The sequence below is a fragment of the Clostridium sp. genome (assembly GCF_036642255.1).
Lineage (GTDB): Bacteria > Bacillota > Clostridia > Clostridiales > Clostridiaceae > Clostridium_J.
The window spans coordinates 57,672-115,342 of the sequence record NZ_JAVWDJ010000007.1; the positions used below are offsets into that span (position 1 = coordinate 57,672).

At 30.7% G+C, this 57,671-nt stretch carries 51 protein-coding genes and 1 other annotated feature (2 of these 52 cut by a window edge); of the genes, 8 read left to right on the top strand and 43 right to left on the bottom strand.

Features of this window, described 5'->3' with window-relative positions; all coding sequences use genetic code 11:
• From RR409_RS05455 to RR409_RS05570, 24 genes are all read right to left on the bottom strand, one after another.
• Positions 1 to 487, bottom strand: partial view of a hypothetical protein gene (locus tag RR409_RS05455; RefSeq protein WP_332556717.1) — the start only. It extends 827 nt beyond the left edge of the window; 487 of the gene's 1,314 nt are visible here — the first part of the coding sequence; its start codon is at positions 485 to 487; its stop codon lies beyond the left edge, outside the window.
• Between the two features lie 263 nt (positions 488 to 750).
• Positions 751 to 1,989, bottom strand: coding sequence for a S41 family peptidase (locus RR409_RS05460; protein ID WP_332556718.1), 1,239 nt, complete (start codon positions 1,987 to 1,989; stop codon positions 751 to 753).
• A 372-nt stretch (positions 1,990 to 2,361) separates the two neighbouring features.
• Complete coding sequence (gene ftsX / locus RR409_RS05465; protein ID WP_332556719.1) at positions 2,362 to 3,255, bottom strand: permease-like cell division protein FtsX; 894 nt, start codon at positions 3,253 to 3,255, stop codon at positions 2,362 to 2,364.
• Positions 3,245 to 3,931, bottom strand: a complete 687-nt coding sequence (ftsE, locus tag RR409_RS05470; protein ID WP_332556720.1) for a cell division ATP-binding protein FtsE — start codon at positions 3,929 to 3,931, stop codon at positions 3,245 to 3,247. Before ftsE ends, ftsX begins: the two co-directional genes overlap by 11 nt.
• A 748-nt stretch (positions 3,932 to 4,679) precedes the next feature.
• The gene (locus RR409_RS05475) at positions 4,680 to 5,063 is read right to left on the bottom strand and encodes a hypothetical protein (protein ID WP_332556721.1); all 384 of its coding nucleotides are present in this window, start codon (positions 5,061 to 5,063) and stop codon (positions 4,680 to 4,682) included.
• A 529-nt stretch (positions 5,064 to 5,592) separates the two neighbouring features.
• Positions 5,593 to 5,790 carry a DUF4250 domain-containing protein gene (locus tag RR409_RS05480; protein ID WP_332556722.1) on the bottom strand — a complete coding sequence of 66 codons (198 nt, stop codon included), beginning with the start codon at positions 5,788 to 5,790 and terminating at the stop codon, positions 5,593 to 5,595.
• Between the two features lie 63 nt (positions 5,791 to 5,853).
• Positions 5,854 to 6,795 (bottom strand): transketolase family protein, encoded by a 942-nt coding sequence (locus tag RR409_RS05485; protein WP_332556814.1) that lies wholly within the window; start codon positions 6,793 to 6,795, stop codon positions 5,854 to 5,856.
• Positions 6,792 to 7,619, bottom strand: a complete 828-nt coding sequence (locus tag RR409_RS05490; protein WP_332556723.1) for a transketolase — start codon at positions 7,617 to 7,619, stop codon at positions 6,792 to 6,794. Before RR409_RS05490 ends, RR409_RS05485 begins: the two co-directional genes overlap by 4 nt.
• Positions 7,620 to 8,041: 422 nt before the next feature.
• Complete coding sequence (locus RR409_RS05495; RefSeq protein WP_332556724.1) at positions 8,042 to 8,407, bottom strand: type II toxin-antitoxin system PemK/MazF family toxin; 366 nt, start codon at positions 8,405 to 8,407, stop codon at positions 8,042 to 8,044.
• A gap of 15 nt (positions 8,408 to 8,422) precedes the next feature.
• A complete protein-coding gene (locus RR409_RS05500; protein WP_332556725.1) occupies positions 8,423 to 8,686 on the bottom strand; it encodes a CopG family transcriptional regulator in 264 nt (87 codons plus the stop codon).
• 147 nt (positions 8,687 to 8,833) lie between these two features.
• Complete coding sequence (gene alr / locus RR409_RS05505; protein ID WP_332556726.1) at positions 8,834 to 9,997, bottom strand: alanine racemase; 1,164 nt, start codon at positions 9,995 to 9,997, stop codon at positions 8,834 to 8,836.
• Positions 9,998 to 10,069: 72 nt separating this feature from the next.
• Positions 10,070 to 10,687 carry a germination lipoprotein GerS-related protein gene (locus tag RR409_RS05510; RefSeq protein ID WP_332556727.1) on the bottom strand — a complete coding sequence of 206 codons (618 nt, stop codon included), beginning with the start codon at positions 10,685 to 10,687 and terminating at the stop codon, positions 10,070 to 10,072.
• A gap of 301 nt (positions 10,688 to 10,988) precedes the next feature.
• On the bottom strand, positions 10,989 to 11,891 hold the full coding sequence (locus tag RR409_RS05515) for an NAD(P)H-hydrate dehydratase (protein WP_332556728.1): 903 nt from the start codon (positions 11,889 to 11,891) through the stop codon (positions 10,989 to 10,991).
• The gene (gene acpS, locus RR409_RS05520; protein WP_332556729.1) at positions 11,860 to 12,267 is read right to left on the bottom strand and encodes a holo-ACP synthase; all 408 of its coding nucleotides are present in this window, start codon (positions 12,265 to 12,267) and stop codon (positions 11,860 to 11,862) included. The genes RR409_RS05515 and acpS overlap by 32 nt, the downstream gene beginning before the upstream one ends.
• 175 nt (positions 12,268 to 12,442) lie before the next feature.
• On the bottom strand, positions 12,443 to 12,793 hold the full coding sequence (locus RR409_RS05525; RefSeq protein ID WP_332556730.1) for a DUF6514 family protein: 351 nt from the start codon (positions 12,791 to 12,793) through the stop codon (positions 12,443 to 12,445).
• A 335-nt stretch (positions 12,794 to 13,128) separates the two neighbouring features.
• Entirely contained in the window at positions 13,129 to 14,391 is a 1,263-nt protein-coding gene (locus RR409_RS05530; protein ID WP_332556731.1) for a hypothetical protein, read from the bottom strand.
• Positions 14,391 to 15,518, bottom strand: a complete 1,128-nt coding sequence (locus tag RR409_RS05535; RefSeq protein WP_332556732.1) for a DUF58 domain-containing protein — start codon at positions 15,516 to 15,518, stop codon at positions 14,391 to 14,393. The genes RR409_RS05530 and RR409_RS05535 overlap by 1 nt, the downstream gene beginning before the upstream one ends.
• A 10-nt stretch (positions 15,519 to 15,528) precedes the next feature.
• On the bottom strand, positions 15,529 to 16,479 hold the full coding sequence (locus RR409_RS05540) for a MoxR family ATPase (RefSeq protein WP_332556733.1): 951 nt from the start codon (positions 16,477 to 16,479) through the stop codon (positions 15,529 to 15,531).
• A 318-nt stretch (positions 16,480 to 16,797) separates the two neighbouring features.
• Positions 16,798 to 17,139 (bottom strand): single-stranded DNA-binding protein, encoded by a 342-nt coding sequence (ssb, locus tag RR409_RS05545; RefSeq protein ID WP_332556734.1) that lies wholly within the window; start codon positions 17,137 to 17,139, stop codon positions 16,798 to 16,800.
• A 443-nt stretch (positions 17,140 to 17,582) separates the two neighbouring features.
• A complete protein-coding gene (locus tag RR409_RS05550; protein WP_332556735.1) occupies positions 17,583 to 19,631 on the bottom strand; it encodes a PAS domain-containing sensor histidine kinase in 2,049 nt (682 codons plus the stop codon).
• A 486-nt stretch (positions 19,632 to 20,117) separates the two neighbouring features.
• Positions 20,118 to 20,297 (bottom strand): hypothetical protein, encoded by a 180-nt coding sequence (locus RR409_RS05555; protein ID WP_332556736.1) that lies wholly within the window; start codon positions 20,295 to 20,297, stop codon positions 20,118 to 20,120.
• A gap of 249 nt (positions 20,298 to 20,546) precedes the next feature.
• A complete protein-coding gene (gene galU, locus RR409_RS05560; protein ID WP_332556737.1) occupies positions 20,547 to 21,410 on the bottom strand; it encodes a UTP--glucose-1-phosphate uridylyltransferase GalU in 864 nt (287 codons plus the stop codon).
• 399 nt (positions 21,411 to 21,809) lie between these two features.
• A complete protein-coding gene (locus tag RR409_RS05565) occupies positions 21,810 to 22,748 on the bottom strand; it encodes a type I phosphomannose isomerase catalytic subunit (protein ID WP_332556738.1) in 939 nt (312 codons plus the stop codon).
• Positions 22,749 to 22,850: 102 nt separating this feature from the next.
• A complete protein-coding gene (locus RR409_RS05570) occupies positions 22,851 to 23,693 on the bottom strand; it encodes a YihY/virulence factor BrkB family protein (RefSeq protein WP_332556739.1) in 843 nt (280 codons plus the stop codon).
• A 384-nt stretch (positions 23,694 to 24,077) separates the two neighbouring features.
• Here RR409_RS05570 and RR409_RS05575 point away from each other — a divergent pair, with 384 nt between their 5' ends.
• On the top strand, positions 24,078 to 24,992 hold the full coding sequence (locus RR409_RS05575) for a nitrilase-related carbon-nitrogen hydrolase (protein ID WP_332556740.1): 915 nt from the start codon (positions 24,078 to 24,080) through the stop codon (positions 24,990 to 24,992).
• 212 nt (positions 24,993 to 25,204) lie between these two features.
• Here the strand turns inward: RR409_RS05575 and RR409_RS05580 are convergent, their stop codons facing one another.
• From RR409_RS05580 to RR409_RS05625, 10 genes are all read right to left on the bottom strand, one after another.
• A complete protein-coding gene (locus RR409_RS05580; RefSeq protein ID WP_332556741.1) occupies positions 25,205 to 25,423 on the bottom strand; it encodes a hypothetical protein in 219 nt (72 codons plus the stop codon).
• A gap of 212 nt (positions 25,424 to 25,635) precedes the next feature.
• Positions 25,636 to 26,358 (bottom strand): NAD-dependent protein deacylase, encoded by a 723-nt coding sequence (locus RR409_RS05585; protein WP_332556742.1) that lies wholly within the window; start codon positions 26,356 to 26,358, stop codon positions 25,636 to 25,638.
• A 121-nt stretch (positions 26,359 to 26,479) separates the two neighbouring features.
• Complete coding sequence (locus RR409_RS05590) at positions 26,480 to 27,673, bottom strand: CapA family protein (RefSeq protein ID WP_332556743.1); 1,194 nt, start codon at positions 27,671 to 27,673, stop codon at positions 26,480 to 26,482.
• Positions 27,674 to 27,692: 19 nt separating this feature from the next.
• Positions 27,693 to 28,682 (bottom strand): M42 family peptidase, encoded by a 990-nt coding sequence (locus RR409_RS05595; RefSeq protein WP_332556744.1) that lies wholly within the window; start codon positions 28,680 to 28,682, stop codon positions 27,693 to 27,695.
• A gap of 17 nt (positions 28,683 to 28,699) precedes the next feature.
• Positions 28,700 to 29,728: a M42 family metallopeptidase gene (locus RR409_RS05600; protein WP_332556745.1), complete on the bottom strand. Its 1,029-nt coding sequence runs from the start codon at positions 29,726 to 29,728 to the stop codon at positions 28,700 to 28,702.
• Positions 29,719 to 30,759 (bottom strand): M42 family metallopeptidase, encoded by a 1,041-nt coding sequence (locus RR409_RS05605; RefSeq protein ID WP_332556746.1) that lies wholly within the window; start codon positions 30,757 to 30,759, stop codon positions 29,719 to 29,721. The genes RR409_RS05600 and RR409_RS05605 overlap by 10 nt, the downstream gene beginning before the upstream one ends.
• Positions 30,760 to 31,298: 539 nt before the next feature.
• Positions 31,299 to 32,933 carry a hypothetical protein gene (locus RR409_RS05610; RefSeq protein WP_332556747.1) on the bottom strand — a complete coding sequence of 545 codons (1,635 nt, stop codon included), beginning with the start codon at positions 32,931 to 32,933 and terminating at the stop codon, positions 31,299 to 31,301.
• Between the two features lie 222 nt (positions 32,934 to 33,155).
• Positions 33,156 to 37,448 carry a UvrD-helicase domain-containing protein gene (locus RR409_RS05615; RefSeq protein ID WP_332556748.1) on the bottom strand — a complete coding sequence of 1,431 codons (4,293 nt, stop codon included), beginning with the start codon at positions 37,446 to 37,448 and terminating at the stop codon, positions 33,156 to 33,158.
• The gene (addB, locus tag RR409_RS05620) at positions 37,429 to 40,881 is read right to left on the bottom strand and encodes a helicase-exonuclease AddAB subunit AddB (RefSeq protein ID WP_332556749.1); all 3,453 of its coding nucleotides are present in this window, start codon (positions 40,879 to 40,881) and stop codon (positions 37,429 to 37,431) included. Before addB ends, RR409_RS05615 begins: the two co-directional genes overlap by 20 nt.
• Before the next feature lie 108 nt (positions 40,882 to 40,989).
• Entirely contained in the window at positions 40,990 to 41,217 is a 228-nt protein-coding gene (locus tag RR409_RS05625; RefSeq protein ID WP_332556750.1) for a hypothetical protein, read from the bottom strand.
• Positions 41,218 to 41,301: 84 nt separating this feature from the next.
• Between RR409_RS05625 and atoD the strand changes: the two genes are divergently transcribed.
• From atoD to RR409_RS05650, 5 genes are all read left to right on the top strand, one after another.
• Positions 41,302 to 41,955: an acetate CoA-transferase subunit alpha gene (atoD, locus tag RR409_RS05630; protein ID WP_332556751.1), complete on the top strand. Its 654-nt coding sequence runs from the start codon at positions 41,302 to 41,304 to the stop codon at positions 41,953 to 41,955.
• A 1-nt stretch (position 41,956) separates the two neighbouring features.
• Positions 41,957 to 42,610, top strand: coding sequence for a 3-oxoacid CoA-transferase subunit B (locus tag RR409_RS05635; protein ID WP_332556752.1), 654 nt, complete (start codon positions 41,957 to 41,959; stop codon positions 42,608 to 42,610).
• Between the two features lie 723 nt (positions 42,611 to 43,333).
• On the top strand, positions 43,334 to 43,495 hold the full coding sequence (locus RR409_RS05640) for a DUF1540 domain-containing protein (RefSeq protein WP_332556753.1): 162 nt from the start codon (positions 43,334 to 43,336) through the stop codon (positions 43,493 to 43,495).
• 329 nt (positions 43,496 to 43,824) lie between these two features.
• Positions 43,825 to 44,097 carry a hypothetical protein gene (locus RR409_RS05645; RefSeq protein WP_332556754.1) on the top strand — a complete coding sequence of 91 codons (273 nt, stop codon included), beginning with the start codon at positions 43,825 to 43,827 and terminating at the stop codon, positions 44,095 to 44,097.
• A 29-nt stretch (positions 44,098 to 44,126) separates the two neighbouring features.
• A complete protein-coding gene (locus tag RR409_RS05650) occupies positions 44,127 to 45,017 on the top strand; it encodes a polysaccharide deacetylase family protein (protein ID WP_332556755.1) in 891 nt (296 codons plus the stop codon).
• Positions 45,018 to 45,119: 102 nt separating this feature from the next.
• Here the strand turns inward: RR409_RS05650 and RR409_RS05655 are convergent, their stop codons facing one another.
• From RR409_RS05655 to RR409_RS05670, 4 genes are all read right to left on the bottom strand, one after another.
• Positions 45,120 to 45,686, bottom strand: coding sequence for a phosphatase PAP2 family protein (locus tag RR409_RS05655; protein WP_332556756.1), 567 nt, complete (start codon positions 45,684 to 45,686; stop codon positions 45,120 to 45,122).
• A 25-nt stretch (positions 45,687 to 45,711) separates the two neighbouring features.
• A complete protein-coding gene (locus RR409_RS05660) occupies positions 45,712 to 47,031 on the bottom strand; it encodes an NlpC/P60 family protein (RefSeq protein WP_332556757.1) in 1,320 nt (439 codons plus the stop codon).
• A gap of 87 nt (positions 47,032 to 47,118) precedes the next feature.
• Positions 47,119 to 48,270: a UDP-N-acetylglucosamine 2-epimerase (non-hydrolyzing) gene (wecB, locus tag RR409_RS05665; RefSeq protein ID WP_332556758.1), complete on the bottom strand. Its 1,152-nt coding sequence runs from the start codon at positions 48,268 to 48,270 to the stop codon at positions 47,119 to 47,121.
• 38 nt (positions 48,271 to 48,308) lie between these two features.
• Positions 48,309 to 48,554, bottom strand: coding sequence for a hypothetical protein (locus tag RR409_RS05670; RefSeq protein WP_332556759.1), 246 nt, complete (start codon positions 48,552 to 48,554; stop codon positions 48,309 to 48,311).
• A gap of 450 nt (positions 48,555 to 49,004) precedes the next feature.
• Positions 49,005 to 49,212, top strand: a binding site (T-box leader).
• A gap of 90 nt (positions 49,213 to 49,302) precedes the next feature.
• Between RR409_RS05670 and thrS the strand changes: the two genes are divergently transcribed.
• Positions 49,303 to 51,240 (top strand): threonine--tRNA ligase, encoded by a 1,938-nt coding sequence (gene thrS, locus RR409_RS05675; protein WP_332556760.1) that lies wholly within the window; start codon positions 49,303 to 49,305, stop codon positions 51,238 to 51,240.
• 38 nt (positions 51,241 to 51,278) lie between these two features.
• On the opposite strand, the gene RR409_RS05680 is transcribed toward thrS, so the two are convergent.
• Positions 51,279 to 52,148 carry a radical SAM protein gene (locus tag RR409_RS05680; RefSeq protein ID WP_332556761.1) on the bottom strand — a complete coding sequence of 290 codons (870 nt, stop codon included), beginning with the start codon at positions 52,146 to 52,148 and terminating at the stop codon, positions 51,279 to 51,281.
• A gap of 440 nt (positions 52,149 to 52,588) precedes the next feature.
• Here RR409_RS05680 and RR409_RS05685 point away from each other — a divergent pair, with 440 nt between their 5' ends.
• Positions 52,589 to 53,026 (top strand): DUF3888 domain-containing protein, encoded by a 438-nt coding sequence (locus RR409_RS05685; RefSeq protein ID WP_332556762.1) that lies wholly within the window; start codon positions 52,589 to 52,591, stop codon positions 53,024 to 53,026.
• 58 nt (positions 53,027 to 53,084) lie between these two features.
• On the opposite strand, the gene RR409_RS05690 is transcribed toward RR409_RS05685, so the two are convergent.
• From RR409_RS05690 to RR409_RS05705, 4 genes are all read right to left on the bottom strand, one after another.
• Positions 53,085 to 54,074 carry a DUF4349 domain-containing protein gene (locus RR409_RS05690; protein WP_332556763.1) on the bottom strand — a complete coding sequence of 330 codons (990 nt, stop codon included), beginning with the start codon at positions 54,072 to 54,074 and terminating at the stop codon, positions 53,085 to 53,087.
• A gap of 516 nt (positions 54,075 to 54,590) precedes the next feature.
• Positions 54,591 to 55,541 (bottom strand): C39 family peptidase, encoded by a 951-nt coding sequence (locus tag RR409_RS05695; RefSeq protein ID WP_332556764.1) that lies wholly within the window; start codon positions 55,539 to 55,541, stop codon positions 54,591 to 54,593.
• Between the two features lie 716 nt (positions 55,542 to 56,257).
• Positions 56,258 to 57,163 carry a DMT family transporter gene (locus RR409_RS05700; RefSeq protein WP_332556765.1) on the bottom strand — a complete coding sequence of 302 codons (906 nt, stop codon included), beginning with the start codon at positions 57,161 to 57,163 and terminating at the stop codon, positions 56,258 to 56,260.
• Positions 57,164 to 57,394: 231 nt separating this feature from the next.
• Positions 57,395 to 57,671, bottom strand: the 3' portion of a protein-coding gene (locus RR409_RS05705; protein WP_332556766.1) for a methylated-DNA--[protein]-cysteine S-methyltransferase. The gene runs 206 nt beyond the window's last position; only the last 277 of its 483 coding nucleotides appear in the window; its start codon lies beyond the right edge, outside the window — the gene reads right to left on this strand; it ends in the stop codon at positions 57,395 to 57,397.

The window sequence follows — 57,671 nt, forward strand, 5'->3', positions numbered from 1 at the left end:
CATCGAAAATTACTAATATACCTTCTACAATATGCATGACTCCGATTAAAATCAAAATGGATGTAACATCCACTTTTAATAAATCTATAGTAGGATCATTTGATAGTATCGATACCATATGTAATATAACTGATGTAATCCCTAATATTGCCCCTGAATATGATAAGCAAACAAATCTAGGATTAAAAAGCATCAGTAATATAGAAAGCATAAAAATTATGTAAATGTTTGAGTTCATATAAAATACTATACCTAAATGGGTGAAAATGAGACTTGCTAAAACTCCGCCAAATATCCCCATAACTATTTGAGAAATTGTAAGTTCAAAGGCAGATGTTGAATTTTCTCCCATAATTAATTTCTCTAAGGTAGTAGTTTTTTTATTTTTTGAATAGAATAATATTGCCATCATTACAAGTATAAAAGCATAGGATGGCTCAACAATAGCATAAGACACTTGTGTTAAGGTGTATATAATAAGCTCCATCTTTCAATGTCTCCTTTCACATTATGCTAAAACTTCACTTAAGCATCTAAATAACAAGTTAAAAGTACCAGTTCAATTTTCCATCACGCATAAAAATCTATCTTATAAATAGATGTACCATCAGTGAATTTCATTCACTCAATAGATTGTATTTCCCTAATAATTCTTGTCGTTTAAAAATTGCTTCATATTGATTAGTTACTATTTAAAGGTACCTTATGTATAAATTAAGTATCCGCCCTAAGCAGATACTTAATTAAAGTTTATTTTATTTTTCCTTTAGCAATTTCTAATGCTTTTATAAATTGAGGATCTGTGTCCCTACTATAAGGCTTTTCTTTTAATTCAGCTGGATAAATTACCTCTACATCTGGTGCTATTCCTAGACCATGAATGTTTTGACCATTAGGTGTAAAGTATTTAGAAATGGTAACTTTCAATGCAGTACCGTCTTCGAAACCATCTTTATCTCTGTAGAAAGTAGTTTGAACAACACCCTTTCCAAAGCTTTTTTCACCAACTAAGGTTCCTAATCCATAATCTTTAATTGCCCCAATAAAAATTTCTGATGCACTAGCTGAACCACCATCGATTAGTATTGTAAGCGGCAAGCCCTCTGCAACTCCACCTAATGAATCATAGTTTTTTCTATTCTTTTCTTTATCTTCTGTATATACTATATTCTTTCCTTTTTGAACAAAATGGGAAGTCATTTTTACTGTTTGATCCAATAATCCACCTGGATTTTCTCTTAGATCTAATACTAAGCTCTTCATTCCTTTTGAGGTTAAAGTGTTTAAAGCATTTTCAAAATTAGTTGCTGTATGTTCATCAAACATTGAAACTTGAATATATCCTACTTGACCATCAAGCATTTCGCTTTTAACAGTTACCATATTTATTTCTTCTCTTATTGGTGTAACTTCAAAGCTTCCTCTAGTTTGTCTTGAAACAGTTAATTTTACTTCCTCTCCAGCTTTGCCCTTCATCATTGAAACGGCCTTTTCCATATCCTGACCAGTAACTACAGTATTATCAACACTTTCAATTATATCTCCTGCAAGGATTCCCACCTTTTGAGCCGGAGAATTTTCAAAGGTTGATATAACTACTATTTTATCATCTTTTACACCAATTTGTATTCCTAACCCAACATAAGTTCCCCCAGTTTGGGATGCAAAATCTGCAAATTCAGCTTGATTCATATATACAGTGTAGGGATCCTTTAATGCTGATGCCATTCCCTTAGCTGCACCTTCTACTAATTGGTCATTATTTATTTCACCAATATAGTATTTATCTATTTTATCTTTTATGGTAAATAGCTTTTCAAAAGCAATTATGTTTTCATAGGTTTTTCTACTAACCAAAACTTTACCATTTGGCATTTGAAAAGAAATTAAATTAGATATACCAAAAGTAAGGATATTAGTAATTATAACTACTATTACAGTTCTGGTTATCCATTTTCTTTTTGTACTATTCATATTCCCATTATCCATGAAATTCACCCTCTCTATATAGTCCCTATATATTATTTATGTAAATACTAAATAATTATAACACTTTTAGGCAATTTTTAATAATTATTTCGAATTCAATATTTATCCCTACTACATAGTATAAAACTGATTTTTTTGTATGTAATATAACCTTACTAAATGATTTTATGAAAGAAAGACTAAGAAAAAATTCTTCTTAGTCTCATTTGTATTATTTATTTGAGATTAAAGCATAAACTTTTTAAATGTTTCCTGATTTTTTATTTCAACATTTCTTCAGGTATTTTAACTCTAACTAAATTTACACTGTAGCTAAACAATCTCTTCTAAACAAGATATAAAACTTCCCTAGAAGATAATTGTAAAATCCAATTAAACTTTTAAGAACTTTCTCATAGATACAATACTTCCCACAGTACCTATAAATATACCTGCTAAAATAAATTCCCAAATAACAACTGTCCACACATAAGAAACTCCAACTAATGAAAATCCCATTAACACGTCTGCAGACATTTTATTAACTATTGCACCATAGGCAAAACTTAATACAATTGCTGATATTATTCCTCCAACTATACCAAGAAATACACCTTCAATAATAAATGGCCATCTGATAAACCAGTCGGTAGCTCCAACGTACTTCATTATTCCAATTTCACGTTTTCTTGAATAAACAGTAATTTTAATTGTATTACCAATTAAGAAAAGAGAAACTAAAATAAACACAGCAAAAGAAATCGCTCCAACTACTTTTACAGAACTAGTTAATTTAGAAATTTTTTCTATTATATCCCTAGCATCTTTTATGCTTTCAATTCCTTCTGTATCTTTTACACCAGCAACAATAGCATCAACCACTTCTGGTTTATCTACTTTTACTGTGAATGACCCTGGAAAAGGATTCTTTTCTTGGAAACCAGCAGTTAACACTTCTGCGTTATCCTTTAACTGTTCTTTAACCTTCTCTAAAGCTTGTTCCTTTGTTTCTATATTTACTTCCTTTACTCCATCAATAGCTTCAAGTGTAAGCTTAAGACTATCTTTTTGCTCATCAGTTATTTCATCTTTTAGAAATACCTTTACTTCAACCTTAGATCCTAACTGAGCTACCCCTTTATTTACATTTACCATAGTCAAGGTTATTACCCCTAAAATAAATAATGTAGCTGCTACTGTGGCAATAGAAGCAATACTTAAAGTTTTGTTTCTCGTAATACTTTTTAAAGCGTCTTTTATAAAATATTTAACTGAATCAAATTTCATATCCGTATTTACCCCTTTCCTCATCTCTAGCTACTGTACCTTTTTCAATGGCAATAACTCTTTTTTTCATGGTATCAACTATGTCTTTAGCATGAGTTGCCATTACAATTGTGGTTCCTGCCCTATTTATATCACTAATAATATCCATTATCTCCAATGAAGTTTCTGGGTCAAGGTTACCTGTAGGCTCGTCCGCAATCAAAAGAGATGGACTATTTACGATAGATCTAGCAATAGATACCCTTTGTTGCTCTCCACCTGATAACTCATGTGGAAAGGCATTTCTTTTTTTAGATAATCCTACCAACGATAAAACTGATGGCACTTTCTTTTGAATTTCCTTTTCACTTGCACCTATTACTCTTAAAGCAAAAGCTATGTTTTCAAACACATTCAAAGTAGGTATTAATCTAAAGTCTTGAAATACTACCCCAATTTTTCTTCTGTAATAGGGAATTTCCTTAGAAGTTAATTTAGTTAAATCACTTCCCGCAACTAAAACATTTCCTGCTGTTGGGTCTACTTCTTTTAAAAGCATTTTTATGAACGTAGATTTTCCTGCTCCACTCGGACCAACAAGGAAAACAAATTCACCCTTATCTATTTCTATATTTAAATTTGATAATGCAAGAACATTGTTATTATATACTTTAGTAACATTCTTAAATTCTATCATGTAAACTCCCACTCTCCTTAAACATATTTTTTCTTTCCAAATTAAACCTTAATCTATTGTAAATTTCATCTATAAAAGCAAATGTTATATTTTAAACTTAATCCTTGTTTAAAATATAACATTGTCTTCAAGTAAATATTTTAAACTTATAATTTTTCTTATGTTTATCCTTTTTTATGTATCTTAAATTAAATAACAAGTAAACTAATCCACCCTTATTCTCTGCTTAAGGAAGCTTGTACAAAACAAAAGAAGATTCTGTCCACAGCTATGCCATGAATAGGTTCAATTGAGATGATATACCTTAAGCTAAGCTAGTATATCTACTAACTATTTTAGAAAAGTTGCCTACAATGTGTATGCTCAATTAATTGTAAAAAAATATATGTCCATTATAACATAAAAGTTCTAATATAAATAATGAAATAACAATAAATTTGTTTAAAATTTAGTTAATTTGTATAAAAATTAATGGAAATGTTGATACAACATTTCCATTTTCGACAAATATTCACTGATAAATACATAAATATTGGATATTAACTCCAACGCTTACTCACCAAAATTTAAGATAATTTTTTAAGATTTATTGCTTCAATGCATTAAACTTTCCTCTTAAACATCATTTTCAAATATAAACTTTTGTTTATATTAAAAAAGAGCAAAATAGAACTAGATATTTATGCAATTTCTTTATTTCATTCTAAGTATAATAAAAACTAGTATGGTTATAGAAGCTTAGACTTTATTACGCTCCACTTTGCAAAAAGTTCCATAGTATAATATCATACATTAAAAAGTAGAATAATACTAATGAGCAGATACATAATATTGCCCCAATTAAATTGAACTGAACAAAATACATTCTCCATTGCTTTTGATAGTTTAAGGGGCCAAGGGTATCTGGTTTTAAAAATGCTGCAGCACATATAAACAATCCAAAGCAAGATGCTATTATTCCAGTGTTTCTAACTCCCATAAGTAAAGAATAGATAGTTATAGGATTTTTAGTTATTAAGGAATATATAGTTGTAATTACTAAACCTAACAATACTGGAATTAGTGTTATTTTTAATGAAAGTTTTATACAGTATAAAAAATCCTCGAAAAATTTAGATACTGCTGTTCTCATTATACTCATCTCCTCTAGTATATAAATTTCTTCAATTCAAATCATAGCTATTTAATGAACAAGTCCATTTTTGTAAGGAGCTTTAGAAAGATATTTAGCTTCCTACTAAAGTATATTCGTTTACAAAGCACTCCTCCTTAAACTTGTTCAAGTTAAAGAGAGTTATTCTGCATAGACTGCTACACTTTGCCTAAAAATAAACCACCCATGTTTGATTGAATATATAAATAGTTCTAAAGTTTCTCACAAGAAAAACTAATGCAAAAATTATATCATAATTTGTCTGAAAAATCATTAAAATTATTTTTTCTATTTATTAACTAGGTTATGATAGTTTTTCATTCGTTTTATCTTTATCTTAATTCTAATTTTTAAATTATCTATTATTAAATTACGATTTTGATCCTTACTTCTTTATTGTTAATTTATATTTTTACTTTTAATTTTTAATTCTAACTTTTAAATTCTTTATTATTAAAATACAATTTTGATTCTTAGTTCTTTGATCTCAATTCTTGATTCTTGATTCCTAAGAGAATGCTACAAAGCTATTGGATACAATATCATAGTGATATTCTATTACCTTTAATTTCTCCTCAATGTCTTCTCTTTTCATATTATAATAAGAAGAAAAATCTTCTAAAGAATTGAATTCATCTCTTAGCTTCATATTTATTATACTTAATGCCATATATGGGTCCATGTTTAACAAAATATCCTTATCCATAAAACGCCTCCAAATATTCCCAAATAAAATTAAAGGTGGATTATAACATCCACCCTTAAATAATTATTTTATTTGTAAACCCTTTTTAACCGCACCAACTATATCTTCTGCAGTTAATCCATATGCTTTTAATAGCTCAGCTGGTTTTCCGCTCTCACCAAAAGTATCCTTAATTCCAACTCTCATTACTGGAACTGGATGAAGGGAAGTTACAACTTCTGCTACTGCAGAACCAAGTCCACCTATAATGCTGTGTTCTTCAGCAGTAACAATAAGACCAGTTTCCCTTGCAGCTTTAGCAATTAAATTCTCATCTATAGGTTTAATTGTGTGGATGTTAATAACTCTTGCTTTTATTCCTTCTTCAGCTAAAAGATTAGCAGCTTCAAGAGCAGCTTCTACCATAATTCCAGTAGCTATAATAGCAACATCTTTACCTTCTCTTAGAGTTATTCCTTTTCCAATTTCAAATTTATAATCTTTATTGTCATTAACAACTGAAACAGCGCTTCTTCCAAGTCTTACGTAGCATGGTCCATTGTAATTAACAATAGCCTCAATAGCTGCTTCTGTTTCAACAGCATCACTTGGACTGATAACAACCATATTGGGAATACTTCTCATAAGAGAAATATCTTCTACTGATTGGTGAGATGCACCATCTTCTCCTACTGTAATACCAGCATGAGTTGCACAAACTTTTACATTTAATTTAGGGTAACATATTGAGTTTCTGATTTGCTCAAAAGCTCTTCCTGCTGCAAACATCGCAAAGGTTGAAGCGAAAGGAATCTTTCCACAAGTAGCAAGACCTGCAGCTACAGTCATCATGTTTGCTTCAGCAATTCCCATATTTATAAATCTTTCTGGACAAACCTTTTTAAAATCTGCAGTTTTAGTAGATTTTGATAAATCAGCATCAAGAACTACAATATTTTCATTTTCTGCACCTATTCTTGCAAGTGCTTTTCCATAAGCTTCTCTAGTTGCTATTTTACTCATTATGCTTCTCCTCCAATCTCACTTAGTGCTATATCACATTGTTCTTTATTAGGAGTAGAACCATGCCAACCAGCTTCATTCTCCATAAATGATACACCTTTACCTTTTATTGTTTTACAAACTATCATGGTAGGTTTATCTTTTACTTTTTTACCTTCTTCGATGGCATTTTTTATAGCTACTAAATCGTGACCATCTTCAAGAGAAATTACGTTCCATCCAAATGCCACAAATTTGTCAGCGATTGGATTAGGATTCATTACATCTGAACAATCTCCATCAATTTGAAGACCATTGAAGTCAACAAAAGCTGTTAAGTTGTCTAGATTATAGTGAGCTGCTGCCATAGCTGCTTCCCAAACTTGGCCTTCTTCAAGCTCTCCATCTCCTAGTAAAGAATATACTCTATAATCTTTTTTATCTAATTTTCCTGCAAGAGCCATTCCTACTGCAGCTGAAATTCCATGTCCTAAAGAACCAGTAGACATATCCACTCCTGGTATGTATGTCATATTTGGATGACCTTGTAACATAGCTCCCATTTTTCTTAGCTTCATAAGTTCTTCTTTATTGAAGAAGCCTTTTTCTGATAGAACACTGTATAATACTGGCGCTGCGTGGCCTTTTGAAAGTACAAATCTATCTCTGTTAGGATCTTTCGGATTTTTAATATCTACATTCATTTCATTAAAATATAATGTAGTCATAATCTCTACTGCAGATAATGATCCACCTGGGTGACCTGAACCTGACTCAGTTAACATTCTTATTATGTCTTCTCTTACAGCTTTGGTAATCTGCTTTAATGACTCTAGTGATTTTTCCATGGTATACCTCCTAGATTTAGTTCTATGTTTATTATAACAATTTTCTTATGTTTAACAACAGTTTATTATAATTTTAAAAAGATCCTATGCAATATATATTTACCTTTTTATTATTGCCCTTTTTATTACAAAGATTTTCAAATTTATTATAATTTTCAATAAATTTGTTATATAATAGTAAATATTTTTTGTAATCCTTTGAAAAATTTAATTCTTATAAAATTACTGGAATTAAACTAAATTAAACAACATTTTACTTTGTTTTGTCTATTCACTCGTGGAAATAAGTTTAACCCCCTCTTTTAATTTATTTAAGTTCCTATGAGGATCATAGGGTTATTCTTAAAAAATATCATTAAATTATCTGATTTCCATTAAAAGGACTGTCAACTTATGAGTTAACAGTCCATAATTTAAATCTATTAATTTTTATTCTTAACTTTCAAATCTAAACTGATCATTAATGCAACATCTACTTTATCCATGTCATCATCAGTCATATGACCAATTTTCTCCTTAAGTCTTCTTTTATCTAATGTTCTTACTTGTTCAAGCAAAACTACTGAATCTTTATTCAAACCATACTCTTCTGAAGAAATCTCAACGTGAGTAGGGAGTTTTGCCTTATTTATCTGAGAAGTTATTGCTGCTACTATCACTGTAGGACTATATCTATTTCCAATATCATTTTGAATAATGATAACTGGTCTAATCCCACCTTGCTCTGAACCGACTACAGGGCTCAGGTCAGCATAAAAAATATCTCCCCTCTTCACAACAGTCGTCATGAGGCATTCACTCTCCTAAAGCCTAGCTTCATATTCAATTAAATCATAAATATCTTTTTCTAAGCCGAATTCTGAAACTTCTAGATTCAATTCTGCCATAGCTAAATAGCCCTGCTTCATCTCTTCTAGAAAACTTGAAGTTTTTCTCTCTTCTATATATACTATTAAACCATCGTCAATAAATTCACTACTTTTTTTGCATTCTTTTTGAAAAGCTTCATTAAATTCTTGGCAGAAAGTTTTTGAGAGGTCTGCGACCAATTTCTTTGAGTTAGACATGGAAATTTAATACCTCCTGTTAACAATAACAACTATATGTACAGATTAATTATAATTCAACAACTGTCATTATGTCAAAGAAATTCTCTCATTTTTCTACTTTTTGCAACAAATTTCTAACGAGATTCTTCAAATATTAAAACCATATTATACATAATTTCTTATATTAATGATTTTGCCACCTTTTTTGTAAACTCTTGGCACCCTTTTACTTACTGCACAAACAACCTCATAGTTTATAGTTCCCACTTGTTTTGCAATATCATCTGCGGTAATAACGTTGTTAAACTCATCTGCACCTATAAGTATAACCTCATCTCCAATTTTTACACCATCAATATCAGTAATATCTATCATACACTGATCCATACAGATTCTTCCAACCACAGGAGCAAATTTTCCATTTATAATAACTTTTGCTTTTCCAAAGAGCAATCTAGTAAAACCATCTGCATAACCTATAGGTAGTGTAGCTATTACACTTTCTCTTTCTGTTTTGAAGGTTCTTCCATAACTTATATATTCACCTTCAGTAAGAGTCTTTATGTGTACAATATTTGCCTTTATTGACATTACGGGTTGCACATTAACTTTTTCTTTCATTACTTCCTCTGAAGGATAGCAACCGTAAAGAATTATTCCAGGTCTTACAGCGTTGTAATGAGCTATTGGTAAGTCCATAGTAGCTGCACTATTACTTAAATGCTTTAATGGTATATCTATACCTAAATCTATTAGTTTCTCATTAAATTCATTGTATTTCTTAATTTGCAACATAGAATAAGTCTTATCAAGATCATCTGAAGAAGAAAAATGAGTAAATAAACCTATTATTTCTACATTGGGAAGTTCACTGATCTTTAAAACCTCTTGAGCACTTTCTTCATTAGGCAAAAATCCAATACGTCCCATGCCCGTATCTATTGCTATGTGAATCCTTGCAACTTTATTTCTCTCAAGGGCAATTTTTGATAGTTCTTCTGCATCATTATAATTATAAATAGTTTGTTCAATATTATGTTCTAATATTCTTTCATATAAGGTTGGTGGTGTAAAACCTAAAACCATAATAGGAACATTAATACCATTATTTCTAAGCTCTATAGCTTCAGTTATCACAGCCACTCCAAATCTATCTGCACCATTTTCTAAAAGTACTGGTGCAATATCAATTGCTCCATGACCATATCCATCTGCTTTAATTATTGCTATAATTTCCTTAGAGGTTGATATTCGCCTAATTTCCCTCATATTATTTGCAATTGCATCTAAATCTATTTCTGCCCAAACAGGTCTTAATTCTTTGAACAACTTATTCACCTCACTAGTTTATTAGATGAGTTATCCTCTCATCTCTTATCAATTGTCATCTATAGATTTGACTTAAAACTCCTCAACTTCGACTTTCTCACCGTAATCAAAGTTCTCATAAGTACATCTTATTCTTTCTTTATCATTTGAATCGTAAATTACTAGCTTCTTAGGTAAATTTTCCTTAACACTTACATACAAAACTCCTTTGAACATGTTTCTGTTACTTCCAGGAATCAAAAGATCTATAAGTAAGAATTCTTCTTCATCAATTGTTTCTTTCTTAAAATTAAGTTCCTCATTTGTGTTTATTAATTCTATGTATTCTCCAATAAAACTGTACTTAAATACTTCATCAAAGGTTTTATCAACCTTATAGTCTTTTTGATTTTCCTTATCTATCACTGTTATTTCATCACCTTTAAAGATAAAGGTTCTTCCCTCACCTAGGTCTAATTTATAACCTAGGTCTTTCTTGTAAGTTTGATGCCCCTTATATAAAAGTGTCTGCATATCATTTACAATTTCAAAATTTACATCACTTTTATATTGCTTTATTTCCCTTAAATCACTAACTATATCGTTTACATCCTTTGGTTTTGACATTACTGTAAAAACCATAACACCAATAATCAATAATATAAAAGCAGTGAATACTCCTACCAGTGAAAAAATAACCTTTTTATTCATATACTCCTCCAATTAATTAATACACTACTATATTTATTACGACCTCAAGGATTCTATAACTAGTAGTTTTTAATATTTGAAATAATATGAATACTTAATGAAGTATCTGTTAACTATTTATCTTGCAAAATTCTAGATAACTTTGGTATTTGTTCTAATAAAACTTTTATGATTAAGTATGGTTAAAATAGATTAACATCCCATTAGGTATTTTTTTAAAACACCTTAAGTACAATTGGTTTTTTATTTTCTAAGCTATGTTTAATTTGACAATGAACACTTTTGTTTCTCTTTAATTTCATTATTTCCTATCAAAAATCTCTTTAATTATAAAGGGTAATTCTTCAATTATATGAGAAGCATTAACACAAAACATAGTTTCAGCTAGCTTGTCCCCACAATATCCATGAATGTAGGTAGCTAAATAAGTTGCTTCTAAAGGTTCATAGCCTTGAGCAATAAAGGATGCAATAATACCGGTAAGAACATCACCCATTCCCCCTGAAGCCATAGCACTATTTCCTGTGGTGTTTATAAAAACATCACTACCATCAGTAATTATAGTTCGATGTCCCTTTAGTAGTAGAATTACTTCATGTTCTTTTGCAAACTTCTTTGCAATTCTAATTTTGTCTTCCTTTATTTCATCTATAGTCATTCTTGTAAGTCTTGCCATCTCCCCATAGTGAGGAGTAAGAATAATCTGATTATTCTTCATTTGTAGAAGTTCAAGATTACTTTGAAGCACATTTAATCCATCAGCATCAATAACAATTGGACATTCACTTTTTAAAATAGTTTCACTAAGTATGTTGTAGGTTAATCTGCTATTAGTCATCCCAGGTCCTATGGCTATCACATCACTTTTTGCTACGATACTATTTATCTTTTCTGTTTCCTCATAATTGATGGTCATAGCCTCTGTAAGCTTAATGCTCATAATATCTTGTAGTTCCTTTGGAATGCATAGAGTTACAAGTCCCGCACCACTTCTCACTACCCCCTCAGTAGTAAGAAAAGCTGCTCCTGAATATCCCCTTGAGCCTGCAATCACTAAAACTCTTCCGAAATCTCCCTTATACCCCTCTTTATCTCTTGGTATTAATGTGTTTCTAACAACATCTTCATCTACTCTTACTTCCTTATTATTAAAAATTAGAGCGCTCATCTTATTATTCTTCAGTATATCCAAGGCTTTTCCCATTAGGATTCACCTCCAAAACTGCATAAGCTATTGCATTATCTTCTCCATGAGAAATGCTAAGATGTATGTTATATTCACCTTCTTTTTTTGCTATTAGTTTTGCTTTTCCTTTTAACACAACTATAGGTTTTCCTAGAGTAGTACTTTCAATTATAATATCTTTAAACTCAAATCCTCTAAAGCCTGTCCCTAACGCCTTCGATACAGCTTCCTTAGCTGCAAATCTACCTGCTACATACTCAGGTCTTAAATTTCTTCCTTTAAGATACTCTATTTCTGAACTAGTAAAAACCTTTTGAAGAAAAGCATTACTTTTTTCTAGCGCAGCCTTTATTCTTCTAATTTCGATTATATCTACTCCTACACCTATAATCACAGTGCCACCCCCCTTTAAAACTTAAGAGCTTATTGATCCCCTATAAATAAAATATTTAAGTCTACTGCTTATTCATTATAATATTATAGGTCTTTTTTTATATTTTACCACAAGATTAAGATTTTTCACACATCTTATATTGAGTTATATAAAAATAAGGGAGTATAAATCTCCCTTAACAGTTTGCTATCCCTCTAAATTCTTCATCAAAATCCCCTATATATTCATCTATATATTCTCCAATTATATCAATAAAGTGAATTGGTGAAACTGAATTATCGTTTAATAATTTTAGTAATGCTTGTACTTTATGTCTTTGTGGACTTATATATTTTTCGCAATCAGAGAACATCGTTGTCATCTCACCGTTAATCACGTCTTGTGTTTCCACTTCAATACCATATGCTTGTATGCTTTTTTGGTTACCTTCAACTTCCATAAGAAAATCACTTTTCAAAAGTTTATACACATATGTAAACTCTCTTCCTTCTTCCACAACTTTGTTCGTTAAAGTTTCAACTATCACTTTGACAACCCCCTCGTTATTACTAACTCATATCTATGGATAAATTGTAACACGAACAAAAAGAAAATTGTGTCAATTAATGTAGGGGTTTATTAGATCTTATCCCTTTAAATTGACACAATTATCACACAATTGATATAATCTTGTACTGTCATTTCCTATTAATTCCATTTATCCGTCAATAAACTAGTAAAATTGTCGAAATTATCTTAATTTGTTGAATCCTTTTTGTAGATTTGTCTATGCCTTTTTGTAAAAATAGTATGTTTTTCACCTTTACCTTTTTGTAAAACCCCTATATTAAGCTTCAAATTCATCTACCTTTTTGTAAGATTCTACTTTAACTGTGATTTTATATTGTCGACTGCCTTCTTAACAACTACTAAACTTTCATCATTTGCCTCATGTTTGGAGAATTTTGCCTCGTTGTAAATCCTTGTCATTGCATCTAAATTTTCTACATTATCTACCTTAATTTTTGTAACATTATTAAGTTGTGACGCTGTCATGTAGGGTTTGAAAATTTCAACCTTTTCTGTGACTTTCTCAAACTCACTGTAATTATATAGTATTTCTTCTTTGACAGAGCCTTTTTTCCTAAATATATTCTTTAAGGTGTTAGCCACAAATCCTTGTTTATTTCTTTTATTATCTTCTAGTTTTTCTTTGAATTCCTCATATCCAACTTCTTTCTTTTCTACCTTACTTAATACAGCTAATGTTCTTACTATAATAATAAAAATTGCAATAGCTAACATTACCTTTAAAAGTGTCATAACAAAAACCATGGAAGCTTCGTCCCTAAAATTATCATTAGCAAAGATATTCTTATTTTCTTCCCTAACCAACATTTCAAAACGATGGAACAACCCGGTTGTATCCATATCTGACCTAGAAAATATCTTTCTAATAAGTTGAATTCCATAACTTATAGGGTAACTTAGCACCTTTACTATTGCCGTAACGGTATATTCTAAAGCTAGATTTGCCCCAAAAAACACTTTACTCATAATAATAGAGAAAATTTTATAGGTATATTCTTGAAATATGATTATATTAAGAAGTATTATTCCTAAGTTTATATATTTAGAATACTTACTTCTAATACTGTAATTATATCTTAAACTTTCTCTTAGACTTATTACTACTAATATGAAGAACATAATATATAGTCTAAATATGGGGGCTAACAATGTTGGTGCATATAACACAGCAACAATGGTCAAGGCCAATATAAGATATGCTCCAGTAATCCATTTCCTTCTATACTCTTCATAATTTATTTGAGATCCTTCATCTTTGTATATAACAATCACACAAGCCACTAAGAATAAATAATTTAAAATAGCTAAATACAAACTTTCACTGATCCATAAAGCTACTCCACCTAACACTAATGGTATAGCGAGAATTGTATGCTTTTTGTACTCCTTACAATATAAATATTCCATTAAAAATATTGTGCCTAATATTATCAAATAATTATTAAATGATAATTCATTTGACAAAAATATGGAGCTTAAAAGTGTCCAAATAATGAATAGCAGCAATAGGTAAGTAGCAGAATAAAGAGTTTTAATTTGTCTAAACCAACTCATTATACTATACCCCCTTTGTATATTATTTTTTCTATTCCATCAATAGCCGGTACACTTGATTTTAGAGATACATCTATAATTTTAATTTTATGACCACTTCTTCTTAGTTTACTTATAACATTGATATCTTTTTCATTTAGATATGGTGTTACAATAACATAAGTACAATTACTATTAAAGCTTTGTGCTCTCTTTTGTAAATATTCGTTAAAGTCCCATTTTGTTGCTATATCTGCCCTAGCACACATTTCCATAATAGCTTTGAAGCTACCCATGGTGGGCTTAATTTCATTAGCCACTGTTGTATCGTAAGTAATAAGTTGAGCATTAGTCCACATTCCTGTAGGCATTCCCTCTTTAATAGCCTTTGCCCCTAAAGAAGCTGCTATTCTAATTCCAGCTTCTATAGCTTCTTTTTGGATATTAGACCAATGAGGATCACCACATTGAACATTTAGTATTATTACTAGTTCTCTTTCAGAGGTATAATCATAGTCCTTAACCATTAGTTTATTCATCTTAAGACTTGATTTCCAGTGGATATCCTTCATCCTATCTTCCACATTGTACTCTCTTATTCCTTTGATAAATAAAGGATCCTTATGTATCCATCTTCTAACTGCATCTTCTCCCTGAAAGCTGGTAATATCAAACTCATATTTATTAATGCCATGAATTTTAGGATACACTATTACTTCTATATAATCCTCTTGCTCTTTGCTGTTAGCTGAAAGCCCAAAGATATCTCCTACTGTTATATTCATATTTTTTATGAGATAAGTACCTCTAGCTGCTCCCACTAAGGTATATGTCCTCTTTCTTCTTTCATACCACTTTATGGAATACTTACTCACGTGCCATATATCCTTCCCCTCCATATATGCAGTAACTTCTGTGGCATATTGGAGCCCAAAAGGAATTTGCTCTGATATAGCAAGAAAAAATAAGGGTAATCTTTTATTATTCTCTAAAACCATAGTTATTTTGAAAGTTTCACCCTCAATGACTTTATTATTTTCAACTTCTCTATATATTTTTAAGTTATCAAACCCTTTTCTTCTTATAAACTCTGCAAATATTATAATTAAAGCTATAAGAAGTATTAGAAATAAATACTGAATTAGCATTTTACCACCTCTATATTTTTTCTAATGGTGTTTGCACTGTGTTTAATATATCATTTATCACTTTTTCAGCTTTATTATTTCCAACATTAATTTCATTTCTTACAATAATTCTATGTACCATAATTGGTATTGCAAGCTCCTTAACATCTTCTGGAATCACATAATCTCTTCCCCTTATAGCTGCTAAAGCTTGACACCCTTTCATCATATTTAGAGAAGCTCTAGGACTGCATCCAAGTTCTACATCCTTATGAACTCTGGTAGCCTTAACAATATCTAAAATATAACTTTTGATTTCTTCGCTTACATGTACCTTACTATAATTATTCTGAACATATTCAATTTCCTCTAAGGTTATGGCTGCATCCAGTGTTTCTAATGGATCTGAATCCATAAATCTATCTAACATCTGCTTTTCTTCATTATAATCTGGATACCCCATAGAAAGTTTAATAAAAAATCTATCTAACTGAGCTTCAGGTAGTGGAAAGGTTCCAAACTGCTCCACTGGATTTTGTGTTGCTATTACAAAGAAAGGTTTTTTTAATGGAATTGTATGTCCTTCCACCGTTATTTGTCTTTCCTCCATGCACTCAAGTAATGCTGATTGGGTTCTTGGAGTAGCTCTATTTATCTCGTCTGCAAGAACAATTTGACTTAGTAATGGACCCTCTCTAAATTCAAACTCTTGACTACGTTGATTGTAAAAATAAATTCCTGTTAAATCTGATGGAAGTAAATCTGGGGTAAATTGAATTCTTTTAAAGCTGCAATTCATGGTCTTCGCTAAACTTCTCGCTAGCTTAGTTTTTCCAAGACCAGGTACATCTTCAAGAAGTACATGTCCTGATGTTATAAATGCTACAATTATTTTATCTATATTTTGTTCTTTTCCAATTATAACTTTTCCAATATTTGCTTTTGACTTTTCTCTAAACTGTATAAACTTATTAATTTCCATAAAAAAACCTCCTAACAGTATAAATATATTATACCAAGTTTGGAGGATAATTTTATAGCATCTTCAAATAATTTTGAAAATATTAACTTTTATTTTTAGTGTTTTTTAAAATTTAAAGTTTAGTTTAAATTTGAGTTGATACAGTTAGGCTTTCTTAAATCCATGTAAAAAATTTAAATTTAAAAAATTGATTTTTTCTGATTTATTTTGATTCGCAGCAAACTGCTTAGGTATAACAACTTAGGATGCAGATTAACACTACTACCAAAGCAACTACCCCTTATACAAGCTTACAGACTTGAAGCTTCATAATTATTATTAAACTATTTTCTCGTTTGCTTTTTTATTGTTCATAAATTGAAATTCATCAGCAATTACTTCAGAAATGAATTTTCTTTGTCCTTCTGCATTGACATAAACCTTAGTTTGTAATCTTCCAGTGACACTAATCGTACTGCCTTTAACTAAATATTCACTGACAATCTCTGCTTTTTTGCCCCACAATACTACTGGTATAAAATCCACTTGTTTTTCTCCTGATGGGGTCTTATAAGGTCTGTCAACCGCCAACATAATTCTAGTTAACACCTTGTTGTTATCTTCCAGAACTTTCATTTCTGGATCTCGAGTTAATCTTCCAACTAAAACAATTCTATTCATGGTATACCTCCATTGATATATTCTTTTCTAAAATTTTATCCATGAAAGAATTTTATAATCAAAATAAGAAAATTTTTATGTAAATTATTGTTAAAATTTTATGAATGTAGTTTAAACTCAGATTATTAAAAAGTTTATTTAGTGATATTTATCCTACAATAAACTTTTTTATGATATAAAAGAATAATATCTTTGTTTCACTAAGGTAGTGATACTTATCTAAAAATTTTCTTTTATAGAAGTTAAAAATATCTACTTGTGTAATATAAATATTATTTATTTATAAATTTATATATTTATTATTTTATGAATTTTAGTTAACACCCAATTCTTTGCAAAAATAATAGAAGGATATTTTCCCTCATTGTTACTAGGCTCATTAAAGCTCTTTAAGTCTGGAGGTTTATCCTTCTAAATGATATTAGTTATAATTCAGGTATATTTTAATTATATATATCGGAAAATTCTAGTTCTATTTTTTGAACATTCCCAGCATTAACACTTTTTTTTGCCAGAGCAGTTGCCTCTTTTTTAGATATTATATTAGGAAGATCTACTATAAATTCGCTACCTCTATTTTCCTTGCTCTTCACATAAACTTTTCCACTATGAGCTTCTATAATTGATTTAACTAAAGAAAGACCAATTCCACTACCTTCATGGGCCCTAGTAAATAGAGATTCGCCTTGTACAAACCTTTCAAAGACTTTTCCTTGCATCTTTTTAGGTATGCCAATACCATTATCTTTAACACTTATCCTAACCTTATCACCTAAATCAGATATTGATACATGTATTTCCCCATTTTCCTTAGAAAACTTAACTGCATTAGAAAGTAAATTTAGCATTACTCTTTCCATGTTCTCTCTATCTACACCGATGATTTTTTCTTCTACGTCAGTGTCAAAAATGATGGACATTCCCTTACTTTCAATGTATTCTACTGTAGATAAAGTTATATCTTCAATAATCTTAACTATATTATAATTTCCAAAATCCATTTTTAAATAACCTACTTCGATACGAGTTGTATCAATCAAGTTATTTATAAGACGGAGTAGTCTGTAGCAATTTTGTTTCATTACCCCAATATATTTATCTCTTTGTACTTTAGAAAGATTTTCATCCTCTTGTTGTTGCTTAAGCTCCAAAACCTGAACTATACTTAATATTATATTTAGCGGAGTTTTCAGTTCGTGAGACACATTAGAAATGAACTCCGTTTTTAGCTTGTCATACTTTAATGCCTGTTCTAACTTAAATTTATCCTTTTCAGCCTTTTTACGTTCAGTAATATCATGTATTACAAAAACCACTGACATTTTGTTATCAAAAAACATTGGAACGGCTCCAACTTCCACTTGAACTTTAGTTCCATTTTTTCTTTTCAAAAGCACTTCTTTAAACTCAGATTGTTGCATGCTATCCAACGCCAATTTATAAATTTCCTGAACTTGTTCCAAACTATCTTTGTGAATAAAACTTCTTATAGCTTTTTTATTAATTTCATTTATAGATTGAACCCCTAAAGTTTCAAACAATGCATCATTGCAAAAGGTAACTTTACTGTCACTATAAATCCCTATACCAAAGGGAATAAATTTAAGAAGTTTTGAATAATCAGCTTGGCTACGTTGTAGGCTTTGTTCCATAGTTGCTCTTTTAGTTATGTTCTTTCCAATGAATAAGGTTAAAATATCTTCTTTTTCTTTAAAACACATAGCAGTTAGTTCTGCGTACACTTGACTGCCATCAGCTCTTGTAAGTTTTCTCTCTACTATGGGTAACATAGTATCACTAACAAGAAGTTTTTTTGCATCACTTATAATACTTTCTTTTCCATCAAAATCAAAATGTACTAAGTTGAATAGTTTTTCACCTAATACTTCTTGGGGATCTTTTTTTCCTAAAAGTTCTACCCCTGACTTATTTACAAAAACTATTTTTCCATCCTTTAGTAAAATAACTGCACTTGGTGTCTGAGTAATTATAGTTTTCAGCGTTGCTTCACTTAACTGATTTAATCCATCATTTAAGGTGCTAGTTTTACTCAAATTAATAGAAGTTTCTAGACTATTACAGGCTCCAGTTGCAATATTTGTAAAATAATTTGTGATAAGCCTTTCCTGTTCATGTATTAATTCTTCTAACTTAAATAAAAGAAGTATTCCTTCCATACCTTGAAAAACAACTTCTTTTCCAACTACTTGTACACTAACATCTTCTAAAAATCCTGTGCTTATCCTTGTGTTAATTCTATTTAATGTCTTCCTTCGTTTTAAAAACTCATAATCAAACTTTATATCTTCATCGCCTATAAACTTTATAAAATTGTTCAATGGTAGGTCTTTTACATCCATCATATTTGAGAGTCTTAAAAATCTTATTCCTCTTTCATTGCAATACAAGATTTCGTTACCCTCGCCAATAATTATTACAGGGTCTGAAAGAATATCATAAAATTCAACATCTACTTTAGTAATTGAAATCATTGATACCCTCCTGTGCAAGAAATTAAACTTTCATATATTCTACAAATTTATCAACAGTTTATATTTTACACTATAATTTACAAATCGTTTACACTAAAATTCCATTAAATTTCCTTATAATTCTACATTTTTTGTCGATTAATAAAGTTTTTTTCATGTGGATTTTATAAAATTCAAAAATATTTTAATTATATAGTAAAATGTTCCACATTGCTTTTATGAGTCATACTTCGCTTTATTGCATTAAAGTAAAGTTTAGCTGCTTATGTATTACACCAAAAATAAAAATTTAGTTAAAATTCAAATCTGAAATCTAAGTTATCAATAAATTAGTTCAAATTTTATAAATAACAGAACTAATTTAAATTCTAATTCTTTAGAAATATTTCCTTTAACTATTTAATATAGGATTTACTCTAATAAATAAAAGGAGAATTAAAAAGTAATTTGTTAAGCTAACTTTTAATTCTCCTTAAATCTCTAAAATTATTTTACTATTGATTCTATTTTTTTATTTCTACATCTTTTACATACCTTTAATTTAGTACCATCACCTAAAGTTTTATCATACAAAACTTTAATTCTCTCAACCTTACACACAGGACATGTTCCTCTTCCTCTAGTTGGTAAGTTCCATAATGCTTTACCTCTGTTTTGTTTTGACATAAAAAATCCCCCCACTTTACATTTATTTAGTGCACTTAAAGCTAAAAATAAAATATTATCAGCTTTAAAAAAGTTAAAATAAATTAACTCATTTTATTAAACCACTTTATAATGAAATTAAGTTTTCACTTAAATCTACTTTATAAAAAAGCTCTTCTACCTTAAAGGTGAAAAAACTTATTCTTACAAAATGTGGTTAAAATATTTACTTCACTAAATATTATTATAAATGGGAGGATTTTATTACTATTATTTTATAATTGATTGAAGATACTCTTTAAAGTCATCCTTCAAATCATCTCTTTTTAATGCATATTCTACTGTCGCTTGTAAAAATCCTAGTTTATCTCCTACATCATGTCTTCTTCCTTCAAACACATATGCATACATTTCTTCTTTCGATATTAAAGTTTTTAATGCATCTGTAAGTTGGATTTCTCCACCTTTTCCAGGTTGTGTATTCTCTAATATGTTGAAGATTTCTGGAGTTATAATGTATCTTCCTAAGATAGCAACATTAGATGGAGCTTCTTCTACTTTAGGTTTCTCTACTAAGTCTTCTACCTTATAAACTCTATCTGAAATTTGTGCACCTTTAACTATTCCATATTTATTAACATTTTCTCTTTTTACTTCTTGCACCCCTAATATACTTGCTTGCTTCTCTTCGAAAGCATCAATTAGCTGTTTTAAACAAGGTGTTTCACTGTCAACTATATCGTCACCAAGCATAACTGCAAAAGGTTCATTTCCTACAAAAGCTTTAGCACAGCTAATAGCATGACCAAGACCTTTTGGTTCCTTTTGTCTTATATAATGTATATTTGCCATATCAGTACTTTGGTTAACTATATCCAGTAAGTCCTGCTTTCCGCCCTTTTGTAAATTCAACTCTAATTCTATAGCCTTATCAAAATGATCTTCTATAGATTTTTTATTTCTTCCAGTAATTATGAGAATTTCTTCTATCCCTGAAGCCACAGCTTCTTCAATTATGTATTGAATTGTTGGTTTGTCTACTATTGGTAACATTTCCTTTGGCATTGCTTTTGTTGCAGGTAAGAATCTAGTACCGAGTCCTGCCGCTGGAATAATAGCCTTTTTAACTTTCATATAACTCACCTCATAAAAAATTCTATATAATATATATAATATCACAAATTACTATTGATATTATTACTTATTATCAAGGAATAAATAAAACGCTAAACATATTTATTTTGTTCACTGACATTAGCCGTAACACTTAAATTTACCAAAACTATTTTAAACTAGCATTTATAATGCTTCTGGAGTAAACTTTAGATTTCCATAATTCACTTAAATTAAATTTTTTCTTAAGTACTTATTAATAAGTATTTTGTCCATATTAAGAATTCAATAACTAACTATGTAAGAAAATTAATATGCTTCCATCACATCATGTACATACACAAATATTCTAACATAAAGTTTAGTAAAAAGTAAAAGATAGCGTAAAATCCGCTATCTTTTTTAGGAGGATAGTTTGGTTCATGGACTAGGTACGTAAGTTTTTATTACCTTTAATCGTCCTAAAACACTTACTCCACCAAGGGAGGATGGTATCAGTATACTCTCACCTTTCATTATTGACTCTTCTCCCTTTGAATATACAATTTTTCCTTTACCTTCTATACAACTATATATAAAAAACTCTTTTCCCCTAGTGTCATCTTCCATACTTTCAAAAATATCATACTCCTCTAATGCGAAATATTTACAGTTGATATATTCTATCTTTTCATACTTCTCATTTAAGGTTCTTTTTCCTTCAATACTTTTACTTGTAAGTCCTAAATTTATTACATCAAGTGCCTTCTTAACATGAAGTTCCCTTCCCCTATTGTAATCATAAACTCTATAGGTAACATCACTGCTTTGTTGGATTTCCAAGAGAACCACTCCTGGACCGATGGCATGAATCAGACCACTTTCTATAAAGAATACATCGCCCTTATTAACGAATACTTTCTTCAAGTGTTTATCTAATCTACCTTCTTTTATACCTTTAATAAATTCATTTTTTGTACAATTTTCTGTACCTATAATTAAGTTTGCTCCTTCTGCTGCTTCGATAACATACCACGCTTCTGTTTTTCCTTTTTCATTCTCTTCTTTTCTTGCGTAGTCATCACCTGGATGTACCTGAACAGATAATTTTTTGTTGGCACTTATAAATTTTAAAAGTAATGGAAAATCCTCTTCTTCAAAATCAGCTCCTAAAACTTTATTCTTATCTAAATCTATAAGTTCCTTTAAAGTAAGTCCTGCATAATTTCCATTAGTAATCACACTAGGCCCGTTTTTATGACTACTCACTTCCCAAGATTCTCCAATATTACCTTTTGGCAAAAAACTCTTCAACGCTTTTAATCCTCTTCCACCCCAAATCTTTTCAAAATATATGGGTATAAACTTTAATGGATACACCTTATCACCTATTAATATTACTAAGCAAAAATAACTATCAATAGGTACTTTGATAGTTATCTTTGTTTTATTAATATATAGTATTTATAAACCTATTTTGTGTTACCTAATGTTTTCGCTTAATTTAAATCTTAATTCTCTATCATGAGCCAAAAGTGCATTGAGTTCTCCACCTAATAAAATAGTAGTGGAAGTTATTTGGAGCCACAGCATTAATACTATTATGAATCCAATGCTTCCATAAATAACAGTATAATTTCCATAATTGTTTACATAATAAGCAAATAAAATTGATAAAACAGTCCAAAGTATACTTGTGAAAATTGCACCTGGCAAAACTTCTGTAACCTTAAGTCTCTTGCAAGGTATAAAGTAATACAATCCGGAAAATACCACTATCATTCCAATAAATCCAACGGGATATCTAATGTAAGCAATATAATTAACTATTTGATTATCGAGCCCAAACCATTTAATTAAGCTTTGCCCGAGCATTTCTCCAAATACCAAAAATAAAAGTAAAAACACAACTATCAAGGAAACACCAATCATGAATATTATAGAAATAATTATAACCTTGAAAAAACCCCTTGTTTCTTTCTCTTCATAGGCTTCATTAAGTCCATACATTATCGCCCTAAACCCTCTAGATGCCGTATAAAGAGTGAAAATCAAGGATAGTGACAATAAATTTGTGTTTCTAGTTTGAAATAATTGAAGAGCTAAAGTTGAAACTGAGTTATATAAATCCGATGGCATTAATGATTCAAGAGCAAATAGCACATCAGTAGGATCTACATTAATAAATCCAACCATAGTAAGTAAAAATATTAAAAAAGGAAAGAAAGCAAACACTAAATCAAAAGCCATTTGAGATGCCAATGCACCTATATTATGATGTTTATATCTTAAAATAATTTTAATTATATATTGAGTTAAACGCATATATATTTCTCCTAACAATATTTAATAGGATATAATATTAAGTAGTAATTGCAAATCTTCATCCGAAGTGGGCTTATCTAAATGAAATTGTTCATTATCTAATATATTTCTATTAAAGGATTCAAACTAAAATTGCTACATATTATATTGTATTTATTTAAATTAAAATTATTCTATAAACAAAAGTATAGATAGCTTCGTTCTAGCTTTAACCTATAGTATATACTGTTAATTTGTGACTATTTTACTTTGTTTAACAAGAGTTAGAATAATATTATATTTAATTAAATTTTTCTTTACATAATAAGAATCCAAAATCTCAAGGTAGAAACACATCCATTAAATATCATTAAATATCATTAAATTATTTAGGAAGGTGATTTTATGAAAATTGCATTAGCTCAAAGTAATATTATTTGGGAAGATAAAAAATCTAATTTAAATATTGTTGAAGCCTTTATAAAGCAAGCCTCAAAGGAAAAAGTTGACTTAATCTTATTTCCTGAAATGAGTCTTACTGGCTTTACCACCGAGGTGGAAAAATGCGGAGAACCTTCAGTTTTAAACTCTTTAGATAATGAGTCTATCACTTCAAATTTAAAATTAGAGTGTGAAGGTAATAATTCTACTCTAGGAAATAGTAATATTAGTGCTAATAATAACATTAATACTATTAATAAAGTTAAAGCATTAGCTGTAAAATTCTCTATAAATATTGGTATTGGATACATTGAAAAACAATTAGAAAGCTTAAAGGGCAAAAATAATTATGTCCTTATATCAAAAACTGGTGCTATCTTGAGTAATTATAGTAAAATCCATCCCTTTACTTTCGGGAAAGAAAGTAGCCACTACAGCGGTGGAGATACAATTAAAACTGCTTGGATAAATGAATTTAATATATGCACTTTTATCTGCTACGATTTAAGATTTCCTGAAATATTTCAAATTGCTTCTAAAAAAGCTGAATTAATTACAGTGGCAGCTAATTGGCCTAGTTCAAGGAAAGAACATTGGATTACTCTTTTAAAAGCAAGGGCTATTGAAAATCAATGTTATATCGCAGGGATTAACAGAGTTGGTTCTGGAGATGGACTTGACTACAGTGGAAACTCCTTAATTATTGATCCTATGGGGAATGTTGTAAGTAGTGCCTTAGATGGAATGGAAGGATTGATTATTGGGGAACTGGATTTAGATTTAGTTAAATCCCTACGAGAAAAATTCCCTTTAAAAAATGATAGACGAGAAAACTTATATACTGAACTTAATAAAGATATCCTAGAAAGTATTCACTAATTGAACTTAAAAATATTAATATATTTATGGAAATATCTCCCTATCAGGTTATCTAATGGGGAATAAAATAATGTTTCCAAGTGAATAAAAAAGCTAGAGTTTAATTTTACAAATTACAACTCTAGCTTTTTTATTAAATTTTATTTTTTTACCAACTTTTTTGCACAAATCTATGATTTCCAATGAGCAATTTGCCCCTGTGAAAAGCTTACTTAATCTTCATTTTCCCCAATAGTATAACCGATACCATTCACATTAATATTCATGTTTACCCCTGGCATGGAAGTTTTATTAAGGGAGACATACCTCTTAGTTCTATTTTCTAGACCATGTTTTATTGTATCTCTAAAGTCCTTGCTAATCACATATAAAGCAAGGATAATAAATATTGGAATGTTTGCTATAGCTACCGCTATTTTAACCTCTTTCATAATAACTCCTTACAGCTTTCTATGTATAATCTCCATTAATTATATGATTAAAAATGAAATTTATTATATATCTCTATTTTAAATTTTCTTTTTTTGAGAGAATTCATAATTATATTTTTTACTTAAATAAAGCCATATATTGTACTTTTCATAAAAGTTAACCACAAAATTTAATATCAATTTTCACTAAAAAAAATATAAACTTTACTCATTTATAAAACCTGCTTTAATGTCTCGCCAATTTTATCATATATTACTAAATCTGCTCTACTGTCGTACTGGGTTGCAGATTTATTAATTAAAATTAACTTTTCTCCACTATAATACCTTAATAAACCTGCTGCTGGATAAACAGTCAATGAAGTGCCACCAACTATTAGCACCTCTGCTTTCTCAATAAATGAAATTGCTCTACGCAGTACATTTGAATCTAGTTCTTCTTCATATAGCACCACATCTGGTTTTACAATGTGGCCACAAACATCACATCTAGGTATATCTGTAGAACTTATAATATAATCTAAAGGGAAGAATTTATTACATTCCATACAATAGTTCCTATGAATAGACCCATGCAGTTCTACAACCTCTTCATTACCTGCCTTTTGATGTAACCCATCTATATTTTGAGTTATTACAGCTTTTAATTTTTTTCTTCTTTCAAGTTCTGCCAAAACTAAGTGTGCAGCATTAGGCTCTGCATCCTTGTAAATCATCTTATCCCTATAAAACTCATAAAAAGCTTTAGTATGATTTATAAAAAAGCTATGTGACAATATTTCCTCTGGAGAATAATGGCTTTTGGTGCTTTCGTTATAAAGTCCATTGGCACTTCTAAAATCAGGAATATTGCTTTCTGTAGATACCCCTGCTCCACCAAAGAAAACAATATTATCATACTTATTAATTATTTCTTTTAGTTCAGCTATACTCATAATCTCACCTCAACTTTTATGAAACAAATTATACCACTATTAAAATATACTTTCATTTTATTGGCAAACCCATACAAATTACTATTTATAAATTGTATGGGTTATTAATTGTTATATTAAATTATTTAATGCTTTCCTCTTTAAGTACACTTATGAATTCGTCATTAATTTTAAACCCTAGATTGAAAGATAGTTTATTTATTTTAGCCAATAACTCATCCCTCTTAGCTCCAGTTAACGGTGTTGGCCTATAATCATTAGATGTAGTTATTGAAGAAATACTAGCTGGAATTACCTTTACACCATAGTTTTCTACTTTATTATCTACAAAGTTAAGCTTTATCTGAAGAATAAAGGTGTCTTTATCTGAAGGATTTCTATTTCCTCCAAAAGCAAAGTTACCTAAACTGTAGGCAATAATCTTACCCTTATAATTTTCTAAACCTTGAATTACATGAGGATGATGACCAACAATAAGATCTGCTCCTTGATCTATTGCATAATGAGCGATGTATTTTTGGGTTTCATTTGGGCTATACATCCGTTCCTCACCCCAATGAAAGTTTATCACAACAAAATCAGACTTAGTCTTCATGTCCTGTATGTCTTTTTTCACTTTCCCTAGAAAAGCTTTATCATAATAATATCCAAGGTAACCAAGAAACCCCACTTTAACCCCTTTAACTTCCTTTATCCATGTATTTCCCTCACCAAAATAACCAGACTCCGCAGCCTTTAGGGCTACTATAGTATCATCGAAACCCTTTTGAAAATAGTCATACATATGATTATTGGAAAGATTAACAGCCTCTATTCCCCCTAAGCCTAGTGCCTTGGCATATTCAGGATTTCCTTTGAAAGCAAATTGCTTTTCTGCTTTAGCATTAGCCTTAGTAAGAGGTGTTTCTAAGTTTGTAGTAGTTATGTCATCAGCCTTAAAGATGTGACTTACATTGCTATAAAAGTAACTTAAATCATTATTATTCTTTTCCAGCACATGTGGTAAACTCTGATTGTATCCATAGGTTTGGTCGCTGCCTAAAAGGCTATCTCCAGTACTAGTAATTACAATTTCAGCTTTTTTCACTTCTGGTTCTGGAGTAATTGGCTCAACTTCAACGATGTCCTCTTTTGGTTTTTCCTCAACAGTTCCTGGAATGTTTGTGTAGTTATTTTTACTATCTACTTTGCTGTCCATTGTATAATTAACAATTTTATAACCTGCAAACATAACTAAAAAAACTAGCCCAGCAATTATTGAATATTTATAAATTAGTTTTTTCCTCTTTGCTCTTCTTCTTTGTATCCTTCCCATTTTATCCTCTTTCTTTTAATTATAGGATTACTTTATTTAAAATTTCTATGCCTTCTTCAATATCCTTTGCACTTACCATTTCTAAATTTGTATCCTTATATCTTACAGGATACACTATTGTTCCTGTTTTAATTCCATTTCCTTCTTTGTGAATGGTAGCTCCATCTCCACCTTTTTCACTGAAAATATAGTGAGGTTTTTTATCTGTTTTTGAGAAAGCTTCTTCTAACATTTCTTTCACTTCATGGTGCATGATTAGGGTTCTATCCATGAACTTAATACCAAGTCCCCCACCAAGTTTAAAGTTTCCTTTACCCCCTAAATTATCGCTAGCTTCTTCTCCATCTATAACTATGGAGTACATTGGATTTATGCTGTATGCAGCGGCTCTAACACCTCTGCTTCCCACCTTGTTTTGAGTGGAGAATACAAAGAATAATTCCTTATCCAAATCATTTAATATTCCTCTATTATTAGCTAGGTTTTCTATAACCTCCAACATCATATAACAACCAACTCTATTCTCTAAGAAAGGAGCAATGATATTATTTCTTTCTTCAATGATGTTAGAAGTAAAAACAGCTACATCTCCCTCTTCAATAAGCTCAAGAGCTTCTTCTCTAGTTGACACCCCTAAATCAATATATAAATCATCAATCTTTGGATCATCTTTAGTGGCACAAACTCTTCCACTATTTCCATTTTCAAATTCTACAATAGTATTAATCATTGCAGCTTCTTTAAAGTCCCCAACTTTCCCTACTCTTACAAATCCCTTATCATCAATATAAGTTACAATTACTCCCATGGTATCCATGTGTGCAGTGATCATAAGTCTTTCTTCTTCCACTTCACTTTTCTTTCCCATTTTTACAATTACATTGCCCATTTTATCTATTTCATGATGAGCCTCTAATCTATTTAACTCTTCTATGATAACCTCACGAACTTCTTCTTCATGCCCACTTACTCCAAAGGCACTCAGTAGAGATTCTAATAATTTATCCATTCTTTCTTCCCCCTCTTTTATAAACTCTTTAAATATTCTTTTAAAAGCAGCACTGTATTTTTAAAATCTTCCTTAGATGCTACAGACACTGAAGAGTGAATATATCTACAAGGTACTGAAACTGTAGCTATTTTTGCTCCCTCTCCAACAGTGTGGATTGCCCCAGCATCATTTCCACCTGCTATAGCTTTTCTTCTTTGATATGGAATATTCATTTCATCTCCTAAGGTCATGATGTCTCTTGCAATATCTTGATCAAAAATACTAGTTAAATCCATGATAGATATAGCTGGCCCTTTTCCTATTTCAGTGGCACTTAAATGTTTTGGAACTGTAGGCATATCTGCACAAATTGTTCCTTCAAGAGCAATGCCTAAGTCTGCTTTAACATTTAAAGCTGAGATAAAGGTTCCTCTTTCTCCCACTTCTTCTTGTATATTAAAGGTTCCATATAAATCTATATCGTAGTTATCTTTTAGGATTTCCATAAGAACCAGACATCCGATTCTATCATCGAAGGCTTTTCCTTTAATTAGGCCTTCTCCAAAAGTATCATACTCTGTATCAAAGACCACATACTCTCCTAAATCAATAAGTTTTTTAGCCTCTTCTTTAGAATTTGCTCCAATATCAATACAGCAGTCTTTATAAGTTAATCCCTTTTCTCTTTCATCTTTTCCTTGAAGATGTATAGGCTTTCCCCCTATAACTCCAGGAATTTTATTTTTACCTATTAAAACTACTTTAGATGGAATTATCTTTTCATTAATTCCCCCAAGAGCTCTAAAGTTTAAAGTTCCATCTTCATTAAACCCTGTAACAATAAAACCTACTTCGTCCATGTGGGCATCTATCAAAACCTTTTTCCCATTACCCTTTTTGTGAACTATGATATTTCCTAATCTATCTACTTTTATTTCATCCACATAGGGAGCAACTTCGCTTTTAATAAGCTCTCTTACTTCTCCTTCAAACCCTGATGGACCTGGGTGAGAACAAAGTTTATCTAATAATCCACCTTTATCCAATAGGTTGTCTAAAAGCATAGTAATCCCTCCAATTCTTCACCTTTAAGTTTTTCTATAAGCTTAGCCATAATCCGTCCTGTATTTTTAACATCCTTCATATTAACTATTTCTACAGAAGTATGCATGTATTTAAGTGGTATAGAAATCAATAAAGTTGGAATTCCTTCTCCTGCTATTTGAATATTCCAGGCATCTGTACCAGTGCTTCCAGGTTCCACCTCCACTTGATATGGAATATTATATTCCTTTGCCACTTCCACAAGCTTTTCTCTAACCTTTGGATGAATGTTTGGCCCTATGCAAATTACTGGACCTGAGCCTAAGTAATTTTCTCTATCTTGTGCTCCCATTTTTCCGCTATCAAAGGTTACATCTATTGCTATGCCTATATCTGGGTTTATCGCATTGGTGGCAGTTTTAGCGCCTCTACATCCAACTTCTTCTTGAGCAGAACAAACAAAGTATACATCTAGATCATGGTTTATATCCTTAAGTTCCTTTGCACAGGAATAAAGAGCTGCAACTCCTGCTCTATCATCTAGAGCCTTACAAGTAACATTATCATTAAGAAGTTCTTTAAAGGTTCTTTTAACTGTTACAAAATCTCCAACCTTCACAAGCTTCTCTAGAGCTTCCTTTGAATATCCAGTATCAATAAGCAAGGAATCTGCAGTTACAGCCTTTGTTCTTTCATCTTCTTTCATTAAATGTGGTGGTTTTATTCCTATAATTCCTAATATATCTTTCTCACCATGAACAACTACTTCTTGAGATACAAGGCTTTTCACATCTATCCCACTAGCTCTAAACTCTAAAAATCCATTTTCTCTTATCGCTGTAATCACCATAAATATTTCATCAAGGTGAGCCATAAGCATTATTTTCCCTTTACCTTTTCCCTTTTTATGAGTAATAATGTTATTTAAATTATCCATGGATACTTGTCCAAACTCAGAAAAAACATCATAAACCTCATTATACAACCAATGCTCTCTACCACTTGGACCATGACCTTCACAAAGAATTTTTAATAATTCCTTTTCTTCCACTGTGCCATCCCCCTTTAATATTTTGATAAGCATTTAAGCTTTATTATCTGCTATTTACTTGATTTTTACCACCTTTCACCATTTCCATCCCTTAAAAGTAAAAAAGTAATCAATCATATTCCTCTTTGAAATTCTTCAAAGATTATTAAATAATGAACAAATTCATTTTAATAAGTTACTTTGGAAGGAGATTTAACTTGAACAAGGGTACTTTGTTACACCAAAGTTTAAATTTATGCTGAGCACTCCCACCTTAAACTTGTTTAATTACTAACGAAGATGGGAGAATTATCCTTCCAAAATATGTTAAATATTGAAGTTGTTAAAATTTTCAAACAAGTATAGTTTTATTATAAGATTTTTCCAACTAAAAATCAAAGCCTTAAAATTCATTTATATATATTTCATCAACGAATATTCATCCTAGTAAGCTTCAAATTACTTTAATACCTAAATATGCATGTATAAATTTCTTATATTATAAAATTAAGCACCTAATGAAAATATCCATTAAGTGCTTTAACTCTAATAGGTTTAATTTATAGAATTGTTTCTTCTGTTTTATTCTTATAGTAATCTGCTTGCTTCTTAGCATAATCCATATGTCTTCCTATATTAGGAAGAATATAATCAAAGTATAGTATTAATTCATTATATAACTTATCCCATAGTTTTTTCCTAAAAGCTGAAATTTCCTTATATAAGGCATTCTTTTTTTCTTCCAAGGTACAATATTTATGAAACTTTTCTTTAGAAAATAGATTTTGGTAATCTATATCATTATAAATAAAGTCTTTAAAGAAAAGTTTTGGTATATCATCCTCGATATTATAAAAGTTCAACATCATAGGTGCACAATTACCTTGAAGTATCTCCTCACTATCATACCCTTTATATAATTCCTCTAACTTATCATATAACTTAAATTTTGTAGAATCACTAAAGGAATTTACATACTTAATGGAATTTAATATGAGTTTTTCACAATACATATTCTCCAGATGCTGTTTTTTATTCCATAACTTTTCCATAATGTAATCATAATAATCACTCTTAAAATCATTAAATGCATTTATGATGAACGTATATAAAATAAATTGTAATTTTTCATCTAAAATATCACATATCATTAGGAAATCTTCCTCACAGTTAATAAAGTAAATAGGTAACTGAAATTCATTATTAAATATAGTATCTAACTTATATTTCACCTCTGAGGTAAGAGTTTCAAATTTAGTATTACAAAAGTTGAACATTCTCTGTAGATAGTTATATTGAGATATGAAAAGTTCTCTGCAAATATTATAAACTTCTAACTCAATTTTATCTGGAAGAATACTTTTATAATTTACTTTGATACTTTTTTCTTTATGCTCATAGCTTTTTTGAAGTTCTAAGTATTTGTTAAGGCTCTCTTTGTAATTAAGCAATTTTTTGTCCATTGCAACTAACAATGTGTTTCTAATATTTCTTATAAAAGAGCTGGCTACAATAAAAATTATATCCTCACTAAATTCGTCCTTTATAACATCGGTGGTATTAATAAATGTTTCTCTTTTTTTTAATAGATTATCAACATACAACTTTTCACCCAGGTTAGTTTTATTTTTGGTGGTGTCTAAAAGAAATTTCTTAATGCTCCACAGAAACCCTTCATAATCATACACTTTATCTTCCACCAAGAGTTGAACCTTCTCTGCACAGTAATCTATCTCTTTGTAATACCCTTGTAAGTTGTCAGTGAAGTTTTCCTTAGTTAGATTTTTTAAATCCTCTTTCAATTCAAAAGATCCTTCTTTAGCATTTATAAAGCTTGTTATTTCCAACAAAAATTCATGTTGATATAAAAATAAGGTATCTTCTAAAATTGTTTTAATACTGTGACTTATATGAAAAAACTCATCCTTACATAAGTCAATATGATATTCTTTTGTTTTTTCCATAGATATTAAAGCATTATGAAATAATTCAAGAAACTTCTCTTTAAAATCATAAAATTCATAGGTTTTATGCTCTACTATATGCTGTATTCCCTTTAGAATATCGCCTTCACTTTCTTCTCTTCCAAAAAGACTTTCAAAAATCTTAATTAGATTTTCTAAAAGCTCTGAAACCTCGCTGTAGTCTCTGATATTATCATAAAGTGAAGTTAATAATTTCTCTTCATCATTCATAGAAATTCAACTCCTAATGACCATTTCTTGAATCTAATTATTCTACATTTTTCTTTGAAAACCTTTAATGATATTAAACAATCAGATAATAATTTTGCAAAACCACTTTAAAATCTAAAGGAAAGAGTAAAAGTTCTCACCTATCCTTCACTATTTACTATATAAAATAATTTTGATAATCTAATTTTTCATTTGATATTTGATTATTGATGGTTATTAGATTTAATCAATCTCCACTTCTTTATCCATTGAGAATAAGTATAAATACTTCTGAGACACCTTTTTCCCTAAGAGTTTTTCCACTGCTTCCCCATAAAAGTCTAATTGGGTTTTGTATCTTTCAACTACTATAGAAACATCTCCATGAGGTACATAATCTGTTTTATAATCTAAAATTATTGCCTCTCCTGCTTCTTCAAAATAGCAGTCAATAATTCCTCTGAGAACTATTTTTTCATCCTCATAGATTTCTTTAGGAAGAGAATTATCTAAGAAAGTGCTACTGATTTCCATACGGAAAGGAAGCTCTCTTTTTAGAGTATTATTTTTATAAGCATCTAATACTCTTATGCCTAAGTTACTTCTAAAAAACTTATAAATCTTTTCTGCTCTAACTGCTTTCCCTTGTTCTTCTGTTAATAATTCTTTCATTACCATCACATTAATTTGATTTTGTACTTCTTCTACTGTAGAAACCTTAGTTAAATCTAATCTTTGCATAACACCATGAAGGGCAGTACCTACCTCTGCTGGAGTTAATCCCTTTTTCTCTTCTAAAAAGGCTGGAGTTTTGATAAGTGCCTTGGTGTAGGTTCTGTTATAATCGTCTTGTAATCTTTCTTCAATATAAGCTTCTTCTTCCCCTATATTAAATATATCTTCAAACTCCACTTCTTTATCAATGGAATTTAATCCATATTCTTTATGGATTGCTTCTATATCATTTAAATCATGTTGTTGATTTTCTTTAACCCTACTTAGATTTTTCTCCATGCTTACCTTATGATGTTTATCAACTATAAAAGTTTCATCATTATCATAATTATGTTGGCAACTTTCTTCTATAAAACTCAGTTTACCATCATTGCTAGCAGGAGAACCACTTTCTAGAATAGCCTTATCTAATTCTTCGTTGTTGGTTGATTTTTCAGTATAATCTGAATTGTTATCCACAGAAGTTATATTTTTTAGTTTCGAAACTGTGATTACTGTTGGTAGTTCCGTGGATTTCTCATATTTATACCTATAATTTAACCTATCTTCTATAACTTTTCTGTATTCTTCTTGATTTGAAGTACTTTCTAATTCTTTTAACTTTTCTTCCACAGTGGCTTCCTGTTCTGCCTCTTCAACAACTTTAGAAAACTTACTCTTATTATGAAAATAAATAGCCCATTTTGAATTGTCTTCATTTAAATCCACAATGTTGATATTTTCATTGAAAGTTCTTAGCATTTCACCTTCTACGTGTTTCATAATAGCTGGTGCAACCCAATCTATATAGCTTTTTTGAGAAGAGACATAATGCTGTGATATTAGAGTTTCTTCCTCTCCTGCAGCTTCTCCCCAGGTTTCAATCTTCTTAGCCAATTTTTTGTGGGATGAAACCAATATTAACTTTTCCTTAGACCTTGTTAAGGATACATAGAGAAGTCTCATTTCCTCTGATTTATTTTCACTTTGAATTTTTTTTGCAATATAATCCCTTTGTGCTGTGGTGGTAGTGATTCTTTTATTTAAATCCACGTACATAGGACCATACCCAAGCCCATGGTGAAATAATATCTTATTTTTTAAATCACTTTGGTTAAATTGCTTACCCATTCCACATAAAAACACCACAGGAAATTCTAGGCCCTTACTTTTATGGATACTCATTATTCTAACCACATTTTCATTTTCCCCAATAATTTTTGCAGCTCCTAAATCTTCACTGGTCTTTTGAAGATTATTGATAAAGTTCACAAAGTTATATAAACCCTTATAACTTGTTCTTTCAAAGTCCTTTGCCCTTTGGAATAAGATTCTTAAGTTTGCTTGTCTTTGAGTTCCTCCTGGCATGGCTCCCACATAACCATAGTATCCAGTTTCCATGGACAGTTCCCAAATCAAATTATTTATAGGAGTATATCTTCCCCTATTTCTCCACATCTGTAGCCTTTCAAAAAAGCTCCTAATTTTAACCTTAAGATTTCCAACTTTTTCATGGTGATACTTACTATCATTAGAGTCACTTATGTCCTCCATAGCTTTAGTTTCCATATTCTTTGTTTCTAAGTCCAAGGCTTCTTTATCTTTTATGATATTATCCTTAATTACATACTTACCCATAGCTTCGTAAAAGCTAATTTTTCTATCTACTAATCTGATGTCTGTAAGTTCCTGAGAAGAAAACCCTCCTATAGGTGAACGAAGTACTGCAATAAGAGGAATATCCTGAATTGGGTTATCAATGATTTGAAGTAGACTTATGATTGTTTTCACTTCAATTGTATCAAAGTACCCTGAGCCCCCTTCAGCATATAATGGCACATTTAGTCTTTTAAACTCCTCTACAAATACTGGTGCAAATTTATTTCCAGAACGAAGAAGTATAATAATATCCTTGAATTCAAGAGGTCTATAATCCTTAAGGTGTTTATCAAAGACCTTAAAGGTTTCCTCTCCCCTATTCTCCATTAATTCCTTTATTCTCTCTGCTACGGCTCTAGCTTCGATTTGCATGGCATCAAGCTCTTCTTCTTCTAAATCCTCATCACTTTTTTCATCTTCAGATAGATTATCCGTAAGCTGTTCTTCTTTGCTAGCAACTTCATTTTCCTTGTGAACGCTTTCATCTTTTTCTTCTGTTTCTTTATTATCTTCATTTTCAACTTCATCATCTAATGATATAAGATGAAGCTCCACAGGGCCACCCACAACTCCTTGACCTTCAAGAGGCTTAAAGCTTGCTCCAAGTTTTAGCTCTTCCTCTTCATCGTAATGAAGCTCTCCAACCTTTTCGCTCATAATAAGGTTGAAAATATAATTGATGCCATTTATAACTTCTTCTCTACTTCTAAAGTTTTTATGAAGAGTTATTACTCTATTGTCCTTACCTTCTTCTTTACTATAGGTATCCTTTTTAGTTTTGAAGAGTTCTGGTTTAGCCATTCTAAATCTATAGATACTTTGTTTTAAATCTCCCACCATAAATCTATTTCTTGACCCAGCTTTTTTTCTTGAAATTAGGTTAACTATTTCTTCCTGAACATCATTTGAATCCTGATATTCATCTACTAATATTTCTTCAAATTTTTGTCTTAACCCTAAGGCCACTTCTGAAGGAACTTCTCTTCCTTCTTCATCTAGGGTCTTTAATATTTCTAGTGCAAAATGCTCTTGATCATTGAAGTCCACTATTCCTCTTTCTCTTTTCTTCTTGTCAAATTTCTCCTTAAATTGAATAACCAAATTTGAAAGCTCAAGAACAAGAGGGTATAACTCTCTCATTTTTTCTACATTATGTGGAGAAGTAAAGGAAAGCACTTTCTCTTTTACTGAATTATAGATTCCCTTAGCTTTTTCCCTATAGCTTTTTACTTCTTCTCCAAGAATTTTTTCCTCATCATTAGAAAATTTCACACTAGCCAATCTGCCAAAGCTTTTACCCATGACGCAGTCTGAAAGTTCCTCCATGGAAGTTTCAACAAGATTTTGGCACTGATTGATGATATCTAAATCAGCTTCAATATTTCCTCTGTATTTTTCTAAAAAACTATTTTCGTTAATAAGTTTTAAAGCTCTACTAAGAATCTTTTCTCCTAAATTTAACTCTTCTTTTATTTCCTCTACAAAATCATCTTTAAAAGAAAACCCTTGAAAGCCTTCTTTCCCCTGAAAATCTTCTGCTTTTTCCAAAAGCCATTTCTTTGGACTTGGAGTACTCATTGAGAAGCTATATAACCTTAAAATTAACTCATATAATATTTTATCGCTTTTATTATCACAATAACTCTCAATTAAATGATGAAAACTTTCATTTTCTTCATTGTATTTTTCCTCAAAAACTTCATCTAAAGCTTCCCCTTTAAGTAGGGCAATTTCTGTGTTGTCTCCCACTCTAAAGCTAGGGTCCAAGTTGATTACATGAAAGTTATTCCTTATAAGATTTAAGCAAAAGGAATGTAGAGTTGAAATATTAGATTTATTCAGTAGAGTAAGTTGCTTTTGAAGGTTTGGGCTGTTTGGATTTTCCTCAAGCTTTTTCGATATAGCTTCTCCTATTCTTTCCCTCATCTCAGCTGCTGCTGCATTGGTAAAGGTTACGATTAGAAGCTTATCAATATCCACTGGATTGTTGGTATCCGTTATGATTTTTATAATTCTCTCTACTAATACCGCTGTTTTCCCTGACCCTGCCGCTGCGGAAACCAATATATCACAATATCTTGTATCAATAGCCTTTTGTTGATCTTCCGTCCACTTAACCTCTGAGTTTTGGATTTTGTCCTCTTTATTCTCCACTTCTTTCATCTCCTTCCCCTTTAGCTTCCTCTTCAATTAGTGCAAGTACTTCCTTTTTATTTTTAGTTCTTTGAGTGTTGTATTTATTCAGCCCTAAAGTGTTATCAAATTGACATATAGATAAATAGCTACAATAATCACATTGAGTACTATTTGTTTTTTTGCAAGGTTCAATATCAATGATTCCACTAAGCATATCCTCACATATCTTAACTACATTTTCCTTCATATGCCTTTTTAGCACCTTGAAGCCTTCATAGGTTATTACTGAAGTACCTCTATCTGAAAACTCAGGTTCATCCTCACCCTTTTTAGCTTTTTTAAGAGTTACAGGAATTACAGAGGATGCGCCTCCTTCTTCAATGGTTTTATCCATCTCTTTAACAACCTTTAAGTCCTTTATAATAAGTCCATGCATTTTAAGGCTCTTTAACATTTCTTCCTTAAGAGCTTCTTCCGACAGTTCCTTCTTTGGTTGAATTAAAGGATCATCTATGGAAAGATATAGCATGGCTGCTGGATTTGTATTTTCCTTATTTAAGGTTTTTTCTAGAGTTAAAATAGCATCAAGATAGGTAAGTAGCTGAATTTGAAGTCCTGTGTACACTTCATTTAACTTTAACTCTGTATTCCCTGATTTATAGTCCACCACCCTATAATAATTAATTCCATCTATTTCTGCCTTATCAACTCTATCTATTTTTCCTTCAAGAGTTAACTTTTCTCCACTAGATAAAATGATTTCAATTGGTGGATAATCATCATCAGCTCTTGAGCCAAAGGAAATTTCATACCCAAGGGGCTTAAAGCTTCCTCTCTCCATTTGCTCATCAATGATTAATACCATTCTCAAAAGCACTCTTGTAAGTCTTTTTATTACATATTCATGCCTTTTAGAACTGACTAAAATAGAGTTTTCATCCATGGAAATTAGATATTCCACCACTTGCTCAATGGCTTCTTTGCAAAATTCCTCCTCCAAAGCTCCCCAAGTTTCTCCTTCTTTCTCTACTATTTCAGAAAACTTTTCCAGACCATTATGAAGGAAGTTTCCAAGATCCGGTGGTGCAAAGGTATATATCTTTCTTTCCCTAGCTCTTAGTCCATACTCAACAAAATAAGCAAAAGGACAATGAGCATATCTTTCTATCTTAGAAACACTAAAACTATTACCATAAAGTTCTCGAATTTTTTCCTTTTTAATTTGTTCCACAGTATTATCATAAGTGAATCCACTGAAAATCTTCTTTCCTAAATCCTCATATTCCCTTTGGTCCATAAAGTATTTATAAGCTTCACTCCAAATTGGATGAATTTTATCCTCTTCCATATATCTTCTAACTTCAGTTATTAGCCTGTTAAAAGTAGGTATTTTAGATACTATGTCCTCATAGTTTACATCCCCGCTGGATTTTTCAATTATATTACTTTCTTCCTTAATATTTTTAAATGTGGACTTTACTCTTGGTATTATCATAGAATAACGTTTTGCTCTTCCCTCTGAATCTGCTATGGGATAGGATATGCAAAGGTACTCACTTGGCAGAGTAAGAGTGTTGTAAATCAAAAACTGCTCTGCAAAGGCTTGTTGAAGAGTGTTATCTGCTACACTAACATTGTTTGCAGCAAAGGCAAATCTGTCTGAATCATTGAAAAGTCCCTCATCATTACTTGCTCTTGGAAAAACTCCATCATTAACTCCAACTACATAAAGGGCTTTAATTTCGTGAGTTCTTATACGCTCTGCACTACCTACAATAACTCCATCTAAAGCTGGTGGAATTAATCCCATTTGATGTTCCATAATCCCTGTAGAAAAAATGCTATTAAACTCCTCAAGAGTTACAACTTCTTCTCCTAAAACTTCTACCATTTGATTTAAAAGTTCCATTATCAAATTCCAAATTGCACTATATTCTTCCACTAAAAGTAGGTTTCCTTCTTTGTTAAATACTTCTATATAGCCTTGAATTCTTTCATATATGTTACATTGAGTTAGAAAATTATAAACACTGGTGGCAGTTTCCCTAACAGTTTTTTTACCCTTTAAGCTCTTTTGAAGGTTGATTATTGGAGTTATCACTTTATCCCTGATTTCTAGGATGTTTGGATATTTCTCATTTTCCTTCCAATAGCTATCTTCTAACCATCGTTTCCTACTTTTTATTCCATATTGAAGTACATAGTTTTCAAGAAAATCCACTTCATTTGCACAAAGACTATTAAACCCTGATTTAATATATCTTAATACTGCAACATCACTCCAATTCTTCGTAAAAATTTCTAATAAGGAAGTGATATAAATTACTAAAGGGTTACCAGAAATGTCTTTCTTCTTATCAATAAAATGTGGTATTTCATACTCATTGAAAATAACCCTGGTTATCTCTTCATAGGACTCTAAATCTCTAGTTACCACAGAAATATCATTAAATCTTAACCCCTGTTCTCTAACTAATCTTAAAATATCCTTTGCAATATACTCCATTTCTCCATAGGCATTTTGTGCTTTGAATATTTTAATATCCTCTGTTGCACCTTCATAAGGCTTTATCCCCACGTTAAAGTAATTCTTCTCTAAAAATCCAAGCTCCACTGAATCCTTAAATCTGTGATTTATTTTTAGATAAGTATTATTTTTAGGATAATAACCATAATCCTGTGCCACCTTAGTAATTATACTTTCTGTAGTAAATATAGGATAAAAAGGATTTGTCACATCTTCTTTACTAACTACTTCTCTTCCACTATAAGGCAAGGTAATATTTACTTCTTTGCATAACTTAAATAGCTTGCCAATAATGTTATACTGCTGTGGTGTAAAGCCACTGAACTCATCTATCCAAATTTCTGACCCCTTCAAAAATTCACTTTCTTCTATTTTTTCATATAGAATACTTAAGTCATCCTCTGGATCAAAATACCCTTCATTAAGCTTATTTTGAAAACTACCATAAATAAGTGCTATATCTGTAAGTTTATGAACTAAAAGAGGATTATCAGAAACCTTATCCTTTAAATCACTTAAAGTTTCTGGGGTAACATTATGTCTTTTCATTTCAGTAATTACCTCAGACACCGTATCCACAAAACCTCTTTGCTTTGACACCTGTCCAAATATACTCAAATCATCTCTTATTTCATTTAAAATCTTATTTATTACCATAACCTTTCCTGTGGAATCCATGTGTTTACGAGTTATACCTCCCACTTCATTAAACACAGTAAAGGCTAATCTCTTAAAACTAAGTACATGAACATTATTTATCCCTGTAGCTCCTATTCTTTGAATTAAGGACTTTTCTGCTCTAAAAGAAAGTTGCTCCGGAACTAAAAGAATTAAGGGATAATTCACTTTTGCCATAGCCTTTTGATAAATTTCCTCAATACAGGTATAACTCTTCCCCGTACCAGACCTACCATATATAAATCTAACACCCATATAAATTCACATCCTAAAATTTTATATATTCTATTGTAAAGCATTTGTAGCTTGAAAGTATCATGAATAAACTTATATTATAATTATTTCATTTAAATAATATAATAATCAAGGATATTTTACTGATATATTAGTAAAAGCTTCAAAGATAACTATTTTAGCTTTTACATTCACCTTTTTTGCGAAATTATTAAGGTTATTAGTTAGTTTTACTTTCCTGTAACAAGAAAGATATTTTACATTCCCATGTGGCTTCTCCTTAATTTTGCTAATAATTGATTCATGTTTTTCATTTATTGATTCCTTAAGTAAAATCATTGCTATTAATTTATCCAATAAATTGTTCCAATTTTGAATGAATTTTTTTTTAATATGGTGTATAATGAAAATGTTTAAAATTATAAGTATGGAGGGACATTTATGAATAAGGTTATAACTATTGAAGAAGCTGTATCTCACATTAAAGACGGCATGACAATTATGGTTGGCGGATTTTTAGCTGCTGGATCACCTGATAAGCTTATAGATGCTTTAATAGAAAGTGGTGTTAAAGATCTAACTATCATCGCTAACGATAGTGGATTTGTTGATAGAGGTGTTGGTAAATTAATTGTTAATAAGCAAGTTAAAAAGACTATAGCTTCTCACATTGGAACAAATGCAGAAACTGGACGTCAAATGAATGCAAATGAAATGGAAGTAGTTCTTGTACCACAAGGTACTTTAATTGAAAGAATTAGATGTGGTGGTAATGGTCTAGGTGGTTTCTTAACTCCAACTGGTATTGGTACTATAGTTGAAGAAGGAAAAGAAAAAATCACTGTAGATGGAAAAGAGTACCTATTAGAAACACCATTAAGAGCTGATGTTGCTCTAGTGTTTGGTTCAAAAGTTGATAAAAAAGGAAATGTCTATTACAATAATGCAACTAGAAACTTTAACCCAATAATAGCTACTGCTGCAGATTTAGTTATCGTTGAGGCTGAAGAGTTAGTTGAAGTTGGAGAAATAAATCCAAATGTAGTTATGACACCTTCAATATTTGTAGATTACATTGCAAAGGGGGATAAATAACATGGATAAGAATATGGTTAGAGAAGTTATTGCAAAAAGAGTTGCAAAAGAATTAAAAGATGGAGACGTAGTTAATCTTGGAATAGGTCTTCCAACTTTAGTTGCTAATTACATACCTGAAGGAGTAGACGTTACACTACAATCCGAAAACGGATTTGTTGGTATTGGACCAGCTCCTGCTGAAGGAGAAGAAGATAAAGATTTAGTTAACGCTGGTGGCTTACATGTTACAGTAGTTCCTGGTGCTGCTTTCTTCGATTCTTCAGTATCTTTCGGAATCATAAGAGGTGGACATGTAGATGCTACAGTTCTAGGTGCTCTAGAAGTTGACCAAGAAGGAAACCTTGCTAACTGGATGATTCCTGGTAAAAAAGTTCCAGGAATGGGCGGAGCAATGGACCTAGTTGTAGGAGCTAAAAAAGTTATTGTAGCTATGGAACATACTGCAAAAGGAGCTCCAAAGATATTAAAAAGATGTTCCCTTCCACTAACTGCAGCAAAGCAAGTTAACTTAATTGTTACCGAAATGGCTGTAATGGAAGTTACTCCAGAAGGTTTAGTTTTAAGAGAACTAGGACCAGAATCAACTATTGAGGATGTTAAAAATGCTACTCTTGCAGATTTAATAATTCCTGAAAATGTAGGTAGAATGTAATTATTTTTCCTAATACAAACACTGATCTTTATGGTCAGTGTTTTTTGCTTTGTTAAATCATAAATAGATTAATTTTATTCCCCGATTTTCAAAATAAACTTAGTTCCTAAAAAAACATCTCCATCCACTGTAATAGCCTCTTAAAATTTTTAGCTCCCAATGAGGCTCAAAGTCCCTTCCTTTTAAAATCATTTTAAAATTTTTTACAACGATTTAATTTTAATCCTTTAAGTTGGGTTTTTATCAAAATTTACAAAGTATAAAAACTTTCCTTTTGCAGAAAATAAACTCGTAATGAAAATTACTGTATGTGAGTTTTCATTATTTACTGGATATCAGTTATATGGTGTTTGGTAAATACTTTGAGATAACTATTTTTTATGAGGAGTATTTATTAATTCTCACTACTTTGATGCTTATTAATTCATTAATTTGCATTAATTTATCAATGTACATTAGAAAAATAATGGTGACTAAATTATTTAATATTTACTAATTATATTAGTGTTCACTAACTGTATTAGTGTTTACTAATCACATTAGTGCTTACTAACCATATTTGTGCTTATTAATATAATTAGTTGTTATTAGTATAATTAGTACCCGTAAAAATATAATGTCCATGGATAAAATCAGTGATGATTAAAATGCTTTCTTCATAAAATTTAGTTATAATCTCAAAGTTATTTTCACTACAAATAAAAAAATGGGAGATGATTTAATATGAAACACAATGAAAGCATAGGATGCATAGTTAGCGAATGTAAATATCATTGTAAAGATGACGACTATTGTACACTATCTCAAATTAAAGTTACAAAACATGAAGGTCATGCAGACAAAGTTGAATGTACAGATTGTGGTAGCTTTGAATTAGGTCAATAACTTATTATCTTCCTAAAAAAATTAAAAAACATAGCACTTATTTTAGTGCTATGTTTTTTAATTTTTTTAAATGTATGTTGCCTTTTGGATTTAATTTTCGTAGATGTCTTTGTGAAATAATTTGTAGTTATTTGAAGGTCGTAAATTCAGCGTTTTAAATGAATAATGTCATTGAATACCCCCTGAATTTATAATATAATATCTATGAGAGTGTTATTAGTAAAATTGGTCAAAATATGTCTTTTTATTATTGTAACTTTTTTCTTATATACTTAATAAATTAAATTATAAAGAAAATTTTTATAACTAAACTAGGGGGAAAATCATTTATGTTAGAGGTTTCTTCAAACACAAAGAAAAGAAAGAATAAATTCTTTAATAAATATACTGTTATCAGCATATTATGTATTGCTGTACTAGCACTAATACCTTATGTAAACTCAAAGTTTTCTGAGTATAAACTTCTTAATGAAGATCTAAAGAATCAAGTGGAAACCTTGAAAAAGCAAAATGATGAGTTAAATGATAAAAATAACTCACTGACAAAGTCAAAAACTGAACTAGAGAATAAAATTAATTCTCTACCAAAGTCATCTCAATAATTCGTTTGATATGGGGGTAAAGGGAAATTATGAGTCATTTTAAATCTAACAATGTTCTGTCGCTTATTGGGAAGATTGCCTTTTTCCTTATAGTGTCCGTGTGCATCCTTGGTACAGTATTTTTTCAAGGTAGAGTAATACAAGCTAAATCAGAAAATAAAAAGCTTGAAGTGGAACTTCAACAGGTTAAAGCCTCTATTGAAAGCTTATCTCAGCAAAATACTGTTTTAGAATCTGAAATTACAGACAAGGAAAAAGTATATCATGAAGCTATTAAACACTTAAAGTTTGCTTATTTGACCTTTGATGATGGACCTTCATCTCACACAGGTAAAATATTGGATACTTTAGATAAATATAATGTAAAAGCCACCTTCTTTGTTAACTATAGAGCAGGTCGTGAAGATATGTATAAAGAGATTTCAAAACGTGGACATGTTCTTGCAAACCATACCTATAGTCATGATTATTCAAAAATCTATGCTTCAAAAGAAAACTTTTTCGCTGATGTGAAAAAGCTAGATGATGAATTAGAAAGAATAACCGGTGAAAAACCATCTAAAATATTTAGATTTCCTGGTGGATCAAACAATACAATAAGTTGGAATTATAGTAGATCTTCTCAATTTATGCCTAATCTTGCTCAGGAACTCACAAACATGGGTTACACCTTCTTTGATTGGAATGTTGACTCTACTGATGCGTCCACCTTTAGGCAGCAAAAACATATTATTGTTTCTAGAATTCTAGAAGACTGTCAATATGTTAAGCATGCAAATATTTTAATGCATGACTTAGATCCAAAGGATACTACTGTAGAAGCACTTCCTGAAATAATTGAAGGTTTAAAAAATCAAGGGTTTCTGTTTGATGTGTTAACCCATGATTCACCTAAAGCACAATTTATTGAAGTAAATTAATATATTTTATAATAAAAAAGGGAGCATATCAAATTTAGTTTTGGTATGCTCCTGTTTTATTATATATTCGTAATTGTTTATCTTAAAAGTGGTGTAGTGTTGTTAAATTTCCATGTTAGTTTCTTTTTTATTTTTATTTCTATTAGCTATTTTGTTTACTATAATCATGGCTAAAGTGGCGCTTATGATTCCTACTACTAATCCCCCTACTATATCTGATAAATAATGAACATATAAATACATCCTAGAAAAAGCTATCAGCCCAGCTAATAATAAATAGCCCACTTTGTATTTATCCATAGTTCTATAAAGTACCCAGGCAGCAGCAAAAGATGAACTTGTATGACCTGAAGGGAAAGAAAAGCTAGTGGGTATTTTAATCAAAGAATTTTCTATAGGATACATAGTTATGGGTCTTGGTCTTTGAATCCACTGCTTTATAGACAAATCAGTAAATAATAAGCTGAAAATTAAAGCTAGTGCACAGGTATATCCTATTTTTCTATACTTTTTTGTACCTATAAGTATTAAGCTAATTATTATCCAAATCATCCCTGAATCCCCTAAAAAGGTAATCTTAGGCATTGAAAAGTCAAAGATAACATTTTGTAATCCATAATGAACAAAATCTACAATGGATTTATCAATTCCGTGTAAAAAATCGACCATATTAAATCTCCATTTCAATAGTTTTCTATAACTTAAAAGTTTTAACTCCTATTATAGCTTTTAAGTATTCAGTTCCTGATGAAGTATAGATGCAACTTATAGGGGATACTACTACTCCTTTTGTGGATAAATATTTTTTTGTGGAGCCTTCCTCTACATAAAATCCTACAGTGTCATGAATCATATAGTGTTCCTTTTCATCACGTCCAAGATAAATCCCCACATGACCATCTAAGAATATCGCAGACCCAATAACGAGTTTATCAAACACTGTTTTTTTATACTCATTGGAGGAAGTATCTCCAAACTCTTTTTTTATACCTTCACCCTTTTTTAACTGCTCTCCAGCATTTCTTGGAAGAGTGAAGCCAAAGGTCCTATAAACATCTAGTACAAGACCAGAGCAGTCCCTTCCAAAGAATTCACCGCCCCAACCATATCGTTCCCCTTGGAACTTAAAAGCTTGTTTGAGTATATTTTTTGTATTATAAGGTAAATATCCTAAACTTATATCCTCAGTGAATGACATGAGCAGCATAGTAAATCTTAGTTTCCCTTCTTCATTCCTCAAAGGAAACTTTACTACATAGGAACCACATGGATACATATCGAAAACCAAGTCCTCTATTTCCTCTTCCTTGGCTAAAGGTAATTTTACTCCCATATCTAATGGAAGCAATGAAATTTCCTTATTATGTGGATTGAATCCAGTATAAACTTGCTTTCCTGTCACCACTATAAAGTCCTTGTCATTAACATATTCCATAATTTTTTCTTTACTTCCAACTGCTACATCCTCTGCTTTAATCCAAGCTAAATAATTATATATTCTAGCTAAGTACCATTTGTGGTCACTGCTACTGCAGTAAATAGCACAAGGTTCGCAAGGATATGCGGTGGTTTCCATAAATCTATCTAAATCATAGTCCTCAGGACTCTTAAACACTCTATCTTCTGTGGGAAAAGTTTTCATGTTACTTCTTCTTATAACTAGGCCATACTTTATTTCAATTTTATCCTTCAAATCATGGATTCCTAAATTCTTTTTAAGCTTTTCATAATACTCACTAGTAAGAGGTTTTCCATCTTTGTATCTCGTCACTGATGGCTCTTTGCTAAGAGCTTTTATAAGCTCTATAACTTCTTCACTGTGAAGCTTTTCCTCCATAGAAAAAATGTCTACAATGGCTTCACTACTTATATTTTTTTTATTATACTTTTCTATTTCCTCCTTAGTCATTATAGGCTTTTTAGAATTTTTATCCTTGTTTATCCAAAAATCACTTTGACACATTTCCTTATTAACCTTTGGGACTTTAGAAATGTATTGATTATATTGAGCCATATATACCCCTCCCCCTTTAGCTAAAAAAGCAATATTTCCTACAGAAAGAAATATTGCTTTTAATAATATTGTATTATTTTACCAAGATTAAGTCCATATAAATTCCTTTGGTCTTTCCTCTTTTATGTTAAATTTATATAAAATGCTCTCTACAATTCTCTTAGAAGCTTTACCGTCACCATAAGGATTTATAGCTTTACTCATTTCTTCATAAACTTCTTTGTTATTAAGAAGTTTATTAGCTTCTTGCACTATTTTATTGTAATCTGTACCCACAAGCTTTACTGTACCTGCTGCTACAGCTTCTGGTCTTTCTGTTACCTCTCTTAGTACAATTACTGGTTTTCCAAGATGAGGAGCTTCTTCTTGCAGTCCACCAGAGTCTGTCATTATCATGAAGCTTTTATTCATAAGGTTGTGAGTATCGCTAGTATCAAGTGGTGGTAATAGATGTATTCTTTCTTCTTTACCTAGAATTTCCTCTACCATATCTTTAACAATAGGGTTAAGATGCACTAGATAAATTACTTCCACATCTTTGTTACTTCTAACAATTTCCTTTAACCCATTACAAATATTTTTAATTCCCTCTCCCCAGTTTTCTCTTCTATGAGCTGTGACAGTGATTATCTTTTTATTAAAATCTACGGAATTTAATTCATTATATTTAAATTTATAGTTTTCTTCTACGGTATGGTTCATAGCATCTATTACGGTGTTTCCTGTAATAAATATATCTTCTTCTTTTACACCTTCCTTTAAAAGGTTCTCCTTCGAATTAACTGTTGGAGCAAAGTGCATATCCGCAAGAGCTCCTGTTAGCTTTCTATTCATTTCCTCTGGATAAGGAAAGTATTTATCAAAAGATCTTAAACCAGCTTCTACATGACCTATTTTAATTTGCTTGTAAAAAGCTGCTAAACTTGCAGAAAAAGTAGTTGTAGTATCTCCATGAACTAATATTAGGTCTGGAGTATATGTACTAAAGATCTCCTCCATACCACTTAATATGTTGTTTGTTATTCCTGTTAAGCTTTGTTTATTTTTCATTATATTTAAATCAAAGTCTGTTTGTATTTTGAAGTACTCCAGCACTTGATCAAGCATTTCTCTATGTTGGGCTGTTACACAAACCTTACTTTCAATATGAGGACAATCCTCTAATTCTTTCACAAGAGGTGCCATTTTAATTGCTTCTGGTCTAGTTCCAAATATGGACATTACCTTAATTTTTTCCATTTGATTCTCCTTACTATGATTAATAATCAGTGTGTGCTTTAAAATTCCTCTTCCTTAAATTCCTCTATTCCATTAACAGATAAAAGTTCCCTAAGTCTGCCTTCCTTCATTGCTTCTCCCTGAAGAGTTTCAGTGAAACCAAAGAAAAAGGCACCTTTACTTTGTAAATATTTTATAAGATCCTCAAAAAAACTTTCTTCCTCTACTCCTTCAGGAATAGATATCACTCCATCTATACTAAAAGCATTTTCTCCTATAACTGAATCTCTAGATATATTACTCATTTAATCACCTTTCATTAGGGCCTTAAAAAGGAATACTAAGTGAAAACTTTAAATAATATTTTGCATAACCCGAGGACACAGTTTATCCACCTAACTAAGGTATTAGTGGATTCTGCCAGCAAAATATTATACTAATATAAGTAATTTTCCTTACTATTCATCTTCTAGGATGCCCTACTATAATAATTGAACAAATTATGTTAAAGTATTCAACTTTTTACACAAATATCATATCATGATTATATCAAAATAATTTATTTCAATCCATAAAAACTCTTGACTGAGGGTTTATACGTGTTATAATAATATAAATTATTCAATATTTCATAAATTTAGTTTTAAGTTTATGAAGTTGTTTATTATACAAGTATTGGTAAAGATAACTATTTGAAATTTATTTACTTTTGTGTAATAATCATAATATAATAATCATACAATAAAGTTATATATTTTAACACAGTGAAGAGAAGAGTAAGCTTCTTATCCATTTACAGAGAGAGAGTACAATAGCTGAAAGTATTCTTAAATGAACAGTTGCCGAAGACCACCTCTGAGTGACTTTAATAAAGTCCGTTGACTACGTTATAGTTTTTTAAAAGTTGGCATAGGATTTTTCTATGCAAATTGGGTGGAACCGCGAGGATATCTCGTCCCTTTTCAGTTTTGAAAAGAGACGAGTTTTTTTATTTTATAGAGAAGCAACTTAAAAGTAAACCTCTATAAACACAAATCGAAAGGAGAATATAAAATGATAAAAGTAACACTTAAAAATGGATCATTAAAAGAATACGAAAATCCAATATCAGTTTTTGATATTGCAAAAGACATTTCAGAAGGCCTAGCTAGAGCAGCAACTGCAGGAACTGTTAATGGAAAAACAGTAGATTTACGTTTTATAGTTAGTAATGATTGCGAGCTTAGTATATTAACCTTTGATGATGAGGAAGGTAGAAAAGCTTTTAGACATACATCAGCACACATTTTAGCTCAAGCAGTAAGTAGACTTTTCCCAACTGCTAAACTTGCTATCGGACCAGCTATAGATGATGGTTACTACTATGACTTCGATACTGAAAGACCATTTACTTTCGAGGATATTGATCACATCGAAGCAGAAATGAAGAAAATAGTTAAGGAAGATTTTAAAATAGAAATGTTTGAACTTCCAAGAGCAGAAGCTATAGCTTTCATGGAAGAAAAACAAGAACCTTATAAGGTTGAGCTTATAAAAGACCTACCTGAGGATTCAATAATAACTTTCTATAGACAAGGTGAGTTTGTAGACCTTTGTGCAGGTCCACACCTTATGTCTACAAAATATGTTAAAGCTTTCAAATTAACAAAGCTTGCAGGAGCATATTGGAGAGGTAACGAGAAGAACAAAATGTTATCTCGTATCTATGGAACTTCCTACACTAAGAAATCTGATTTAGATGCTTATCTTGAAGCAGTTGAAGAAGCTAAAAAACGTGACCATAACAAGCTTGGAAGAGAGCTTAAATTATTTACAACTGCAGAACCAATTGGCCAAGGACTTCCACTATTAATGCCAAAAGGTGCTAAGGTAGTTCAACTTCTTCAAAGATTTGTTGAAGATGAAGAAGAAAGAAGAGGCTATGTTTTAACTAAAACTCCTCTAATGGCTAAGAGTGATCTTTATAAAATTTCTGGACACTGGGATCACTATAAAGATGGAATGTTCGTTCTTGGAAATGAAGAAACTGATGATGAAGTATTTGCTCTTCGTCCAATGACTTGCCCATTCCAATTCATGATTTATAAAAATGATAAGAAGAGTTATAGAGATTTACCAATAAGATATGGTGAAACTTCTACACTATTTAGAAATGAAGCTTCTGGAGAAATGCACGGATTAATTCGTGTAAGACAGTTCACAATTTCTGAAGGACACTTAGTTTGTACTCCAGATCAACTTGAAGAAGAATTCAGAGGAGTAGTTGATTTAATTGACTACATGATGGAAACTTTAGGAATCAAGGAAGATATCACTTATCAATTCTCCTTATGGGATGAAGCTAGAAAAGATAAATATATAGATAGACCAGATGCTTGGTATGATACTCAAGATAAGATGAGACAAATCTTAAATAATCTTGGTATCAATTACAAAGAAGCTATCGGAGAAGCTGCTTTCTATGGACCAAAACTAGACTTACAGTTTAAGAACGTTCATGGAAAAGAAGATACAATAATTACAGTTCAAATAGACTTCTCACTAGCTGAAAGATTTGGAATGACTTATATAGATAAGGATGGAAAAGAAAAATATCCATTCATCATCCATAGAACTTCTATTGGATGTTATGAAAGAACTCTTGCAATGCTTATTGAAAAATATGCTGGAGCTTTCCCAGTTTGGCTTGCACCAGTTCAAGTTAAAGTTCTTCCAATCTCTGAAAAATATCATGATTATGCTGAGGAAGTTTCTAAGGCCTTCAAAAACAGTGGTATAAGAGTTGAAACAGATTACAGAGCTGAAAAAATTGGATACAAAATTAGAGAAGCTCGTAATGAAAGAGCTCCATATATCCTAGTTGTAGGTGAAAAGGAAGCTGAAAACAGAGAAGTTGCTGTAAGAAGCCGTAAAAATGGCGACGAAGGTGCATTAGCATTAGACAGCTTCATTGAAAGAGTATTAAAAGAAATTCAAACTAAAGAACTATAATAAAAATAGGATATCCATATGGATATCCTATTTTTTCTTTATAACCCTCTAAATTTTTCATCCTTATATGCGCTGTTATTTTCTAGAATATAATGAATTTCTTGTAGGATTTTGTTTTTATCCACGCTTAAAACTCCTCCAAGATTTATATAATTTGAAGCATGGTTACTTCTAAACACAGTGCCTTGAACTTGAATTTTCTCAATAAATAACTTCATTTCTTCCATAACTTCTCTTGGAGTTAACAGTGAAAATTCCCCTGAATTTATTTTGCCTTGTAGCTCTGTTCCCTCTTCCACCATTAAAGTTAATATACCTAAATAATCTGGGTTTATATCATTGATAACTTTTGCACTTTCTAGTGCATGTTTCTCAGTATTTTCTTTTCCACCAATTCCAGAGATTAAAGTCACTGAAAGAGCAATTTTAGAATCTCTTACTTTCTTCCCTGCCTCAATTATTTCCTTTGCGGTTACCCCTTTATTTATATCCTCTAAGATTTTGTCACTTCCACTTTCAATACCAAGATAGATTATTCCTAACCCATGTTCCTTTAATATATTAAGGTCCTCGTGACTTTTTCTTAGTATGGATTTTGGAGAACCATAGACTCCTAGTCTTTTACATTCTGGGAACAACTCTCTAACTACCTTTAGTATAGTTATCAAATCCTCAGTTTTCATAATTAGAGCGTCCCCGTCAGCTAAGAATAGCTTCTCTACCCTAGGATATCTTTTTCTTGCACTATTTAAGTCCTCTATAATATGCTCTAAATCCCTTATCCTGAATTTTTTATCCTTGTACATGCTGCAAAAGCTGCACCTATTATGAGAACAGCCAATGGTGGCCTGGATTATTAAACTATAAGCCTCACTGGGTGGTCTATATACTGTTCCTTCGTATCTCATTTTTATCATCCTCTCAACAATTACTAATTAATTATCTATGGAGCAAGCTCTTCTTTTTATGTTTTATAAAAAGCTAACCTTAAAGATTTTACCTTAGTAGATCTTAAGAAAAAATATATTCCTTTATAAAATAAAGCTTTATTTTATAAGGTCTTATTTTATAAGGTGTTATTTTATAGATTCCTAATAGCCCCAATGTAACACTTGTCCGTGGAAAATCCTTAAGTTAGTTTCTATGCTAATATCAGCTTACCTAATCTCTCATATAAATTATACATAAAAATCCAATGAAATAAACAAAATAAAGTAAGTTCTATTTATAGGGAAAATAATCCAAACATAGCTTTACTATGCAATGTGCTTTGGTAGCTTTAAGTATTATGAATAGAATGCATTAAAACTTTACTTATAAACCTTAATTTCAAACTGGAGGAATACTTATGAAAAAACTTATAACTTTATTACTACTCGGACTTTTTATCTTACCAATAAATAATATTATGGTGATAAACTCAACCAATGAAGTTTTATCAACTTTTAACTTCGGAAAGGGTGAAGTTAATGATTACCCTGATATTTCCCATGAAAATAAATTTAATGTGGTTGAAAATATAGCTCCATATATTAACCAAGGAGTAAATTCCTACTATGGAAGAAATAGATTTGTGGATTTTGAAAATTTGAAAGTCATTGATTTTAAATCCCTTAGTGAACAAAATCGTTCCTATGAAGTGATACTACAAATAACTACTTCTGAGCCAAATGGTGAAGGTCCTTATGGCGTAGAGCGTGTGACCTTGCTTAATGATTATGGCGATGTAAAAATAACTAACTTCATTCATATCACCACCTCCCAAAAAAGCAAAAAAGAATCCTAAAGAAAAGCCATGAAATTAGGGACTTTCCCAATTTCATGACTTTCTAACTTTTACTGTGCTATTCTTTTTTATCTTTATTTCCAAAGAATTTTGTTTTAATTGATTTTAAACTTAACTTCTTACCAAACAGTCTTAAAACAAGTAATATAACAGCTAAAATAGCTACATAAGGCAATATAGTTGCTAATAATACTATAAAGTTTTTACCTAAATTCACTAAACTCTTTGTTGAGTTTTTAAAAGCTAATAGGATTTTGTCTCCTAAAGTTACTGGTATCTTATCTTCTGAGGTTAACTGTCCTACTTCTATTAGATTAATACTAACTTGAGAATAACTAACCATGTTATCCCATCTCTTTAAAGTGCCAGTAAGAGATTCTATCTCATATCTTAGCTCTGATAAATGTTTTTCAAGCTCCACTACATCTTTAAGTTCTGTAGCTTTTTTCAAAAGTTCTAAAATCCTCTCCTCTTGTACAGTTAAAGATTTTAGCCTAGCTTCAGTATCAAAGTATTGAGCAGTAACATCCTCTCCACTAATATTTTTTACCACCATATTTCCAAAGTTACTCATATTATTTAAGAAGTTATCAAAGCTTTCCTTAGGAACTCTAGCAACTATATTTGCGCTTCTATTTTGCACATAACTTTCACTAACGCTTCTCTTACCTGATATATTTGAGGATTCAATATATCCACCTAAGGCTTCGATTTCTTTCATTAAAGCATCTAAGCTCTCTTCAAACTTTAGTGTTTCTAAAGTGGCACCTCCACTTTTAATAATTTTTCTCTCGCTACTGAGCACAGCGTTTTTGTTTGTAGTGTTAGTCTTTTCTGTTTGGGCAGCTGGTTTCTCTTCTGGTTTTGCTTCTTGATTAATTCCTCCAAATCCTTTGCTATTATCATAGGCAACATCCATTTGTGGTGCAGAACCAGTAGATGATTCAGCTACCTTTCCTCCATCTTTCTTGCTACCACAAGCTGTAAAAAGGAACATAAAAAGCATTACTATGGTGATGAGTTGAAAACTAAACCTTTTACTTCTCATAACTTTCTCTCCTTTACTTTACATATTAAATAACCAATCTTCCCTTTGTTCATCTACTTCTATAAAAGAGTTTTTCTTTCTATTAAGGTAATTTTTTAGCCATGTGCTTTTAAATTGAGGATTCAAAATACATCGACGTTCTAAGTATGTTTATATTCTAGAAAAGTAATAACTTAATAAGCCATACTCAACTATTTCTTTAGCAATTTATTGTTACTATATATACGAAGGATAATTGCAAAAATTACATAAACGTCACTATTAAAAATAATTTTTAAATTTTTTATAAAGAAAGAGCATATATTCACATGCCCTTAATAACAATATATAAATTATCTACTAATTTTAATTATAAATATCACTTGTAGGCCTATTATCTTTATCATAACTATAATTAGTTATATCAATATCGCCTAATCATTTTTCCAAAGAAAAAAATATTTGCATTTCCAATAAAAAAACTATAGAATTTTTAGCTTTTTCAAAATCTTAAATTCTATAGCTTTCTTAATAATTTTATTTATAATATGATAGTGCTTTTTTCCCCATGGTTTCCCATATGCTTTTAAACACTTCTTTTGATACGGATTTGTTTTTTGTATTACTTAGTGGGTCATTATAATAAACATTCTTTTCATCATAGCCTGTTACTAGTACTGCATGTTGTGAGAAGTTAACACTTATTGATTCACCATTACTAATCCATTGAGCTGGTCTTGTAGGTGGTTTAAAGTCATTAGTGATCCATACAAGTACCGGCCTGTTATCAACTAAAGCTTTTTCAATATCCTCATAGTTTGCTCCAGTTAGGTTTAATGACTTTCCTGGCATATATTGTTCAACTAATGGTTTTAAGGCTTCTGGATATATAGAGTATCCTGGAGTTTTTCCTGTTATATCTCCCACAAATCCAATCTTTGGATTTCCCCATGTTGCAATAGTCCCTCCACTGTAAGTTAGCGGGGTACTGTCCTTTTTTACACTATTGGCCAAGGTTAACTTGTCCACTGCAATTCCGGAGTAGTTCAGCATCATGGCTAGAGAAGTTATTTCACAACCATTTTTTAGCTCTGGTAATTGAGAGATAATTGGTACATCTATTAAAACAGATTTAGGAGGATTTTTCTTTTTTTCTGCCTCTTCCTTTTTCTTTAAAAGTTCTTGTCTCTTTTGTTCAGCTGCGGCCTTTTCCGCTTCTTCCTTTATTCTTTTTTCCTCAAGTTCTTTTGCCTTTTGCTCTGCTTTTATTCTAGCCTTTTCTTCTGCTTCTAATCTCTTTTTCTCTTCTTTTAATCGTTTTGCTTCTTCATCTGAGTCCACATATTCTACCTTGCCTTGAAAAGCTAGAAGATTCATGTGTTGCTTTAATGCTAGAACCTTCTCATTTTGAAATTGATAGAACATGAATGCTCCAATAAACAAACTTACACTGATTACAAGCATAATTGCAGACACAACTTTTTTCATATATTTTCACATCCTATTATGACAGTTGTAGTAACTTGATTTTTGAATCAACACCTATAACAGTAGATAACTATCATAGAAATTTATTTTGCAATTTATTGTTTCTATCTTATTTAAGCACTAAAGGTCTTGAAATTTCTATTGCTCAATAGTTTTACTAGAGAACTTACTTCAGCTTTCTTGGACCATTACATATTACATCGTGATTTTCTTCTTAACCTTTAGTTGATGGTATAATTTGCATAAAATTATACTGATATAAGAGTTATTTTAACATATTTTATTAGTTTTATAAAACCAATAAAAATTAATCTCACTATAACCATAATATGCTTAATACCGTATTATAGCTTTCCACTTCAAACCAATTCTCTAGTTAATAATAATTAAAGATAATCCTAAAGATATTTCACAAAGCAAAATTTCATTAAATAATGAACAAATTCATTTTGTTCAACCACTTCTTAAAGGATATTTCACTGCACCTTAAACTTGTTTAAACACTTAAAGTTCTTTAAGCACTTAAAGTTCTTTAAGCACTTAAAGTTGTTTAAACTCTTATTCCTATTTATTCTCCAAAGAGGTTGGTGGTGTATTTGTAAAATGCCCTTAAAACAAGAAAAAAGACTTTCAATCAATGAGAGTCTTTTTTCTTGATGTAACAATATTTTATCACTTTTACATTTATAAAGTATATAGTTATTTCCACTATAAGCTTATGCTTCTAGCTTTCCTTCTTCAAGGACTTCTTCTTGTAGGTTCTTCTGTGGTTTACTAATTACATAAACTGAATATATAATTAGAGCTGCTCCAAATAGTTGGAGAAAATTCAACTCTTCTCCTAGTATAAGGAAGCTGAATAAAAAAGTTACCACAGGCATCAGATTCATAAATAATGAAGCTATCTCTACCCCAAGTTCCTTTAGTGAGAAGGTGTAAGCAAAGTTTGCTACAGAAGAACAAATTACTGCTAAAAATAATAAATTAAATATTATTGTACCGTTAATCATTTCAAACTTTATTGTTTCAAAAGGCATAAAAGGTATAAATCCAAGAGTTCCAAAAATTGCCTGATAGGTGGTTATAGTTATATCTGAATACTTTTTAAAAAGTGGTTTTGTAAAGGTCATGTACAAGCTCCAAGCTGTAATACTTCCAAACATGAATAGGTATCCTAGTGCTGAACCACTTATAGTATCATTTCCGACTACAAAATATACTCCAATAATAGAAATTATTATACTTATTATACTTTTTAAACTAATCTTATTTTTATAGGCTATGGAATCAGCGATTAGCGCACCTATTGGTAAGGTTGCAATAATAATAGATGCAGAATTAGCTGAAATCCTCATCACACCATTATTTTCACACCAAAAATACAAAGTAGTGCATAGTAATCCTGTTATGGCCAACAATTTTAAGTCTTCTTTTTTAACCTTTTCCTTAGTAGTTTTAACTTTAGCTATGATCAGTATAGTTGTAGCAATCATATATCTTACGAAGGCAAGTGCTACTGGTGAAAAAACTTCTAATAATATTTTCATACTAATAAAAGAGATTCCCCACACTATAATTGTACCTATAAGTGCTATATATGCTAAGGTTTTTGTTTTACCCATATCCCCAATCCCTTCTTTATCTTATAGTTTACATATACTTACCACATTAAATCATTAGAACTTAATATGATAAGTACATTTAAATAATCATCTCATAAATTTTTTATCTATATTTATCAGTTTAATTTTAATATACTTTTCATCCATATTTCTACTTTTAATTTTTTAATTTTATTGATGAAAATTAAATCAAGTTGCTTATGGCTATTATCTTTTTATAAAATTTTATGGCTACTTTTCATAATTCTTTTTTTCAAAATCTAAAAGCCATTCTTTTCTCCAAAGACCTCCGCCAAAACCTACTAACGAACCGTTAGCACCAATAACCCTATGTCATGGAACAAATAGGCTGTGAGGATTCTTATTATTAGCTCCCCCTACTGCTCTTACAGCTTTAGGATTATCTATTGCAATGGCTACATCTTTATATGAAGCAGTTTTTCCATAAGGAATGTTCTGAAGAGCCTTCCAAACTGTCTTTTGAAATTCTGTTCCTCTTTTATACATT

Bases quoted from the DNA above. Each gene is read 5' to 3' on its own strand.
- RR409_RS05550 (WP_332556735.1), bottom strand. From the start codon at position 19,631: ATGATTTCAATTACTAAAGTAGATGTTGAATTTTATGATATTCTTTCA.
- ssb (WP_332556734.1), bottom strand. From the start codon at position 17,139: ATGAATAGAATTGTTTTAGTTGGAAGATTAACTCGAGATCCAGAAATG.
- RR409_RS05575 (WP_332556740.1), top strand. From the start codon at position 24,078: ATGAAAATTGCATTAGCTCAAAGTAATATTATTTGGGAAGATAAAAAA.
- RR409_RS05645 (WP_332556754.1), top strand. From the start codon at position 43,825: ATGTTAGAGGTTTCTTCAAACACAAAGAAAAGAAAGAATAAATTCTTT.
- RR409_RS05495 (WP_332556724.1), bottom strand. From the start codon at position 8,407: ATGACGACTGTTGTGAAGAGGGGAGATATTTTTTATGCTGACCTGAGC.
- RR409_RS05700 (WP_332556765.1), bottom strand. From the start codon at position 57,163: ATGGGTAAAACAAAAACCTTAGCATATATAGCACTTATAGGTACAATT.
- RR409_RS05595 (WP_332556744.1), bottom strand. From the start codon at position 28,682: ATGGATAAATTATTAGAATCTCTACTGAGTGCCTTTGGAGTAAGTGGG.
- RR409_RS05590 (WP_332556743.1), bottom strand. From the start codon at position 27,673: ATGGGAAGGATACAAAGAAGAAGAGCAAAGAGGAAAAAACTAATTTAT.
- RR409_RS05475 (WP_332556721.1), bottom strand. From the start codon at position 5,063: ATGAGAACAGCAGTATCTAAATTTTTCGAGGATTTTTTATACTGTATA.
- RR409_RS05555 (WP_332556736.1), bottom strand. From the start codon at position 20,297: ATGTCAAAACAAAACAGAGGTAAAGCATTATGGAACTTACCAACTAGA.
- addB (WP_332556749.1), bottom strand. From the start codon at position 40,881: ATGGGTGTTAGATTTATATATGGTAGGTCTGGTACGGGGAAGAGTTAT.
- RR409_RS05530 (WP_332556731.1), bottom strand. From the start codon at position 14,391: ATGAGTTGGTTTAGACAAATTAAAACTCTTTATTCTGCTACTTACCTA.
- RR409_RS05490 (WP_332556723.1), bottom strand. From the start codon at position 7,619: ATGGAAAAATCACTAGAGTCATTAAAGCAGATTACCAAAGCTGTAAGA.
- ftsX (WP_332556719.1), bottom strand. From the start codon at position 3,255: ATGAAATTTGATTCAGTTAAATATTTTATAAAAGACGCTTTAAAAAGT.
- RR409_RS05640 (WP_332556753.1), top strand. From the start codon at position 43,334: ATGAAACACAATGAAAGCATAGGATGCATAGTTAGCGAATGTAAATAT.
- atoD (WP_332556751.1), top strand. From the start codon at position 41,302: ATGAATAAGGTTATAACTATTGAAGAAGCTGTATCTCACATTAAAGAC.
- RR409_RS05515 (WP_332556728.1), bottom strand. From the start codon at position 11,891: ATGGGAAAAGCCTTGGATATACTGAAGAATAATAAGATGAGCGCTCTA.
- RR409_RS05580 (WP_332556741.1), bottom strand. From the start codon at position 25,423: ATGAAAGAGGTTAAAATAGCGGTAGCTATAGCAAACATTCCAATATTT.
- RR409_RS05500 (WP_332556725.1), bottom strand. From the start codon at position 8,686: ATGTCTAACTCAAAGAAATTGGTCGCAGACCTCTCAAAAACTTTCTGC.
- RR409_RS05615 (WP_332556748.1), bottom strand. From the start codon at position 37,448: ATGAAAGAAGTGGAGAATAAAGAGGACAAAATCCAAAACTCAGAGGTT.
- RR409_RS05685 (WP_332556762.1), top strand. From the start codon at position 52,589: ATGAAAAAACTTATAACTTTATTACTACTCGGACTTTTTATCTTACCA.
- galU (WP_332556737.1), bottom strand. From the start codon at position 21,410: ATGAAAGTTAAAAAGGCTATTATTCCAGCGGCAGGACTCGGTACTAGA.
- RR409_RS05600 (WP_332556745.1), bottom strand. From the start codon at position 29,728: ATGCTTTTAGACAACCTATTGGATAAAGGTGGATTATTAGATAAACTT.
- RR409_RS05655 (WP_332556756.1), bottom strand. From the start codon at position 45,686: ATGGTCGATTTTTTACACGGAATTGATAAATCCATTGTAGATTTTGTT.
- RR409_RS05460 (WP_332556718.1), bottom strand. From the start codon at position 1,989: ATGGATAATGGGAATATGAATAGTACAAAAAGAAAATGGATAACCAGA.
- RR409_RS05660 (WP_332556757.1), bottom strand. From the start codon at position 47,031: ATGGCTCAATATAATCAATACATTTCTAAAGTCCCAAAGGTTAATAAG.
- RR409_RS05650 (WP_332556755.1), top strand. From the start codon at position 44,127: ATGAGTCATTTTAAATCTAACAATGTTCTGTCGCTTATTGGGAAGATT.
- thrS (WP_332556760.1), top strand. From the start codon at position 49,303: ATGATAAAAGTAACACTTAAAAATGGATCATTAAAAGAATACGAAAAT.
- RR409_RS05690 (WP_332556763.1), bottom strand. From the start codon at position 54,074: ATGAGAAGTAAAAGGTTTAGTTTTCAACTCATCACCATAGTAATGCTT.
- RR409_RS05585 (WP_332556742.1), bottom strand. From the start codon at position 26,358: ATGAGTATAGCTGAACTAAAAGAAATAATTAATAAGTATGATAATATT.
- RR409_RS05670 (WP_332556759.1), bottom strand. From the start codon at position 48,554: ATGAGTAATATATCTAGAGATTCAGTTATAGGAGAAAATGCTTTTAGT.
- ftsE (WP_332556720.1), bottom strand. From the start codon at position 3,931: ATGATAGAATTTAAGAATGTTACTAAAGTATATAATAACAATGTTCTT.
- RR409_RS05510 (WP_332556727.1), bottom strand. From the start codon at position 10,687: ATGAATAAAAAGGTTATTTTTTCACTGGTAGGAGTATTCACTGCTTTT.
- wecB (WP_332556758.1), bottom strand. From the start codon at position 48,270: ATGGAAAAAATTAAGGTAATGTCCATATTTGGAACTAGACCAGAAGCA.
- RR409_RS05540 (WP_332556733.1), bottom strand. From the start codon at position 16,479: ATGGAAATTAATAAGTTTATACAGTTTAGAGAAAAGTCAAAAGCAAAT.
- RR409_RS05535 (WP_332556732.1), bottom strand. From the start codon at position 15,518: ATGCTAATTCAGTATTTATTTCTAATACTTCTTATAGCTTTAATTATA.
- RR409_RS05610 (WP_332556747.1), bottom strand. From the start codon at position 32,933: ATGAATGATGAAGAGAAATTATTAACTTCACTTTATGATAATATCAGA.
- RR409_RS05680 (WP_332556761.1), bottom strand. From the start codon at position 52,148: ATGAGATACGAAGGAACAGTATATAGACCACCCAGTGAGGCTTATAGT.
- RR409_RS05480 (WP_332556722.1), bottom strand. From the start codon at position 5,790: ATGGATAAGGATATTTTGTTAAACATGGACCCATATATGGCATTAAGT.
- RR409_RS05695 (WP_332556764.1), bottom strand. From the start codon at position 55,541: ATGAAAAAAGTTGTGTCTGCAATTATGCTTGTAATCAGTGTAAGTTTG.
- RR409_RS05635 (WP_332556752.1), top strand. From the start codon at position 41,957: ATGGATAAGAATATGGTTAGAGAAGTTATTGCAAAAAGAGTTGCAAAA.
- RR409_RS05570 (WP_332556739.1), bottom strand. From the start codon at position 23,693: ATGCGTTTAACTCAATATATAATTAAAATTATTTTAAGATATAAACAT.